This is a genomic window from Solibacillus cecembensis (genome assembly GCF_050272495.1).
In the GTDB taxonomy this organism is placed as follows: domain Bacteria; phylum Bacillota; class Bacilli; order Bacillales_A; family Planococcaceae; genus Solibacillus; species Solibacillus cecembensis.
The window spans coordinates 57,672-109,896 of sequence record NZ_JBNNMF010000016.1; the positions used below are offsets into that span (position 1 = coordinate 57,672).

Below are 52,225 nucleotides of genomic sequence, written 5' to 3' on the forward strand. Positions count from 1 at the left end.
AAAAAAGACATCCCTTTGCGCTAAACCGTGCAAGGAGATGTCTTTTTTAATTGAGGTCAATTCCCGATACGAAAATAAATTTCCCTAACTCCCTATTGCGATACAAATTTCCGGATGTTATAGTTATTATTAGTAGCAGGTACTAATGACAACTAATTATTTATAGGGGTGTTAAAATGGATTTATTACAATTACAAGGCAAAAATATCGTCGTAATGGGTGTTGCCAATGAGCGCAGTATTGCATGGGGAATTGCACAGCAGTTATTCGAAGTTGGGGCAAATGTCATTTTCACATATAGAAAAGAGCGTTCGAAAGGTAAAATCGAAAAAATGCTCGAAAAATTAGACCGACAAAATGTAGCCATCGTTGAATGTGATGTTAACAGTGATGAAAGTATCGCAACAGCATTCCAACAAATTGGTGAACAGTTCCAAGTTATTCATGGCATCGTGCACTCTGTCGCTTTCGCACATGCTGAAGATTTGAAAAATCGATTTGTAGAAACGACGCGTGATGGCTACGCTTTTGCACAAGATACGAGCGCATACTCTCTAATCGCTGTCAGTAAAGCTGCCAAGCCATTTATGACAGAAGGTGGCTCGATTGTCACAATGTCTTATTTAGGCGCAGAGCGAGTGCTTGATGGCTATAATGTGATGGGTGTGGCAAAAGCTGCATTAGAAGCATCGATGCGTTATTTAGCAGCTGATTTAGGTGCTGAAAATATCCGTGTCAACGCGATTTCAGCTGGAGCTATTCGTACATTAGCCGCAAAAGGTGTGCCAAGTTTCAATCAAATTTTGCACAAAATTGAAGAAACTGCACCATTAAAACGCAATACGAATCAAGCAGAAGTTGCAGATATGACAATGGTTATGCTAAGTCACCTTTCAAGAGGTGTGACAGGAGAAACGATTTATATCGATTGCGGCTACAATATTATGGGCTGATTTTTTTAGCAAGTCCTCGTTACAATAAAAATTCAAAAAAGAGCATTTTGATTATTAATCAAAATGCTCTTTTGCGTTAGGTAACGACCTTATTCTAATTTTTTGGGAATAGGCTCCCCCGCTTGAATTAATGACTTACTCCTATTAATAAGTAATGTCACAATCAACATGAGTATCCCAGTCCCAATTAATAATATTTCAACCGAAATAATATCTGCTAAAGGCCCGAATATCAACATTCCTAGTGGCATCATAGACGTAGAGATCATTCCAAACACCCCGAATATTCAACCTAAATAATCCGTATCTACTTTTTCTTGGATGATTGTCATCGTCGGTGTATTAAAAATCGGCATCGCTAGACCAAATAGTGCCATCACGAATAAATATAGTGAAAAAATTGGAAGGACACCTAACAAAATTGTACAAGTTGCCATGACAATACCTGCAAACATCATCGTATACACTCTATTTCGGAACCCACCCCATGTAGCAATGAGAATACCACCAATCATCATTCCAACTGAAAAGGTAATCTCAACCGCTGTAAGTCGCCAAATATCATCCCCAAAGCTTCTCGCTACTTGTAATGGAGTTAAAAATGCCACTGGAGCCATTAAAACAAAAAGCGCTGCAAAAAATACAAAAAAGCTTTTCAAAAAATCATGTTGTTTAATATATTGGATGCCTAATTTGAAATCACCTAAATAACTTACTTCTTGCTGTTGCGCTGCTTTTGCATGTAACGGTATTTTTAGTAATGTTATAAGTACCGTAATCGCGATTACAGCCGTAATAACATCAATAAAGAATATCGCTTTCATCGTAGTTAACGACAATAGTGCAGCACTGACCATTGGCGACACAAACATAATAACCGCTTGAATCGTACCGTTAATTCCATTCACACGCATCAAATGCTGTTCTGGTACAATTTGCGGCAATATCGCACCGACAGCAGGCGTTTGAATGCCCGCTCCAACTGCTCGAATCGCCGCCATGACGAATAATAGCCAAATGGAATCATAACCAAGCATAAAAACAATCGCTAAAATTAACGTAGCAAATGCAATCATACCATCTGCAATAATAATTAACTTTTTCCGATTAAAGCGATCCGCCCAAACCCCCGCTACTGGTGACAGTAAAAACGTCGGAATAAACCCACAAATAATATAAATCGTCATCATCATCCCAGATTGCGTAGACAATGTAATATACCACATCATCGCATACTGCACGAGCGACGAGCCAAATAAAGATATCGTTTGGCTACTCAAAAAAAGTGTAGTATCCCTCTTCCATTTTTCATTTTGTATCGTACCTTGGTCTACCATAAATCAACCACCTCCAAATTCCCTTAATTCCTTGTCAATCAATAACTTACATTATTTTAGCCGAAAAAAAATCACTTAACCAGTATGTTAAAGAACATATTGATTAAGTAATTTTTTTAGTGGATGTTGCGCTTTTTAAAGCTGCCGCCACGCACTTCTGCTACATCTGTAATCACAACAAAGGCATTTGGATCAACTTCTTTAATAATCGTAATAATTTTATTTTCTTCCATTCTTGTTATAACACACGTCACAATATCCATCACTTCATTTGAAAATCCACCACGCCCTTCAGAATACGTAACGCCGCGTCCTAAACGGTCTTGAATTGTCGAACCAATTTCTTCGGAATATTTGCTAACAACTTTAACAGATTTAGATTTTTCTAAACCATCTTGCACTACATCAATGACCACTTTTGCAATGTAGTAAGTCGTCGCTGAGTATAAAGCACCTTCCAGACCATAAATAAAGCCCGCTCCAGTGAAAATAAAGACATTAATAAATAATATGATATCTCCAACAGAAAATGGAACCTTGCGTGATATCAGTACGGCTAACACTTCCGAACCATCCAGTGCACCACCGTTACGCAGTACGATACCTATTCCGGCACCAAGCATGACACCACCTGATAACACGATTAACAGAGGATCATTAGAGCTTAAAATCGGGTCCATTTCATGAAGTAACGTCGTCGAAATGGAAAGCAATGCAATTCCTATCATACTCAATATAGCAAACGTTTTTCCGACTTGCTTGTAACCTAAATAAACAAATGGAATGTTTAATACGAATAATAGCACTCCTAGCGGAACCCCAAATAAATAATTCCCCATAATACTTACACCCGTAACACCACCATCAATTACTGCATTCGGTATTAATATTGCATCTAATGCATAGGCGGTCATAAATGCACCTATGGCTATCATGACAATACGGCGAGTAAGATTGAGCGCCCTACTCTTTTTACTAATGTGTTGCTTTGGCATTCAAACACCTCTCCTTTAACTTAAATAGCAAATACGTCTCACTGTATTTGATCCAATCTCTGTGTATACGAACATCCACAGTTTGAAAATCAATAATGATACATCTCTATCTACTATTATTCCTTATTTTTCATTCATTTGAAAACGATAAATGCTATTTTTTTTGAAAAAAGTAGTTTATTTTTAATTTTATTGCAGAAAACAGAAAAATGACATCACGAACGACTCGTAATGTCACTTTTTATTTATCTTATATTGACCAAGAATTACACTAAGCTTTCACTACTTTATTAGGAATGATTAATCCAATGACTACACCGATTAATGCAGGTACAATCCACCCAAGTCCAATTGAATAGAATGGCAACACTTCCGCATAAAAAGTAGATATTGCCGTTAAAAAGTTCACTTCAAATGAAGCTACATTTGCGACAAGTGCGTTATAGCCGTCAATAATACTAATAAAGAACGTCAATAAAATAGCTGCAGCATAGACCGTTTGTTTGTTTTTAAAGAGCGGTGAAGCTAACGCCAGTAAAATAAGAACAATCGCTAGTGGGTATAAGAACATAAGCACAGGTACTGCGAATGTAATAATGTTCGTTAAACCGAAGTTCGCGATTGTAAATGAAACTAAGCATAGCGCAACTACAAATGATTTATAGCTAATTTTCGGGAATACTTCATGGAAAAATTCACTACATGACGTGATCAACCCAATACTCGTTTTTAAACAAGCTAAAACGATAATAATGGCTAATAAAATGGCGCCATATGCTCCAAAGTAATGCTCCGCAACAGCCGCAAAAATTTGGCCGCCATTATCAAATTGGCCGATTGCTTCAATACTTGACGCACCCATAAACGTAATTAATCCGTAAATTAACATCATGAGCGCCATTGCAAAAATACCTGATTTCCAAGTTGCTTTTGCGATTTCCTTTTTATCGGTAATACCCGTACGCTTAATTGCATGAATAACGATAATCCCAAATGCTAATGAAGCAAGGGCATCCATCGTATTATAGCCCTCTTTGAAACCTGTCATAAACGCTTCATTGACATAGCTACTCGTTGGCGCATGGAAACTGCCCATCGGAGAGAAAATGCTAATAGCAATGAGTACAAATAAAAACACTAAAAATGCAGGTGTTAAATATTTTCCTATGTAATCCATTACTTTTGCTGGATTTAATGAAAAGTAAAATACGATAGCAAAAAAGACGAAGCTAAAGACTGCTAGCCATAGCTTAATTTGATCAGGTGCTATAAACGGCTCAAACCCAACTACAAACGGTACCGTTGCAGTACGAGGAATCGCAAAAAACGGACCAATTGTTAAATACAGTGCAAGTGCGAATAACACGCCAAAAACCGGATGCACGCGACTCGCTAAGTCCTTCAAACCGTTACTTCCCGAAAGTCCAATCGCCAAAATACCTAAGAATGGTAAACCGATCGCTGTTACTAAAAATCCAATAAGTGCTGGCCAAAAATTTGTGCCTGCAAGCTGTCCCATTTGAATAGGGAAAATTAAGTTACCTGCACCAAAAAACATGCCAAATAACATCGTTCCAATGACAGCGTATGTTGAAAAGGGTACTTTTTTATCCATTGATGTCTCTCCTATGATGTTCGATTGATAATTGCTATTCTCAAAATAAATTGATTTTTCGCAACAATGTACAATATGATACCAGTCTCATCGCTTGATTACAACACTCTATTTTTATTATATTTAAAAAGTAAAAGCCAGCACCCCTATTACTGGCATGCTGACTTATACAAAATTATGCTAAAAACTGTGCGCGCTGATTTTCGATCCACACACGCATCGTGCGATAGACCATCGTCGCAATAACTAATAGTATAATTCCTTTTACTATATTAAACGGTAAAATACCTAAAATAATCGTTTCGTACATATTAAATTCAGGCATTCCTAATAAATACGTATACATTGGTAAAAACGCAAAGTAATTTAAGACAGCCATACCTAATGACATAATGAATGTGCTTATTACTAATCCCCCAATAAGCCCTTTTACTGATGGGAACTTTTTATAAATGTAATAAGCTGGGATGACAAACGAAATACCTGTTACAAAGTTGGCGATATGTCCTACCGGAATACCTTCTGGTGCGCCAGTAAAAATCCAATCTAACACGTTCTTCATCAACTCTACTAAAATACCTGCTACTGGTCCCATTGTAATCGCTGCAATTAATGCAGGGATATCACTAAAGTCAATTTGTAAAAATACTGGGAACCATGGTAATGGGAAGTTAAGTAACATCAAAACAAACGAAATACTACTCAACATACCGATTGTTACGAATGAACGTAACTTTAAACTTTTCTTGCGCATAAAAAATCTCTCCTCATTGCTGATTCATTCTGCAAGAAGAAAGGACGAATCAAAATCATTCCATGAAAAAACCCTTATGCTAATAAAGAAGCATAAGGGAGAATAGGCACACTTAAATAAAGGTCTATTCCATGTTTTTTAAAACGTAACGTAACCTAATCCTATTTCTTTGTATAAGAAAGAGAGTCTTTCTAATTACTAGAAAAACAAAATTGTGGTTACTAAAAACACGGCATTTTCATGAAATGACGACCGTACCTCCATCTTCTCCCATCCAGACTATACTGTCGGCTTTGGAATCGCACCAAATCCTGCACACAAAAAACGTGGCTCGCGGGCTCGAAAAGTTTATGTAGCGTCCTCCAAGTAAATGGTCAAAGGCTACAACTTTATATTACCGCCGGTCGGGAATTACACCCTGCCCCGAAGATGAATCAATATTAAATTTTGTTACACCTTCATTATAAGATAAAAAAAAGAATTGTAAAGCCATCTGCTTACAATTCTTTTTTTCACATTATTCAATTGTACTAAAATCATAGACAATTAAATTTGGAGCAACTGGCTTAGGTAACGGTTTTGAAAAATGAAAGCCGCCCCAATCTTGTTGCTTGATTTGTTCAAATTTCACTTCTTTATTAAAGCTAGCTGCCGTTAAAAGAATCCCTTCAATCATACGCATCGCTTGAACCGAATCATATTTGTCTAAATCCAATAGCTCATCAAAAGTAACCGTTACCGTTTTTCTCTTTACTTTTACTTGAAAGGAAACATCCGGCAAAATAGCGGTGTGATAAATATCATTGGCTTCGGTCGTCATATTTAATAATGCATCCTTTACATCGCTAAAACTCATTCGGAAATTCGGACTTAAATAGGTTGAACCATCACGCATTTGATAACTAAAATAATTATAATTCGTCTTTTTTCCTGTTAATTCAATCGGTTCACTAACTTCCCCCATGTAACTGAGCGTTATTTGTGTCCCCTCTTCATTTGTCAGCAACACTTGATCATAACTCTCACCGAACGTATCAATTAATGCGCCTTTATAATTTGACAGCGCGGCTGAACCAGCATCATACATATGGTCCTCTGGCAGCTGATGCACTAAATTATCGCCTTTTTCTGTAAAGTTACCTTTAAAGGGATGATACTCTTTAAAGCCTAAAGACTGCTCCTCAATGAACGGTGCAAACTCCTGATACAGCTGTAATTTTGTCGGTGTTTTTGTACCTAATTGACGCTCCACAATTTCAGTGGGAATTAAAAAACTAACCGGTACGCTTTCTGCATCATCGCCTACTAATCCTATCGTAAATAATGTGAATCCTTCTAGTTGTTGCTCATTAACGACCGTATGATTCGGCATGGCCATCAATTTTGGTGATAGGTCATTATTTTCCATCTCCATTGAATGACTTTCCATCATTCTAGTTGTAGCTGGCTCATGTGATGACGTATCTTCCAATTGAGCATCCTCTGCATCTAATGGCAGAGCTATTTCAGGGGCATTCCCCATAAAAGTAGAAGCTATAAAAACAAGAACAAAAAGTGAGGCAATCGATGCAATTAAAGGCTTCCAGCTCATCTTTTTCTTAACAATCACAGGCTGTTGTTCCGTATGAGAATCAAAGACTATACTTTCTTTTAGCCGTTGTAATACTTCATCTTTTGATCGTTCATCTTTAATTTTTGGTGCCTTTTCTAATAACTGCTCGATTTGATCTTCATCCCAAAACGGTTTTTTCTTCATGCATTTGCCCCCTCTCCGTCTAATTTTTGTAAGATTTCTCGTAGTTTTTTTAATGCCCTATGCTGTGTCGTCTTTACTTTCCCCTCTGTCCAGCCTAATATTTCTGCCGTTTCTTGAATCGTTAATTCCTGCATATAGCGCATGATGATGACCATCTTTTGATCCCCTGTGCAAGCCTCTAACGCTTCCAGTAGTTGGCGCATTTGATCACTTAATTCTGTAAATTGCTCGGGTGTTGGCATGGGAGAAACAAGTTGCTCGGTTTCCCAATCAAAAGTTGTGAAAGAATGACGATCTCGAATTTGTTTTTTACGGAAATAATCAATTGCGACATTTTTCGCGATTGAAAATAGCCACGTCTTTTCACTACTTTTCCCTTCAAAACGTTCATACGATTTGAGGACCCGCACATATACTTCATGGGAAAGATCCTCCGCAATCGTACGGTTTTTAACTAAGTAGGTTAAAAAGTTAAAAACGTCTTGATGATAAGTATCGTATAATCGATGGAAAATGGACTCTTGCACCCATTCCACCTCCGTTCTATTAATTTGTCGTTTCTAAACGCAAAAAGTTGCATGGTACTTTTATCCATAGTCAAAAAGGTGTGCTATAAAAAATAATAGTCACACCCTTCGTAGTTAATTATTTATCGGTATTGCTTTATTCAGGTAGTGGTAAATAGAATGTAAATGTCGTGCCTTGCTGTTCGCCGCCACTGTCGACTGTAATATTTCCTTTATGTGCCTCGATAATATTGCGTGTGATAGCTAACCCTAAACCTGTTCCCCCTTTTGAACGTGTTCTCGCTTTATCTGCTTTGTAGAAACGTTCAAATACATAAGGTAGATCTTCTTGAGGTATACCTTGCCCTGTATCACTCACTTGAATTTTCGCAAAAGTATTCTCCCTTAAAATTGAAACGGTAACAGAACCATTTGCCGGAGTATGTCGAATCGCATTATCAATTAAATTCGTTAATACTTGTTCAATACGATCTTCATCAATACGAATTGTCATTTCTGGCGTAAATTCTGATTCAAACTGTAAACGAATTTGATGTTCTTTTGCAACTTGTCCAAATTTATGCGTCATCCGTTCAATAACAGACACTAATGGCACCGTTTCTTTGTATAAAGTCATATGCCCCGATTCCATGCGTGCTAAATCGAGTAAATCCGTTACGAGACGGCCCATTCTTTGTGATTCATCGTAAATGACACGAATCATCTCTTGTTGCTCTTCCTCTGATGTCACAACCCCATCGATAATCGCTTCTGAATAGCCTTGTAGCATCGCAATTGGCGTGCGTAATTCATGTGATACATTGGCAATGAAATCTGATTTTAATTTCTCTAATTTCGTTTCCTCGGTTTTATCACGAATAACCGCAACTGCACCGCGAACGGCATTTCCACTATATAACGGGCTAAAAGTAATGCTGTAATAGGATTTTCCAAGCTCTAATTCTTCATCCAATTCATCCTCGAAGTTTAACACATGATCTAACATATGATACAGTTCCTCAGGGATTGGTCGAGCACTTTCAAGCCCTTTCGTCACAAACCATTTTTGTAATAACCGTTCCGCTGGTGGGTTGCTCACTAAGATAGTTTGATCCCGATTAAATGTAATCACCGCATCTGTCATCGAAGTTAATATGCTCGACAATTGTTCTTTTTCTTGGTTGATTACTTCTAAATGGTGCTTTAATTGTCGTCCCATTTGATTAAAGGCAACAGCAAGCTGCCCGATTTCATCATTTTGTTTCGTATCAAGTTTCGAGTCAAAGCGTCCTTTAGAAAGTTCAAATGCATGTTCACGCATTTTTCTTAATGGGTACGTAATTCGAGATGATAGGAAAAAGGCAAAAATTGTCGTTAATATAAAGGCAATCGCTGCTGCTAAAAATATAATGGTTGTCGTATCTTCACTCGTTTGATCTACTGCATCTGGATTTTTATAAATGAAAATCGCCCCGTGAAGCTCACCATTCCCTTTTAACGGGAATCCAAGGACCATATAGGAGCGTTTTTTACCTTCTTCTGTATTAGAAGGGAGGAGCAATTCCTTTACAATCGGCTCCGTCATTTTATAAACTTCCTTAAATGCTTTACTGGAGATGATCTCTTGTTGGATTTGCTGTTGATTGACGCCTTCTTGCTTGGCATAGACAACTTCATTTGGATTTTGGGCAACTAACACACTTGTCGTATTCGTCGTAAGCTCCGAAATAACTGATAGCTTTCTTCCATCTAAATCTTCATCGTCTACAATACTGGCAATTGCCGCTGCAGTTTGACGTAAAGATTGCTCTGACTGCTCTTTATGATAATTTTTTAGAAACTCCAGCATAAAAATCGTGAATATAAAAAGGACAAATGAAACGAGAAGCAAAATGGTTACCCATAGCTTCCCGACAATACTATTCCATATTCTATTCATTAACTATCTCAAATTTATAACCGACGCCCCAAACTGTTACAATCATTTTTGCAGCACTTTCAGAAACTCGGTTTAATTTTTCACGTAAGCGCTTAACATGCGTATCAACTGTACGTAAGTCACCAAAGAAATCATAATGCCATACTTCTTTTAATAATTGCTCACGGTCAAACACTTTATCCGGTGATTTTGCTAAGAAATATAATAATTCATATTCTTTTGGTGTTAAATTCACTTCTGTTCCATCTGCCGTTACGCGGTGTGCATCATGATCGATTGTTAAGTGTGGGAACACAACTAAATCCTTTGAGGTAGTGGTATTCGTTACTGGTGAAAAGACTACTGAGCGACGTAAAATCGCTTTCACACGTAATACAACCTCACGCGGGCTAAATGGCTTCACGATGTAATCATCCGCGCCTAATTCAAAACCTTGTACACGGTTCGCTTCCTCACCTTTTGCTGTTAATAAAATAATTGGTGTTGTTTTCTTTTCACGTATTTCTGCACAAACTTCTAAACCATCTTTTTCAGGCATCATAATATCTAATAAAATACAGTGATAGTCTTTTTCAAATGCCATTTCAATCGCTTGTTCACCATTTTCAGCTTCATCTACAAAGTAGCCTTCACGCTCTAGATACATTTTTAATAAGCGACGAATGCGGTCCTCGTCATCTACAATTAATACAGAAATATTTTCAGACACTGGTGTTACCCCTTTCAAAACTCTATTTCTCTTCTCTATTGTACCTTTTAGAACTACAATTGAAAAGAGAAGTTCTACCAGTAAGGAAGAACTTCTCTTTTATTATGCAATTTCCCTATGATTATGCATAAGAGTGTAAACCAGCGATTACTAGATTCACGACTACTAAGTTAAAGAGAATGATTAAGAGACCAACTAGTGTTAACCAAGCACTCTTTTTACCTTCCCAACCTTTTGATAGGCGTAAATGTAAAAATGCCGCATAGTATAAAAATGTAATTAATGCCCATACCTCTTTTGGATCCCAGCCCCAGAAGCGACTCCACGCGACTTGTGCCCAAATCATCGCGAAAATTAATGCGCCTAACGTAAAGACAGGGAAGCCGATTAATACAGAGCGATACGCGATTTCATCCATTAATTGCGAATTGACGCGCTTTACTAATGGTTGTAGCATCGACGAAACAGAGCGTCGTAAAACGAGACGGATTAATAAATAAAGCACTGAACCAAAAAGAATAGACCAAACTACCGTCGTTAATTTACGCGCATCGATTAATGCAGGCATTTCCATGACTGGTGTCATTTTGTCTTCTGACAGTTCTGTATATTCATTCATCCCAAAAATAGCAGGCATCATATATGTCGTTTGTTTTACGTTATCTAATGTATCAACATATTCAAATTTCGATTCATAATTCATGATGCTAAATGTTGATGTTGCAACAACGAAACCAAGGACAAGAACACCACAGTACATAACCATTTCAAACATGATACTTTCAAATGATCGTACTTTTGTATTCACATTTTTTAATAAGTATACTAAACCAGCCACAGAGCTTATTGCTAAAATTGATTGACCCAGTGCAGCTGTAATAACGTGTATTGTTAACCAATGGCTTTGTAATGATGGTACAAGTGGGCTAACTTCCGTTGGGAACATCGCAGCATAGGCAATAATAAGTAAGGCAATTGGTAATGCCACTACCCCTAATGCAGCCACTTTGTACATGTAATAAAGTACAATAAACGATAACACAATGAACATACCAAACGCTGTCGTAAACTCAAACATATTACTTACAGGTGCATGTCCTGTGTAAATCCAGCGTGTAATAAAGTAAGCTAAATGTGCAATAAAGCCGATAATTGTAACGATAATAGCAACTTTACCGAACTTATCTGCACGACTAGCAGCAGTATCATTTTTCTCTTTAATAGCACCACCAAAAAGAAATGTTCCGATTAAATAACAGAAGAATGCAATGTATAGTAAGTTACCACTAATATCGATTAAACTCATAAAGGTTTACCTTCCTTCTCCGTTTCTTCCTTGCCTTCTAGTTCTTGTTGCTCGTTCGTCGCCGGCTCTTGCTGATCCACGTATTGTGGTAAATGGGCCGCATCCGTTAGTTTGTCTAAATCTTTCTTCATGCTAAACCAGTTTTTATTCGTATGTGCTGCTAAGTGGACTGTACCATCTGCCGACTGTTCAATCCATATACGGCGATGATTCCAATATGAGCCCATGACAACACCAATCATAAAGATAATGCCCCCAATGAATAACACTGGCAATGTACGGTCATAACGAATTGTTAAACCAGTCATATTTCGCGTTTCTACATTGGCAAATTTCATTTTATAAATATTTTCTCCATTCGGTTCTAACGTTTGTTGAATGGCAACAAAACTCGTTTCCCCTTCTGGCTTTTCAGCTGTAAACATTTTGAAAATGAAAGCTGGATTATTTGGCGATGCTGTCGCAGTTTGCGGTACACCATCTTTAAATCCTGCAAAATCAGGATAGTAAGCGAGTAATTTCACTTTTGCCCCGTCATTCAACTCATATTCATCTTCTGGATTCGTTAAATCAATCGTCAATTGCCCAAGTGATTCTTCTGTTTCTTTATGCGTTAGATCAAATATCATACTTTTTAATTCATTTAATCGATAATCCATTTGATAAAATGCATAACCTTCATGCTTTAAAGGGTGATTTACTCGAATCTCGTATTCTTTAACTTCTTCCAAATCATCTGCTTGTCCAGCAACAGCATCTGCCTTTTGCTTATACAGCGTTGCATTTGTTTGGAAGTTTTTCGCAACAACATTGACACCTTGTTTCAACTGTTCGCCTTGTGGAGCATTGTCATGTGTTTCTAATATAAATTTATCGTTCTTTAAGAAATAACCTTCCATTCCTGGAATTGCGCGTGTTTCACCTTCACGTAACCACATTGAATCATCTACATAAAAGCCAGGTATTAGGTGGAGCATAACGCCCAAAATAAACACAATTAAGCCGACATGATTCACATATGGACCATAGCGAGAAAAACGACCACGTTCCGCTAAAATGGATTGATCTTCACGACGTACCTTGTAGTTGAGCTCTTTTAATTTCTGCTCTACTAATTCAAGTGTGTCATCCGCATTTTTAATAGGTTGCCCTTCTGCAATGACACGTTGGCGCTTCATAAAGCTTGCATGGCGCTTTACACGTTGATTCTTTAACGACTTATGTAATGGAATACCACGGTCAATACTCGCAATAATAATTGACACACCGAGCATTAATACAAGTATTTGGAACCAAATGGACGAATACACATCCGATAATCCGAGTGAATAATAAATTTCGCCAAACCAACCGTATACATCTGAGTAATACTTTTCTTTTTCTGCATCAGTTGCAACGCTTACATAAAACTCCTGCGGTAAAATAGTACCGATAGAGGCTACTACTAAATTAATAATAATAAGTGCAATCCCGACTTTTACACTCGAGAAAAAGTTCCAAACTTTATCAATAATTGATTTATTATGCGTTTTTGAACGAATGGCTGTTCCTTCATAGCGCATATCTGCTATTTTCTTGTCTTTTTCCTCGGCAGATAAAGGGCGTCCACATTTTTGGCAGAGCTTTGTGCCTTCTGGATTTTCATGGCCGCATTCACATAGTAATTTATTCATCACGTAAAAACTCCTATTCCGGCTTTATCGATTCTAAATATGATGCGATTTGAGCTTCACTCATTTCGCCCGTGATAATGCGATCCACTGTTCCGTCTGGCTTAATAAAAATAGAGGTTGGTAGCGGATCAATATTATAGGCTGTAAAAACACTTTTCGTTTTATCAATAGCCACTGGGAAATTCATCCCCATATTATCAACATATTTTTGTACTTCAAAATCTGATTGTGCAAAGTTTACTGCAATAATTTGTACACCTAAATCTTTGTACGTTTCATATTGCCTTGTCATAGCAGGGAATTCACGTTCACACGGTGCACACCATGTACCCCAGAAATTTAATAGTACGCCTTTTCCATCGTAATCTGCTAATCGATGTTTTTCACCGTTTAAATCGACGACCTCAAAATCAGGCGCTTTTGAACCTACATTTACTATTTCAATTTTGTCTTTCGTCCATGCTGCGTATACGGTATAACCAATCGCTACTGCAAGTACAGCTAAAATAATTCCTCGGGTGATAGAACGTCTTTTTTTCTTATCCAACAAAAAAACCTCCTTCTAGAAGCACTTCTACTTGTTGCCTATTATAGCAAACAAATAGAAGCAACTAGATTGATTAATATGAATGATTTATGAACGTTTCCACTATTTTCTTGTTGTTAATCAAGCTTACCCGTTTCTGCAAGCACGCGTAATTGTTTTACTTCATGCTTCGATAATTCTCGGTATTCCCCAGCAACTAAGCCCGTTAAGTCTAAAAAGGCAAAGCGTTCACGTTTCAGCTTCACAACTGGTGTACCAATTGCTTCAAACATGCGGCGCACTTGACGATTGCGTCCTTCATGAATGGTAATTTCACAAATTGCCTTTCCGGCCGATTCATCATAGCTTGTCATGCTTACTTTAGCAGGAGCCGTTTTACCGTCCTCTAATTTAATCCCGCTTTGTAGCTTCATTAAACCTTGCTTCGTTGGAATACCTTTAACTCGCGCTATATACGTTTTATCTATTTTAAACTTCGGGTGTGTCATTAAGTTTGAAAATTCACCATCATTCGTTAATAAAAGCAGCCCTGTTGTATCATAATCTAATCGTCCAACTGGGAAAATTCGTTGGTGGACACGCTTTTTGAAAATATCCGTTACCGTATTACGACCTTTATCGTCTGTTACAGCAGAAATATAGGCACGTGGTTTATAAAGTAAGAAATACACTTTATCTTCTTTTTCAAGTTTTACGCCTTCCACTTCTATTGTGTCAGAACTTGCCACTTTTGTTCCTAATTCACGAATGACTTTTCCGTTTACTTTTACTTTTCCTTCGACAATTAATTGCTCTGCTTTTCGTCTTGACGCGACGCCTGCATAGGCAATCACTTTCTGTAATCTTTCCATAAGTTCACCTCATTGATTGATCAGTTGCTTTGACCGCATACATTCACTGCATTCGATAAAGCATAACTGTGTTAACTATATTAACTGTTGAAAATTATGTCACATTTTGCGGTAATAGAAAAGGGAAATTACTTTTCATTACCTATATATATTAAATACTGAAGCTGAATCGCCTATTTCTTTCGTTGCTTTTTTGCGAAAATGATAAGTTACGATAATATAAATTCTTTCCATCAAACAAAAAAAGAGCTCCTCACAACATTAAATGCAATGAAGAACTCTGTATCAATTTTTAATTATTGACGCGTCCGATACAACATACCGCTTCTCATTTCCATTTAGCAAGCTTTGCGAAAACCATTTCATCGTTTAAGAAAACATGCCATACTGCTCGTTTGGATTCACTATGCCGCGAAAGATAGACAACATGCCGAATTTGCTTCTGTTCACCTTTTTTTAGGAGCATCTCCATCGGTTCATCTAAGGTAATGGTCACGCCATTTTTCTTGTACTTCCCATCATCTGCAACCGTTTCTAATTCATATGTCCGATCGATTTCATCCGCTAACCCTTGATGAACATTCCAGTCATTTGCACCGTTCAATGTCACGACAACGAACTTTTTGTCATCTCGCTCATAGTACGTGGCAAGCGTACGCCCTGCGACTTTTGTATAACCCGTCTTTCCTGCTACAGCGCCATCTTTCAAATGTAACAGGCGATGTTTATTTCTCCAACGTGTGCCTTCATTGTATTGTGTTGTGGAGGCAATTTTTTCAAAGGTTTCATTTTTCATCGCAATTTGCAACATTTTTGCCGTATCCAATGCAGAAGATAAATGATCTGGATGATGTAAACCCGTTGGATTCGTAAAATTGGTTTGTGTAAGGCCATAATAGTTTGCTTTTTCGTTCATTAATTTGGCGAATCCTTCTACTGAACCGCCTACATGTTCCGCTAATGCCGTTGCTGCATCATTTCCCGATTGCATCATCAAGCCGTACAATAAATATTCCACTGAATAGCTGTTCCCCTCTTCCAAATAAATCGAGGAACCTTCTACTGATGCCGCCTCTTTTGAAACTATGACCTGTTCACTCAAATCACTATTTTCAATGACGACAATGGCAGTCCACATTTTTGTCAAACTGGCAATCGGTAGCCTTGCATCTACATTTGAACCGAGCAACACACGACCATTTTGCGCATCAATGACGGCATAGCTACTTCCTTGCGCACTTGCGGTCACATGATTTAACAGTAAAAAGCTTGCTAAAATTATTACCACAAACCATTTTTTCAACGAGCCACTCCTTTATTTTTGGGTAAATGTTTCTTGGAATTTCGTTAAGAATAAATCAGTTGGCTGCTCATCATCTTGCTCAATTTGCTCCGGTAAAGGTGGCAGCTCATTAATATTTTTCAAGCCAAAGTAATTTAAAAACTCCTTCGTTGTACCGTATAAAATGGCACGACCTGTTCCTTCCGCTCTTCCCACTTCTTGAACGAGCGCACGTGCTGCCAATGTGGCGATTGGTCGCTCACTCTTTACACCTCGTAAATCTTCCACTTCCGCGCGCGTCATCGGTTGTTTGTAGGCAATGATTGCTAGTACCTCTAAAGAAGCGCTTGTCAACACTTGGTTGGTCGGATTTTCAATCAATTTTTTCAATGTATCTGCAACATCTGGTTTCGTCGTAATTTGATACGTACCTGCAAGTTGTTTCAACGTAATTCCGCGTGCCTCTTCTTCATTATATTGCGTAAGAAGCTCACTAAGACCCGCTTCTATATCCATTTGTTCTACTTCTATATATTGGGCCAGCTGTTTAACCGTCATTCCTTCATCACCGGCTACGAATAATAATGCCTCAATTCGGCTCAGTAATTTGTTCGAGTTCATCGCCAATATCCTCCTTTTGTAACAAAACCGATAAATCATCGAAGTTTTTTTGTTGTTCAACAAAAATGATTTGGCGTTTCATTAATTCAAGTAACGTTAAAAATGTTAACACAAGCATTGATTTATCTTCATAAGTGAAAAGGTCCGAAAACATCATTTTTCCCCCATTATTTTTTAGCACATTTATGACCGCACGCATTTGTTCTTTAACCGAAATTTCTTGTCTTGCTATACGCGTGGCTAACGGTTTTTTTAATTGTTTACGACGCATTAATTTTTGAAAAGCACTCAACATATCAAAGACGTTGACATTTTTATCAAATAACGCGAGCTGCTCATCTGGCATATACTCAGAAAGATCGGCTGGCGCTTTTGTAAACACTTGGCCTCTCTCACTTTCTAATTCTTGCAATTGAATCGCGGCTTCTTTATATTTTTTATATTCAATTAAGCGCATCACTAACTCGTCACGAGGGTCTGGATCATCTAAATCAATTTCCGTATCATCGATTTCCCCTTCATGAATTGGAATTAACATCCTGCTTTTAATCGCAAGAAGTGTTGCTGCCATTACTAAATATTCACTTGCTTCATTCAGTTCTAATGTTTGCATCGCATGGATATGATCAATATATTGTTCCGTCAGCTCGGCCATCGGAATATCATAAATATCAATTTCCAAACGATGAATTAAATGCAATAATAAATCTAGTGGCCCTGAAAAGGCATCTAGCTTTACTTCGTAGGACATATTACGAAACCACCTGTCATTTCTAGTCGAAATTTATCATAACACAATTATATAATATATTTTAATAGTATAGAGGAAAGGTGAGAACAATGCATCCTTTGTTTCATCCGTTATTTGTCGATTATTGCAGCTATTTTAATGGCAATGAAGACTATTTTGAATGCCATGAAGTGTTAGAGGAATATTGGAAAGAAATTGCCCCTGGCGAAAAGCAGCACCCTCTCGTTGGCTATGTACAACTTGCAACGGGCTTGTATCATTGGCGACGAGGAAATTTCGTAGGCGCTGAAAGAATTTTACAAAAGGCAATGGCTATTTTTGAAAAAAGCGATCCCCAGCCATTTTATGAATATATTAACAAGGAATATTTACTAGAACATATGCACATTAGTTTACAGCGTATTCACGGCGCACAGCATTTCTTGGCGTTTAAACTTCCCATTACAGATGTCCCACTACAGCATCTCGTGTCACAAAAAATCACTTCGTTGCCTTCACTATCAACACAGTTTATTATGAATAAGCATATGCTTCGGGACCGTTCAGATATTCTCGCTGCACGTGATTCAAAAAAAAGAAACCGACATTAGTCGGCTTCTTTTAATATAGGTATGCATTTTTGTATAAATGACTCTGTTTCTTCATTTGCTTGAATGGTTTCATATCCAAGTTCTCTTAGCTCCTGTAACATTTCCATCGCTACACCTTCCCCACGATAGGAAGGTATGACAGTAATATGTTGAATTGTGGCAACCGCATCTTGCTCAACTAGCCCCACTGCCCCTACATATTCGTCATCCTTTTTCCATAAATACAAAACCCATTTTTCATCTTGTTCGTAATGTTGAATGGTTTCCATTAAGCGCTTAATTTCTTTTTCTTGCGGCATTAATGAAATTAAGCCCATTGCAATTTTTTCAAGTGCTTTTTTATATCGTACTAACATTTCACATTCCCTCAATTCTACCATTGCAAATCCTATCAAAAGATAAATGGAATTGCAATAACACAATTTTCCAATGTTATAATCCTCGGCGGTTGTCGGTACTTTACTTTGTTGAATACATATAAAATAACGGACTAATTACGTAAATGAACAGCAATGACCAAGTAATAATACCCATTAGTAAACCAAGGCCCCATTTTGCCTGTCTTGAAAGTTTCATAGATTACTCTCCCTTTTGCAATGTTAGTGGGAGATCATTTATAACAATATCCTCATAGCGTTCTCTTTTAATTGCCAATTGATGTTCACCATTTTCAACGAAGACAACAGCTGGTCTTGGAATACGATTATAGTTAGATGCCATTGAATACCCGTATGCACCTGTACAGAACATAGCTAAAATATCCCCAGCTTGTGCCTGTTGTAATGAAGCGTCAATGATTAGTTTATCACCAGATTCACATAGTTTCCCTGCGACCGTGTATGTACAAGTTTTTGCTTCTTGCGCTTTATTGGCAATGATTGCTTCATATTTTGCATCATATAGAGCAGGACGGATATTATCGCTCATCCCTCCATCAACAGCAATATATTCACGTACACCAGGTACTGTTTTTTGTGAGCCGATTGAATAAAGTGACGTTCCTGCATCTCCTACTAAAGAGCGACCAGGTTCAATCCAAATTTCCGGCATTGCTAATTTTAGCTTACTGCTTTCGGCTTGCACAGTTTTGATCATTTCTTCCACATATTCATGTGGTTCAAGTGGTGTATCTTCAGCTGTATAGCGAATGCCAAATCCACCGCCCAAATTTAAAACGGTTGCATCAAAGTTATGAGACACTTTCCACGAACCCATTTTTTGCATCACTTTTCCTGCGGCAAGGCTAAAACCATCCGTTTCGAAAATTTGTGAGCCAATATGACAGTGTAAGCCGAGTAATTGGATATATTCATCTTGTACTACTTGTTCAAACGCTGCATCCGCTTGGCCATTATTTAAATCAAAACCAAATTTTGAATCCGCTTGACCCGTTGTAATAAAATCATGTGTATGCGCTTCAACACCCGGTGTTACACGCAGTAAAACATTCATTTTTTGTTGTCGTGCATGAGCAAGTTCTTTCACTAAAGTAATCTCATAAAAATTATCAATTACGATACAGCCAACACCTGTTTCAAATGCCAGCTCTAATTCTGCAAACGACTTATTATTTCCATGAAAATGAATGCGCTCTGCTGGAAAATCTGCTTGAATGGCTGTATAAAGCTCGCCCCCTGATACAACGTCGAGCGATAAATTTTCTTGTGCCGCTAATTGGTATGCTGCGATACAAGAAAAAGCTTTCGATGCATACGCAACTTGGGCCGTCACACCTAATTTATCAAATGTTTGCATAAAACCACGTGCTCGTTTACGAATTAAAGCGACGTCATATACGAATAATGGCGTTCCATATTGTTTCGCCAACTCAGTCGTATCGACACCACCAATTGTTAAATGTCCTTGTTCATTGATGCTTTGTGTTCCATAAAAATGCATAGCTTTCTCCCCTAACTTTAGCACAGGTGTACTAATTTTCTTAAAAGTCACAAAATACCATATGAGAACTTTAACATAGGAGAGAAAGTCATGCAATGTAGATTCATGAACGTTTTCGCTGTTTTGCACCGACTATATACGGTCGAGGTGCGTCTTGTGACACTGGGAATCGAATGACGACACGCATAAAGGCTTTTGGGAAAAATGGAATGAGCGGCCATAAATACGGCACATTCATCGGTTTTAATGAACATAAATAGCTGAAGATAATGAAACCACCGATAAAGAAACCATTCAAACCAAACAAAGCCGTACTCGTTAATAATAATAATCGGAAAATTTTCACCGAAATACTGAGCTCGTAACTGGGTAGTGCAAATGTGAAAATGGCGGTAATTGCTATATATAACACGACTTCACTTGAAAATAAGCCAACATCAATTGCAATTTGTCCAATAGTAATACCCGCTAGTAAACCCATCGCCGTCGATAACGGGGTCGGTGTATGAATAGCTGCTAATCGTAAATATTCAAGCCCGATATCCGCAACGATCATTTGTAAAAACAAAGGAATTTCACTCGGTTCCTTTGACCCTAAAAAAGCTAATTTTTCTGGCAGTAAATTATCATTTGTTACCAATAAATACCACAACGGCAGTAATGTTAGACTGAAAATTACTGCTATATACCTTAAAATACGCATCATCGTTCCTACGATCGGAGCTTGACGATACTCTTCTGCATGTTGCAATAAGTGAAACATTGTCACTGGCATGAGCATGACAGAAGGTGACGTATCCACAATAATCGCAATATGGCCTTCTAATAAATGCGCTGCGACAATATCTGGTCTTTCTGAATAACGAACGAAAGGCACTGGATGGAATTTTTGTTTAAACAACCATTCCTCAAGTGACTTATCACCCATTGTTAAGCCATCATGATTAATTTGATGTAAGCGTTCAATAAGCCAATGTAAATGTTTTTCATTTACTAAGTTTTCCATATAGGAAACAGCTACATCTGTTTGCCCAAGGGTTGTGAGGTGGTGCATTTGAAACCTTAATTTCTCACTTCGTATCCGCCTACGAATAAGTCCTGCGTTTTGAATAATGTTTTCTGCAAAACCATCACGTGACCCTCGAATAACTTTTTCATTATCAGGCTCTTCAGGATTACGACCAGGATATTGCCGGAATTCTGACAAAAAGCAAAAGCCATTTTGTGTAATGAATCCCACTCTCCCACTAAGGACTCCTAGTAGAAAATCATCGATAGAAGTTGATTCTTCATTGCCGTGATAGTTGAAGTGCGCATGAAAATACGCAACCTCATCAGTAATGTCTTCCTCTTCCTGCCACTGCAAACTGGCTAAAAGCTCCGTCAAAGTATCGCTATTGATTAATCCACTTACATAAACGGTAAGTGTCGGTAAATTTCTTATCGTAATTACTTTTATACAAACATCAAAAGTATTTTCTGAATCAAATGTTTTTTCAAAGTAATCTTTTGCGAGTTCTAAAGTTGCAAACAATTGATTGCTGTTCGTCATTTATTTATTCACCGTCTTTGAAGTCGTTGTTAAATCCATCCAGGTTTTTAGCTGTGCGAGTATTTTCTTTTCAAGACGCGATACTTGTACTTGGGAAATTCCGAGTCGATCCGCAATTTCCGTTTGGGTTAAATCCAAATAATAACGGAAATAAATAATTGATTGTTCTCGTTTCCCTAGCTTTTTGAGTAACTCTTTTAATGGGATATAGTCAAACGGTAGCTCTGATTTATCGTCTCTCATTTGATCCATTAATGTAATGGAATCCCCATCATTTTCAAATAATTGTTCATGAAGGCTGGCTGGATCACGCATTGCATCCGCTGCCATTAAAATTTCATCATGTGTCACATTCAAAATTTGCGCAAGCTCCCCAATCGAAGGCGGTTTTTCATTCGTTTTTAAATATTCGTCCGTCGCATGGCGAATTTTAAAGTTGAGCTCTCGAATCGAGCGGCTCACTTTCACCATGCCATCGTCCCTTAAAAATCGTTGAATCTCACCTATAATCATCGGAACGGCATACGTTGAAAATTTCACTTCATAGGATAAATCAAATTTATCAACCGATTTCATTAAGCCAATGCAACCGATTTGAAACAAGTCATCTAATTCAACACCCCTTGATGAAAATCGTTGGACAATGGACCAAACGAGTCGAGTATTACCTTCAATCATAGTTTTTCGTGCATCTTTATCACCGGCTTGAGAACTAGCAATGAGTTTTCTCATTTGTTCTTGCGTTAATAACGTTTCAGATGACTGTTCGATCTTACTCATCCCCCTATTTCGTTACGTAACAAGTGTGCGTGCTGAAGATATTTGTTTCGTAAACGTAATGACGGTTCCAATTCCGACATTCGACTCCACTTGCAAAAAATCTGAAAAGCTTTCCATAATCGTAAAGCCCATTCCTGAGCGTTCAATTTCTGGCTTTGTCGTGTAAAGTGGTTCCCGCGCTTGTTCAATGTCCTCAATACCACATCCTTCATCTTTAATCGCAACACTAATTGCTGCCCCGTCGCGAATAGCATGGATCGTTATGATGCCATTGGGATTATTCGCATAGCCATGAATAATGGCATTTGAAACAGCTTCTGAGACAATTGTTTTGCATTCGGATAATTCTTCGATTGTTGGATCTAATTGCGCAATAAAACTTGTCACGGCAACTCGTGCAAGCCCTTCATTTTCGCTGCGTGCTATAAATGTTAGTGTCATTTGGTTATCCATTGACAATCCCCCTTGCCTGTAAAATTACATTTTGCTCTGAGCCCTCCATAATTAAGCCACCTAACCCTGAAAATTTAAATATTTTTTGCATCGTTTCAGATGGATTTAAAATGACCGTTTGCCCATCTACCGCTCGTAGCTCACGTATCCTCCCCAAAATGAGTCCAATACCTGAACTATCCATAAAGTGCAGTTGCTCTAAATTCCAAATAAGTAACTTCACATTCCCTTGTAAAATCGCCTTGGAAATTTGTGCGCGCACCTTCTCTGTTTGATGATGATCTAGCTCTCCATACAGCTTAATAACGAGAACTTGATTTGGATGAAGTGTCATATTAAATTTCACAGTATCGCCCTCCTTCTTGTTCGCAAATTCTCTATTTCTTTCTAGTTTCCTTTACGACTGACAAAACTAGAATAAATTCGCTAAAAGTAGTGCCCGTGCGACAACTGCTAGTAGTATAGGGATATTCCAGTCATTTTAAACATTTTTACGCATACAAAAAGCCCCGAAACTTTTGTTCGAGGCTTCAAGTAGTTTATCCAATTATTTCAACAACTTCTTTAATTTTTGTTATGGGCTCTTTTGATAGCTTTTGGCACTCTCTAAATGCGCAATGCTTACAACCTATACACTGTTTTTGCTCAATACATTGGAGCGCTGCAGAAATCGCATCACCTGTTTGTTGATAAAAATATTGCTCCCCGATTTTATGAAGTAATCCATTTCGTTCTAGCATCGCTTTTAAGCTTGGCTGAACCTCACAAATAAACACTTCCCCCCCGTGCGCCTTAAAATGCCGAACAATATTTCGGAAATACTCCTCGCCTGTTGAGTCAATAAACGGAACTTTCTCCATCCTTAAAATTAATATGCTCGGCTTATAATGAACGGTCTTCATAATCGCTTGCTCAAATGTTTGGGCAGCACCAAAAAATAAAGGTCCTTCAATTGTATACACACTAATTTGCGGGCAATCATTTGTATTTGAAACAATATCGGCTTGTAGCTTCCCTTCATTTGTATTTAAATCGGGTAAAACTTTCGTCACAATGAGCATTTCACTCATACGCTTGGCAAAAAGAACGACCGCGAGTATTAAACCTACTTGTACAGCAAATGTTAAGCTCGTAAAAACCGTTAATAAAAACGTAATAAGTAAGACAAGCGAATCACCGGATTTCAGCCTTAAAATATGTAAAAAATGGTGACGTTCACTCATATTCCATGCAACAATCATCAGTACAGGCGCCAAACTTGCAAGCGGGATATGCACAGCTAATGGCGCTAATACAAGTAAAGTTAATAAGACAAAAACGCCATGAATAATACCAGACATCGGGGAAACAGCACCTGTTTTAATATTGGTCGCCGTTCGTGCAATGGCACCCGTAGCGGGAATACCACCAAAAAATGGCGTCACAATATTCGCAACCCCCTGCCCAATTAACTCTCGATTACTATGATGTTTACTTCCTGTCATCCCATCTGCAACAACTGCAGACAATAACGATTCAATCCCTCCTAGCATCGCAATGACAAATGCTGGACCGAGAAGTAAATAAATACGTTCCCATGTGATTTCTGGAATTTGAAAATGTGGTAATGTATTTGGAATCGCGCCATATGTCGAACCAATCGTTGCCACATGGTCTTGTAAAAACAACATTGCAATTACGGATGAAAGAACAATTCCTACTAACGCCCCCGGAACTTTTGGTAATAGGCGTGGCGTCATTAAAATAAGTACTAAACTAATGATTGCAACGAGCACGCTATAAATATTAATCGTTGTAAGATGGTTTGAAATTTCTAAAATATTTAAATGGAACTTTTCATGTTGTTGCATATTGGAAAGTCCTAAAAAATTCGCGACTTGCCCTGTAAAAATAATGACCGCTATTCCAGATGTAAATCCTACCGTTACCGGGCGAGGTATAAATTTGATAAGTGTACCTAACTTAAAAATCCCCATCAAAACGAGCATGATTCCCGCCATTAAGCCGGCAATTAACAGATTTTCATAACTGTAAACGAGCACAATTCCAAGCAATACAGGCACAAACGCACCTGTTGGCCCTCCAATTTGATATTTAGAGCCCCCTAATAATGAAATGAGTATACCTGCAATAATCGCTGTATAAATTCCGTATTCTGGCTTCACACCCGAAGCAATCGCAAAAGACATAGCTAATGGAACGGCAATAATTCCAACAATAATACCCGATAGCAAATCCTTCTTCAAATGCCCCATTGAATAGCCTTCATACCTACCCGACCACTTAATCCCCATACCGATACAAGCCCCCTTAAAAGAATGCTTAAAGTAGAAAATAGTTGTATTTTTTAACAATATACGAACAATACTACCATATTCATAGAAATGCATAAATGAGATTCAAAAAATAATTCCATTTCCCCCAACAAAAAAGCTATTAATCATTCCAATACTTCGAATGACTAATAGCTTGATTAATTATTATAATTTAATCACAAATGCTTGTTCAGCTTTTTTAATGATGTCTTCAGTAATTTCTTTGTTTGAGTATAATTTAGCAATTACATCACCTTGTTTAACCTGCATGCCATTTTTCCCAACTAAAGCTACACCTGCATCATAGTCAAGAGTAGATTCTTTTGTTAGACGCCCAGCACCTAAAGCTACAGAAACTTCGCCAATTAATAAAGCATTTACTCTTTCTATAGTACCGCTATTAACTGCTTTAATCTCTTCACTATATTTTGTCTCTTTTAGATGAATATCTGAAACATCTCCGCCTTGTATCGTAATTAACTCTTTAAATTTCTCAAGTGCTTTACCGTTTTCAATGACTTCTTTAACAGTAGATAATGATTCTTCTTTAGATTTCCCTGTCGCAATCTCATACATTAAAGAAGAAATGATTACACATTCTTCGTAAAGGTCTTCATGAGTATTATTCATATTCCCTGAAAGCAACTCCATCGCCTCTACAACCTCCATTTTATTACCAACCATTAAACCTAGAGGATTATCCATATCAGAAATATGAGCTACAACTTTTCTTCCTAACTTTTCACCGATTGAAGACATTGTATCAGCCAATAATTTTGCTTCTTCAAATGTTTTCATGAATGCACCCGATCCACATTTAACATCTAATACAATACCATCCGCACCGCTAGCAATTTTCTTACTCATAATAGAAGCTGCAATTAAAGGAATGGAATCAACCGTTCCAGTTACATCACGTAATGCATATAACTTTTTATCTGCTGGAACAAGATTAGCTGTTTGGCCAGCAACAGCAATTTTATACTGATTCACATTATTAATAAATTCTTCAGAAGTTAATTCAGTTCTGAAACCATTAATCGATTCTAATTTATCAATTGTTCCCCCTGTAATACCCAAACCTTTACCACTAAATTTAGCTACAGGTATGCCTAGAGCAGCAATAATCGGCGTTACGACAAGCGTAACTTTATCTCCCACACCACCTGTTGAATGTTTATCCACTTTAAACCCATCTATAGATGACAAATCAATCACATCACCTGATTCAATCATAGACTTTGTTAAATAAAATGTTTCATTATCTGTCATACCATTTATGCGGATCGCCATTAACAATGCTGAAATTTGATAGTCAGCAATTTCGTTGTCGGTGTATTTTTTTATAAAATATTCAATTTCTTTCGCAGATAGTTCTTGCAAATTTTTCTTCTTTTCAATAATCTCAATGATATTCAAATCAATTCCTCCTTATTTCAGCTCATTTAAAAAGCTTTTTCCAAACTTAGGTGCTGCTATATTAAAGTTTTCTGCAATTGTTGCCGCAACATCCGCAAACGTTTCGCGCAACGGTAATTGTGATCCCTTTTCAAAACGTGGTGAATACACAAGTAGTGGTACGAATTCTCTTGTATGATCAGTTCCTTCAAATGTTGGGTCATTCCCATGATCTGCTGTAATGATTAATAAATCTTCTTCTGAAAGCTCTGCTAAAACTTCCGGTAAACGGCGGTCAAATTCTTCAAGCGCCTCCCCGTACCCTAGTGGATCACGACGATGCCCAAAATTAGCATCAAAATCGACTAAATTTAAAAAGCTTAAACCGTGGAAATCACGTTTTACGACATCGACCATCTTATCCATGCCATCCGTATTGTTTTTTGTGCGAATCGATTCTGTCACACCATCTCCATTAAAGATGTCCGCAATTTTGCCAATAGCGATTACATCCAAACTTGCATCCTTCATTTCTGCCATTGTTGTGCGGCCAAATGGTGTTAATGCATAGTCATGACGGTTTGACGTACGTGTATAGTTGCCTGTTGCCCCTACGAATGGACGCGCAATAATGCGACCAACTAAATATTCAGGATCAAGCGTTAACTCACGTACGATTTCACAAATTTTATACAATTCTTCAAGTGGAATCACTTCTTCATGTGCAGCAATTTGTAACACCGGATCTGCCGATGTATAAACAATAAGTGCACCTGTTTCTAAATGCTCTTGCGCGTAATCGTCAATTACTTGTGTACCACTGTAAGGTAAGTTACAAATCACTTTGCGACCCGTTGCTTCTTCTATTTTTGCAACTAATGCTGGGGGGAAGCCTTCCGGATACACTTTAAACGGTTTATCAATGTGCAAACCCATCATTTCCCAGTGCCCTGTCATTGTATCTTTCCCAACGGACGTTTCTTGCATCATGCCATAAAATGCACGCGGATTTTCTGCTTTTTCAATCCCTTTTAGTTCATGAATATTCGATAATCCTAATTCAGCCATCGTCGGCATCGTTAAGCCATCCATTTTTTCAGCGATATGACCTAATGTATGCGAACCTACATCTCCAAACATATGCGCATCTGGTGCTTCTCCAATACCTACAGAATCCATAACAATCACGTGAATTTTTTTAAAAAGTTTCATTATAACTTCCACTCCTCTTTTATCTCTTTCATTTTACAAAATTTTTCACAACAAATAAAGGTCAGACTTCCGATGACGATTAATTTTTATGTTCGTTCACCATATTTGCTCTGTTTCACTTGTTTCAGCAGATATCCCCAACTTCTATAAGAGGGGATGAATAGCCAAATATGCAATTCTATTCAATGATGATTCAAACCCCAGCTGAATCGTGGAGCAAAGGCTAAAAGATTTAAGGAACTCAGGCTAAAACCATCACGTCCTGTGACAACGCCTGAGTAATCAACATCGTGTTGACCTCTATGCTCGTGGATGGAATTGCTTATATACTTCCGATAATCTCGTTTTACTTACATGTGTATAAATTTGCGTTGTTGAAATGTCTGCATGTCCTAAAAGCTCCTGAACTGCTCGCAAGTCCGCTCCATTTTCAATCAAATGTGTCGCAAATGAATGCCTTAATACATGCGGTGTAATCTCTTTTTGAATGCCTGCTGTTAAAGCGTGACCTTTAATTATTTTCCAACAGCCTTGTCTTGTAAAACGTTTCCCTCGCTGTGTAATTAAAAACGCGTCATTTTTTGGTGCATTGCCTAATAATTCAGGTCTTGCTTCTTCTAAATAATTTGTACATGCGTGAATGGCCCCTCTTCCTAAAGGGATAATTCGCTCTTTACCGCCCTTACCAAAGACGCGAACAAAGCCCATCGTAATATGTACATCTTCTAAATTTAACTCGATTAATTCACTAATACGCATACCCGAGCCATATAATAATTCTAATAGCGCAATATCACGAACGCCCTGTGGTTTTTCAATTGTAGGTGCAGCTATTAATGCATCGATTTCTTCTATTGATAATACTTTAGGCAAAGTTTGCTCTTTTTTAGGCATTTCTAAATGCACAGTTGGATCTTGTTCGGCTACTTTTTCACGCAATAAAAATTGATGAAACGATCGAATCGACGAAATTTGTCTTGAAATCGTTTTAGACGATTTTCCAACGGCCCGTAAACTATCTAAAAAATTTAGAATATGATGACGAGTGACAACGTTAAAGGATTGAATATTTTGTTCAACATGTAGATGACGCGCATAAGCGATTAAATCCCTTTTATAAGATTGCAGTGTATTATCTGCAAGCTGACGTTCAACTTTAATAAAGTGAAGATAATCTTCAATTGGATCTTGTAATGATTGCATATGATTCGCCCCCATAAATACTTCTATCTCTATATAGTATCATTTTCTATTCGTATGTCGGTACTATTCTCATTAGCACTTTTGTATAGAATAAGAGCATTTATTTTACATTTCATTTTTCATACGTTATTCTTAAAACCATAACGTGACAGTCTGAGGTGATAATTTTGGGATCGAGAAACTAAAAATTGGTGAGCTTGCCACTGCATCTGGCGTGACAAAGCGTACAATAGACTACTATACAAATATAGGACTTCTTTCAGTAGAGCGTTCCGTGACGAATTATCGCTATTATGATCAGGCGATGATTGAGCGCATTCATTGGATTGAAGCTCAAAAAAGACACGGAAAATGCCTAGAAGAAATTCATAAGCTATTGTCTCCATCGGCTAGCGTCCATGAAGAAATAGACGTACAAGAAATTCGACTGCAAATGCGCAAGCTTGAAAAAGATGTCGCTATGCTTATGGAACAATTAGATGACAATGAAAAACAGAAATTAAAGAAAAAAGTGTCCCTCGAAAGCGCGGCACTGATGCAGTCCCTTATATTAATCTTAAATAACTAGGAGGTGAACGTTCTACTTCGTGAGTAGAACGTCTGATTGACCACAATAATAAATTTAACGATTTTCGCGGTGTTAATCGCTTTAACCGCATTTTTTGTAGCGACCGAGTTCGCTATTGTAAAGGTTCGACAATCTCGTATTGATCAACTTGTTGCTGAAGGTAAGTCTGGATCTTTATCTGCTAAAAATGTAACAACCCATTTAGATGAATATTTATCAGCCTGTCAGTTAGGTATTACGGTAACTGCACTTGGTATCGGTATGGTTGGAGAATCGACTTTCGAATTCATCCTGAACCCGTTATTCAACACAATTGGTATTCCAACTGACTATATTCATTGGTTCACAATTGGTGGTGCTTTCTTCTTAGCTACATTTTTCCACGTAGTTGTTGGAGAATTAGCGCCAAAAACAATTGCGATTCAAAAAGCAGAGGCCGTAACATTAGCGTTCGCAAAACCTATACAAATATTCTATAAAATTATGTTCCCTTTAATTTGGTTATTAAATGGTTCTTCTCGTTTATTATTAAGAGCTTTTGGTATGCAGCCTGCAAGTGAACATGAAATTTCTCATACAGAAGAGGAATTAAGATTACTACTTTCAGAGAGCTACAAATCAGGCGAAATTAATATGAATGAATTAAAATATGTAAATAATGTATTTGAATTCGATGATAAAATTGCGCGTGAAATTATGGTCCCCCGTACAGATATCGTAGGCTTTGATGTTCATGCGACGTTTGAGGAAGTATTAACACAAGTTTCAGAAGAACGCTATACACGTTATCCTGTTTACGATGGCGACCGCGATACGATTTTAGGTTTCTTAAATATTAAAGATTTTTTAACGTTAGGTATGAACAATCGCATTCAACCTGCTTCCTTTAAGTTAGAAGATTTCATCAATCCAGTAATTCGTACAATTGAAACAACACCGATTCAAAATTTACTACAAATTATGCAAAAGAAACGCATTCACATTGCGATTTTATTAGATGAATATGGTGGTACGAGTGGTATGGTAACAGTTGAAGATATTTTAGAGGAACTTGTTGGTGAAATTCGTGATGAATTTGACGATGATGAAATTCCTGAAATTCGAAAAGTTGGAGACAATCATTACCTCGTTAATTCAAAAGCTCTAATAGATGATATTGCAAAATTATTACATCTTGAATTAGAAGACCCTAATGTTGATACAATTGGTGGCTGGTATTATTCAAATATGCCCGATTTAAATATTGAAGATTCTTTCTTTTATGAAGGCTATGAATTTAAAATCCGCGAAATTGACGGACATCAAATTCAGTATTTAGAAATTAAAAAAGCAGCCCCAGTGGAAGTTACAGAGAGCGCTTAAACCCAATCAACTCAAAAAAATGTCATCTTACCAGAATTGGTAGGATGACATTTTTATTTCATATTAGAGGATTGAAAAAAATGTATATTGATCTTTCCCTTTGTTTTTCGATTGGTAAAGTGCCTGATCACTGCGCATGAAAATACTAGCTTCCGTTTCCTGGGGCGTTTCTTGAATCGTCCCACCAATACTTACAGATAATAATTCCCATGTGGCATAATCTTGTTGTTTCTTTCGGACTCGCGTGATGACTTCATTCGCTAATTTATGTAGCTCCTGTTCATTTGCATTCTTTACAACAATCGCAAATTCATCTCCACCAAACCGTGCAACAGAGCTCTTTTTATCCACAACTTCTTTCAAAATTCCTGCTAATTGTTTGAGCACTTCATCACCTTCCAAATGCCCGTATTGATCATTTACTTGTTTAAAGTTGTCTAAATCAATTAATAATAAACCGATGTGTGCCTTATTTTTCTCCAAAATCAATTGTTCCATATACTGGATATACGATGAGCGGTTATAAACCCCAGTCAATGGATCGTATGTAGCAGAAATAATTGTACCCTTCAAAATTTTCGAAATAATCAACAGTAAAATCCCCGCTATCCCCATTGCAAAAACTAAAATAATCCAGAAATTCTGTGTGTTTTTTCTTAAAAGTTGTAATTCTGTATGATTATTATACTCTATGTAAATGATTCTCTTCGTAGAATTGCCAAGTTGGTCTTCAGCAAAGTATGGTATAAATTGATGCGTTTCAACAACTCCATCATTTGATTCTATTAAAACTTCAACTTTTCCGCTGTTTTCATAAGATTTGTTATACGCCATTTGTAAATCTTGGTCTAATTGATGAATCGTCTTGATGTCATCTTTTGATCCTAAGAAAAAACCTTCATCGCCTATAATTCTCACATTATTTAAATCATCATATTTCATCACTAAGTTTTCTGCGGTTTGCAAAAAGTTGAACGATTCGAAAATAGGGGAACTCTTTAACTCCCTACCCATTTCAAATAAATACTTTCCATCTTTCGTTGCTAAATAACTATATTTCCACAATTCATTTGTAATTGCAGAAATATCTATTCCATCCGAGTAATACTCACCACTATTTCTTCTGTCATCTAATAATGCAGCAAAGTTTACACAGCATTCAGAGAATTCTAGGTCCAAGCTCGGCTCATATGTTGTTAAAATAACTGTATTGTGTTCATCGATAATGAAAAAATCCATGCCTGTTCGATTTTTAATTTCGTTTAGATTCCACGAATAAATATCCGGATTGGATTCGTAATACTTTATTAAAGCACGCAACTCGACTTCCATACTTTCTGCATATGCATTATCCAAATACAGATAGGCTTTATCTACTGCTTGCATATCTGATAGTATATGATTTTCGATAAGCGTGCGGCTTTCATATTGCTGTTGCTTTATATCTTGAACTAATAATTGTCGATTCACTAGTGTGATAACGCTTACGATAATGACTGTAAATAATAATAAACTAACAAGTAATTTTGCCCATAAATTTTTCATATAAAACACCACACTTTATCATTTTCATTCATCTTTTTTTCAAGTAGGAGGATATTTTTCTGACTAATTAGGAGAAATGAATGAATATTGGTCTTTTCCCTTATTTTTTGATTGGTACAGTGCCTGATCACTACGCATGAAAATACTTCCTTCAGTTTCTTGCGGTGTCCCTTGAATTGTTCCACCAACACTGATCGATAAGTGCTCCCATATGGCATCTTGTTGTTTTTGTCGAACACTTGTCAATATATCATTTGCTAATTTGTGTAACTGCTGTTCAGATGCGTCCTCTATAACAATGGCAAACTCATCCCCACCAAACCGTACAATAGCCCCCTTTTTCCCGATAACTTGCTGCAAAATAGCAGCTATTTTTTTGAGCACTTCATCGCCTTCTAAATGTCCAAATTGATCATTTACGAGTTTGAAGTTATCCAAATCAATTAATAATAAACCGATGTGCGCCTTATTTTTCTGCTGTATTAATCGGTCCATATATTCAACATAAGAAGAGCGATTATAAACCCCTGTCAATGCATCAAACGTTGCTAAACGAAGCGTTTCTTTTAAAATTCTCATAATAATAACGAATAGTATGCCTGTTGTAACAATACCTACTGCTAGTAAAAACCAAAATTGCTGCATTTTTTTATTAATCAGCTGCATTTCGGTGCTATTGCTATAATGTACATAAACAATCCGTTTTTTTGAATCCCCCTGCTCATTTACCGAATGATATGGAATAAATCGGTGCGTATCCTTTATTCCACCGTTAGAACGTATCATTACTTCTGCTGGTTGTTCGGTTGCTGTTGCATTTTGATACACTTCTTTTAATGTAGGACTTAGCTCATCAATCGTTTTAATATCATCTTTCGTTTGTAGGAAAAAGCCTTCCCTACTAATCATTTCAATATTTTTCAAGTCTTCATATTTTCCAATTAAACTTTCTGCTGTATCAAAAAAATTAAAGGTTTCAAAAATAGGGGAATCCCTCAATTCACCCCCAACTTCTAATATGTATCGACCATCTTTTGTCGGCATAAAACTATATTTCCATAAATCCTTCGTCACTTCTGCATTTTCTATACCGTTTGAAAAAAATTCATCGCTCTTTCTTCTTTCATCTAAAAACGCTGCAAATCTTTTACAGCAATCCGCCAAATTCAGTCCAACGCTCGGCTTATCCGTTGAAGCGACAATTCTATTTTGTGCATCGATTATGTTAAGATCCATCCCTGTACGGCCGTATATTGCTTGCATATCCCACGAATAGACATCCGGATTGGCTTCATAATAGTTTTGTAAATAAAGTAACTCGGTTTTCATTTGTTCAAAATACGTATGGTTATTATAACTATGTGCTTCATCAACCATTTGCATATCCGATAAAATATGATTTTCGATTAGCTCTCGACTTTCATGCTGTTGCTTCTTTATGTCTTGTACTAATAGATGCCTATTTGCGAATGCAATCACGCTGACGATAATAATCGTAAATAGTAATAAACTAAGAAGTAATTTTGCTAACAAATTTTTCATACAAATGCACCATACCTTATAAACATCTATTACATTTCAATATTGAATAAAATGAATTATGTATAATCTTCCCGTTGCAATACTTTTAAACCACCTTAAATGCATTACTATTATACTACTTACAGAATCATAATACCAATCAATCATTATTTTCGTATGATACTCATCTAAAATTAACGCAAAAAAAAATTGAACAGCCCCTCAGCTGCCCAATTTTTCATACATTATTCAAATCTTACTAAGCATTGCTGTCTCCAACATTGTCTTCTTGATCATGACAACGCCAGCAAATGCCATGGAATGTTAGGCGATGGTCTTTAATAATAAAATTCCAACGCTTCTCCACAATGACTTCTACATCGTCTAATAAATCTTCTTGAATTTCGTCTACCGCGCCACATTCGATACAAACTAAATGATGATGAAAATGTTTTGCACCTTCTTGACGCAAATCATAGCGAGATACGCCATCACCAAAATTAATTTTGTCAACGACCTTCAATTCTGTTAAAAGCTCCAGTGTGCGATACACTGTCGCTAAACCAATTTCAGGTGCTTTTTCTTTTACTAATAAGTAAACATCTTCAGCACTTAAATGGTCTTCTTCATGCTCTAATAAAACTGCTACGGTTGCTTCTCGCTGTGGCGTCAGCTTATAGCTCGCACTATGCAGTTGTTTTTTAATTCGATCAATACGGCTCTCCATGCGACGCCCTCCTAAACTCACTTCATTATACCAAAGGAGTAAATCTGATTACAAGATAATGATTTTATTTAAATACATAGGATATCACAAAATTCTCTAGGGTAAATACAATAATCATTAAAACGAGCACCGCCACAACCTTTTTCCATGGAACAGCCCCTCTTATCGTTCGTCCAAAACTAATTTTATGTCCACTTTTATATAACATAATCAATAATAGACAATATAAAAATTGGAAAGGAAACCACCAAAGTGCATATAGTTTAATAGAATGGTGTTGAACAAGTAAAAAGACCGAGCTAAATCCTAAAAAAGTTACCTTAATCGCGATAAATATTGGGGCAATCATCGTTAAATATTTATGTGTGGAAAATAATAATACCGTCAGAATTGCTGCAAGAAATGGGACAGTACTCCAAATTAACGTCGGCTTGTCCACCGACAGTAAACGGCGGTCTCCCAATTCAATAATTTGTGTTATTTGCTGTATGTCAAACAGTTGATAGCAAGCTACCCCGCTAATAAAGCTTAAGACAATCATTGTTGCGTACTGAACGTAAATCATTTTGCGCATGTTGGACTCCCCCTTGTCCATACAATCTATGCTCGTCTACTGTTCATATGCCAATAATTTTCAACTTCCATAATTACGGTTTGTAGTTTATCAACTCATAAAAAACAGGGGAATTATTGATTTACAGTCTCAGAAATAGCATACTATCTATACAAAATCGGCTAAGTACGCAATTACTCTAAGACACAATTGATTTTCATCCACAACACCGCAAAAACAGTCTTTGCATCAAAAATTTGCTGATCGTTCACCATTTGTTCAGCCTCTTCCAACGAAACTTCCATTAACTCTACAAATTCATCCTCATCTAATTGCGCAGGCGTTTGCATTTTTGTTAAATTTCGCGCAACATACACATGAATAATCTCATCGGCAAACCCAGGGGATGTTGCAAAGGATTGTAAATAGTGTAGTGAATCCGTTGTATAGCCCGTTTCCTCCTCTAATTCACGACGTGCAGTAACAATCGGTTCTTCCTCTTTTTCAATTTTTCCAGCAGGAATTTCAATAATCGAACGTTCCAGCGCTTTACGAAACTGTTCGACAAGTAGAATTTTGTGGTTCTCTGTAATCGCTATGATGGCAACTGCACCGGGATGATTAATTATTTCACGCTTACCCGTTGCACCATTCGGCAATAACACATCATCAACTTTTAACGAAATGACTTTTCCATCGAAAATTTTTTCTGATTGTATCGTTTTCTCTTCGAATTTTTTCATTACTAGGCCCCTCACTTGTTTTACATGTTCTATCCATTGTACCATTAGTCTATACTTTTCTATCATACTGAAGTTTGGGGGAATTTAAACGTGAAAAAAAGAATTTTAGGCACGAGTCAAATTGAGATTTCTGAAATAAGCTTAGGTTGTATGTCCTTGCCTCCAAATAAAGGAGAAGCCGAACTGGTCGTTGCTGCCGCTCTGGATTATGGTATAGATTATTTTGATACAGCTGATTTATATGATAAAGGGGTAAACGAGGAAATTGTCGGCGAACTCGTAAAGAAAAATCGACACGACATACTTTTAGCAACGAAAGCCGGAAATCGCTGGGAAGAGGGCAAAGAGGGTTGGCACTGGGATGCTTCACCTGCCCATTTGAAACAAGCGGTAAAAGATAGCCTTCGACGACTGCAAACAGATTATATCGATGTATATCAGTTACATGGTGGAACAACAGCTGACAATTGGGAAGAAATTATCGACACTTTTGATCAACTAAAAAAAGAAGGGCTTATTCGTGAATACGGAATTTCATCCATCCGTCCAAATGTTTTTACTCCCTTTTTAAAAGATAGTGGCGCTATTAGTAATATGATGCAATTTAATATTTTGGATCAGCGAGCGAGCGAATATTTTACGACGATTCAACAGTCCGGTGCTTCTGTTGTAACGCGAGGTTCGATTGCAAAAGGCTTACTGACAAATGATTGGCGTAATCGTCTGCAATCTTATATGGGGTATGAAAAGGAACAAGTTCAAGAAATCATTGCAAAAATTGAGCACAACTACGGCGATGTTCATGCAGCAGCTCTTGCTTTTAACTTACATTATGAAACAATTGCTTCTACTGTCATTGGAGCACGAACGATAGAACAGCTTCAGCAAAATATGACAGCGTATGAGAAAGCACAACAGCTCGGTTCAATTTCTACTTTACTTGAATGGATAGAGCCGGAACGTTATACAGAACATAGATGAAAAAAGCGATTATTCTCACAGTTGTTGCACTTATTATCGTCATATACGCATCCACTATGACCTATGAGCAGCAAACGGTTATACCAGAACTCCGCGTACTGTTAAAAGATAAGCCATTGGAAGGCGCTTTAAGTACTCTAGAAATCCCTTATTGGGGAACGATTATTTCAATAGAATCCAGAGGCTACTTTTATTTCATTGAATTTTTAATTCGCAAGGCGACGCATTTTATCGGGTATGGCATACTTGCGGTCATTTTTTACTTTTTATACTTAAAGCTTAAATGGCGTTTCCCTAGTATAGTGGCATTTGTCACGATTTTTATTATTGCTTGTTTGGATGAATATCGTCAAAGCCGTATCCCAGGACGAACCGGGATTTTCGATGATGTGCTCATTGATGCTGCGGGTGCGATTTTCTTTTTACTATTAGTCAAAATCATTGTTTCCTTAAAACGATTTATCACCAAAAAAGCTGAGCACAGTTGATAAAATGCTCAGCTTCTTTATTTTCTTATTAAATAAAATTAAAATTTTGAACCTTTATTGCCGTATTGATCTAGCAGCTCTTCAAAGCTCATATTTTTCTCGCGTTGCTTACGATCAAATGCCGCTTTTGCAATACGCTCCTCTTCTTGCACTTTCTCTTGTGCAAGCATATCTTTTTTGGCTGCCTTTAATTTCGCCAGCACATCGCCACCTAATTGATCCGCTAATGTTGCCGCCTTGTCTTTCGGTAGTTCAAATTCATTGTTCGTTCTTTGTTGTTGTTGTTTTTTTCTTGCCATCTGTTATTCACCTACAATTTTTTTTAGCGTTGGACGATTGTTGCGACACCTTGCCCGCCTCCGATGCATAAAGTAGCAAGACCTAGCTTTGCATCTTGCTTTTGCATCTCATGTAAAAGCGTGACTAAAATACGTGCGCCACTCGCTCCAATTGGATGTCCGAGTGCAATCGCGCCACCGTTTACATTTAGTTTATCATGATTGAAGGCAAGTTCGCGATCAACTGCTATCGCTTGTGCAGCAAACGCTTCATTCGCTTCAATTAAATCCATCTGTTCTAAAGTTAAGTTCGATTTTGACAATGCCTTTTTCACAGCTTGAACCGGCCCTATCCCCATAATAGACGGATCGACACCTGCGCTCGCATTCGCTAAAATTGTAGCCATTGGTGTCAAACCAAGTTCAAGTGCACGTTGTTTCGACATCACAATGACAGCAGCCGCGCCATCATTAATTCCCGAAGCATTGCCGGCTGTAACCGAACCTTCTTTTTTAAATGCTGGTCGTAACGCACTTAGTTTTTCCGCTGTCGAATTTGACTTCACATATTCATCTTGTGCAAATACAATTGGCTCCCCTTTACGTTGCAGAATTTCAACGGGCACAATTTCATCGGTAAACTTGCCTGCTGCAATAGCGGCTGTAGCACGTGATTGTGAACGAGCAGAAAAAGCATCTTGCTCTTCTCTCGTAATTTGATGTAAATCACATAAATTTTCAGCCGTAACACCCATATGATAATCATTAAATGCACACCATAACCCATCTTTAATCATTGTATCCACTACTTTTTGGTCACCCATTCGGAAACCTTCACGTGCATTTTGTAATACATATGGAGCCTGACTCATATTTTCAAAGCCACCCGCAATAATAATGTCAGCATCCCCTACTGCGATTGCTTGAGCCGCTAAATGCACCGCCTTTAAACCTGAACCACAAACTTTATTAATCGTCATTGCTGATACTTCATTCGGTAAGCCTGCATGAACGCTCGCTTGACGCGCTGGATTTTGTCCTAAACCTGCCGCCAAAACATTCCCCATAATGACTTCATCGACCAAAGTAGGATCCAAATTAATGCGTTGGTACGCCTCTTTCATCACTATACCACCTAAAACCGGCGCTGCAATATCTTTTAACGTCCCTTGAAATGCGCCAATTGCTGTACGTACTGCACTGACAATTACAACTTCTTGTGTCATAAAAATTCCCCCTTAGCTTAGCAGTTCCCTTTGTGAAGCGAATGTTTCAATTTCATTCGTCCGCCTAATTTTACCAAACATTCTGAAGTTTTTCGAGATAGGATTTTTGTTTCATTTTGAATAATATATAGTGTCTACTGTATTAGAGCGTTTCAAATAGGCAACAACTAAAACAAGTGAGGTGCGAATGATGAAAAAGAAATTAATGTTAGCTTCTAGTATCGCGACAACTTTTTTAGCTACCGCAACGGCTGTTTCAGGAATTATGCTCACAAATCGATTAATGTATATTAAACCTAAAGAGGCATCCTTTATCTATGACCGTGAAGTGAAAGCAAAAAGATTTGACGAGGCGTGGTATAACGGTTGTTTAAAAGATGAACTAACAGTCCAATCCCCGAACGATTACACAATAAAAGGGATTTTTCTAAAGCCTCTGTCGACAAAAAATACGGTGATTATTTGTCATGGGGTGACCGAAAGTAAAATGAACTCAATTAAATACGCTCGCATGTATGAAAGACTCGGCTTTAACACTGTTGTGTATGATCACCGCCGCCATGGAGATTCTGGAGGGAAAACGACGAGTTATGGCCATTATGAAAAATATGATTTACAAGCGCTTGTGCAAGCGGTAAAGGCAATCATCGGGGAAGATGCATTGTTAGGCATTCATGGAGAATCTATGGGCGCTGCGACGACTTTACTTTATGCAGGTACGGTCGAGGATCATGCGTCATTTTATATTTCGGATTGTGCATTTTCAGATTTCCGTGAGTTGCTTGCGCTAATTATTAAAAATTCCATTTCCATCGATTTTAAGTTTGCTGTCCATTTTACTAATATTTTTATTCGGCTGCGTGAAGGCTATTCGTTTGATCATGTGAATCCTAAATTGGCTGTAAAAAATATAATGAAACCCACATTATTTATTCATAGCGAACCCGATGATTTTATCCCATCTACTATGACTGAACAGCTTTTTGAAGCAAAACCGGATGCAAAAATGTTAAAAATTTTTAAAGAAGGCGCTCACGCACAATCGTTCAATGTGTCGCCATTTGAATACGAGCAAGTAATTACGAAATTTTTACAGGATTTTATCGGTGACTACCGGAATAATCTAGAGATAGATCCGTTTGTATAAAAATAAAAGGCATGGATTTTCACTGTTCGTGATTTTCCATGCCTTTAAATTTATTCACTTATTCTCCTTGAAATACAATATGCCATTCATCGCGTTGTTCTAAAAATTCCTTTGCTAATGCTTGTGCACCTTCTAAACTATGACTCGCAGCCCAACCGCATTGCACTTCATTACATGCCGGTACAGAAGTTGCAGCGAGTACATCTTGTGCAGTCTTTTCTAAAATTATTAAAATGCCTTCATAATCATCATAGTTTAAAAATGAAACATAAAAACCCGTTTGGCAGCCCATTGGTGAAAGGTCTACAACAGCGTCCGAATGATTGCGAATGCGGTCTGCCATTAAATGCTCCAGCGAATGAAGTGCTGGCATTTCCATATGCGCCTTATTCGGTTGCTTAAAGCGAATATCATACTTCGTTACAACATCCCCGTGGTGCCCTTGTTTCGTACCTGCCAGGCGTACATATGGTGCTACCACTTTCGTATGGTCTAAATCAAAACTTTCAACATTTGTTTGTTCTATTGTCATTGTTTGTTCCTCCTAATTAATGATGCCTCAAGCTAATTTCTTGTAACGGATGTTTGGACACCCGCTGCAAGAAATTAGATGAATTGCATTGATTGAATAAAAGATTGGATACGTGCATTGTCATTTTGCTCAAAAAAGTGGAAAGTTGCGCCATCAAATACGATTTCGCCATGCTCTAAAAAAAGAATACGGTCTGCTACTTCGCGGGCAAAATTTAAATTATGCGTCACGATAATCATGGACTTTTCTTCTTCCGAAAGATCCTTTAGCACTTTCAACACTTCCCCTTCAAGCTCTGGATCCAGCGCACTTGTCGGTTCATCAAAAAGTAAAAACTGTGGCTCCATCGCCAAAGCCCGCGCAATCGCCACCCGTTGCTGTTGCCCACCTGACAATTGTGCAGGATAGCTGTCTATTTTTTGGCTAAGCCCTACTTTTTCTAGCAATAATTTACCTTTTTCAACAGCGTCAATCCGCGTTTCTTTCAGCACAGTTAACCGACCTTCGATGACATTTTCTAACACTTTCATATGTGGAAATAAATTAAAACTTTGAAATACCATCGCAGTGCGTTGGCGAATTGCTAATGTATCTTTTTTCGATACAGGCTTCGATAAATCAATCTTAATGTCACCCACAGAAATTGTACCTTTTTCTGGTTTTTCTAACAAGTTAATACATCTTAGGAGTGTGGACTTTCCAGAGCCAGATGGACCTAAAATAACAGTGGTTTCACCTTTATGAAAGGTTAAATTAATATTTTTTAGCGCCTCTTGCTGCCCGAAATATTTCGTTACTTGTTGAAACTTTACGATATGAAGCAACTCCTCTCATCAATTACACCTCGGTGTAATTGCGTCCAGATTTTTTTCGAGCTTGCTCGAAAAACTCCCCTTAAAATCTGTGACATCCGCCGGTGCAGTAAATTGATTCAGCTGGGATTTGAAGCCCACTAAATAAAATTGCATATTTACCATCCATCCCCACTTATAAAAGTAAAGGACTTCAGCTGAAGCAAGTTACACATATTTAGACGCATATTTTTCAAGCCTACCTTGTAAATACATCAGCACACTTATAAAAATTAAATAAATAACTGCACACAATGAATAAATAAGCAAAGGCTCATATGTACGGGCTGTAATTTGTTGTCCAACCATAAACATATCCGCTAACGTAATGCTGGCTACCAGTGACGTCCCTTTTACTAAATCAATAAAGTCATTCGTAACAGATGGCAATGAAATACGAATGGTTTGCGGTGCAATGACACGACGCAACACTTGCCAATACGTCATCCCTAAAGATTCGGCTGCTTCCCATTGCCCCTTTGGAATTGCTAAAATTGAAGCGCGAATAGATTCCGAGGCATATGCACCGGTATTCAAAGAAAATGTAATAATCGCAGCCGTCCATGCATCCAACGTTATACCTGCTTTCGGGAACCCAAAGAATACGATGAATAATTGCACAAGTACTGGCGTGCCACGGAAAATCCACACATAGATGCCAAAAATGGCACGTAATATTTTATAATTGGAAATTCGTGCGAGTGCAGTTATAACCGCTACTACTAAGGCAATTGCAAATGCAATAAGCGAAAGCGGGATCGTCACAATAAGTCCCGCTTTCAAAATCGGCCATATAGAATCAAGTGCTATTTGCATTTCCCTACTCATCCATTAGCACTTCCTTTCTATTAAATCTCCTTCTATTGAATGAAGATAAAATGGAGCCGCCACGACAGCCCCATCGTTTTTAGTTATTTGAAATAATATTTTCACCAAAGTACTTTTCGGAAATCGCCGTAAAAGTACCATCCTCCGTGCGTGTTTGAATGATTTCATCTAACTTTTTACGGAATTCCTCATTGCCCTTATTTAAAATTAACGCAATGTCAGATGAACTTGTTGAACCGTCTACAATTTTCAACTTCGCATTAGGCTGTTCTTTTAAATAGGTTAAAAACGTTACGCGGTCATGAATCGTCCCATCTGCACGTCCTTGTGTAACTAATTCAATCGAGCTTGTTAAATCTGTTACCGGTACGATCTCTGCCCCCAAGCCTTCCGCATCTTTCGCAAAATTACTCGTAATCGTTTGCGCCGCTTTTTTACCATCTAAATCTTCAATTTTAGTAATGTCCGTATTATCTTTATTTACAGCGAGCACGGCTACTGACTCCATGTAAGGAATCGAGAAATCATATTTTTCTTTCCGTTCATCTGTAATCGAAACGTTATTAATGACAAAATCATATTTATCCGTATCTAAACCGGCAATGAGTGAATCCCACTTTGTTTCCACGAATTCCGCCTTCACACCTAAATCTTCAGCAATTTGGGCTGCAATTTCATATTCGAAACCTGTTAAATCACCCGCTTCATTATGGTAGCTAAAAGGTGGAAACGTACCTTCTAACCCGATTTGAATGACACCTTCCTCTTCAATATCCTGCAATTTATTTGTGTTCTTTGCCTCGTCTTTCCCTCCGCATGCCGCAAGTACTAACGACAATAACGCTAAAGATGCTAATAATTTTCTCATTGTTTTCCCCCAATATTAATACCTAGTTATTTGATAAGGTTTATACTATTACAAAAAAAGTTAAAAATCAATACTATTTTCGTAAATTTTTATAAATTCAGAATATTTAAAAGCCAATAAAAAAACTACCCTTGTAAATTTCTACAAAGATAGTTTCAACTTTATTATTTATCTTGGAACTTGTTCATTTGTGACATCATTTGACGTACTTGCTTTTCAGAAGGTTTACGTCCCATTTGTGCCATCATCATACGAATCATTTGTTCATTAATTGGTGGATTATCTTTTAAATACTTCATCATATATTGACGAGCAGCGTAGAAACCAATTGCTACACCTGCGATTAATGCAATAATAATACCTAAAATCCATGCCCATGTCATAACTTCCAACCTCCTCTACTACCAATATACCGAGAAAAACTCTCCAAGAAGGATTATACACTAAAAAGGTAGGCGTTTCTATATATTAATTTTGGACAAATCAGACTTAGTTCCCCTCAGCCTCTAGACCTAGTTGAAAATACAGTTACAGGTCATTACCCGAAAATCATGCACACGGTAAGATAGAAATATCTTAAACAAGGAGGAACAAATTATGAAAAAGTTATTTCTATACACAGCAGGTTTCATAGCCGCTCTTTTCGCACTTGTGTTACTTGCACCCGTTGCAGGTCTGTTAGTTTCCGGCCTACTATTAGCAGCAGGTTTACATTATTACACAGAAAGTAAATCTACTTTCGGGAAAGTAATGAGCTTAGTTTTAGCACTTGCTGGTTTAATTAGCGCATTATCGAACATTCCAGGATTTATCGGATTAGTCGCTATCGGTATTCTTTATTACATTTACAAATCACGTAAAAATGAAAAAGTAGAAATTTTTGCAACAACTGAAAAAGAAGAAGATCCTTTCACTAACTTTGAGCGTGAGTGGGCAAAACTAAATAACTAAGGAGCGGATGAAAATGAAAAACTTATTAGCGAAATTTAAATATTCAATCCAAGCAGATTTACATGATTTATTTGATAAAAAGGTTGAAAAAAATCCTCTTTCCATGTTAAATCAGTATATCCGAGAAGCTGAAAAACAAACCGAGCAAACGGGCAAACTTTTAACGCGTCAAGCACAACTGAAAAAAGAGTTAGAAGCTCAGCTTATTCAAACAGGTGAGATGCTTGAAAAACGCGAAAATCAATTAGCACTAGCTACAACTACGGAAGAAGCAGAATTAATTACCTTTGCAAATGATGAGGTACTCGCTTATGGGACACGTAAACAAGCTTTACTTACAAGCATGGATGCAGCAAATGAAGAATATTTTGCACTTGAACGCAAGTTTGAAACAATGAAGCATAAAATTAAAGATATGAAAGTTCGCCAACTCCAATTAATGGGGAAAGAAAATGTTGTACGTGCCCATCATCAAATGGACAAAGTATTAACAGCAAACAAAACAGAAAACTTTGATGAATTGTCTACTTATATTGATGATTTAGCACAAAATATCGACCGTAAATATGAAGTGACAACGTTTGAAGCACGTTTAGCACAATTGGAAAAAGAGAAAAAAGTAATCGAGCTTTCTTAATCCAGTTCAGCCAGATTTTATACAAAAATAAATGTTATACTGCAATAAGGAGAAAGTCCTCGTACTTTCTCCATTTTGCACGTTAAAAGGAGGTTTGCCCATGTCGAAAATTTCATCTGATCAGCTTGCGGTTATTGCCATTAGTTTTGCTTTAGTTATTTTAGTTGAATTGACGCTATTTAATAATGGCAGCGTCTTTTTGTTCATTGCAGGTTTGGCACTCATTGTTTATAGCTTCCAAAAGAAAAAGAAAAAACAAGTTTCTCTTTGGTCTGGTATTATTTTGTTATTCTTTGCCATCATCACTTTATGGACACTTCGACTTCTCATAATCGGTGTACTCGTTTTTGTCCTCTATAAATATTTAACGAAAAAAGAGGAGCAAATCGAAATTTTTAAACATCCGCTAAATAAGCAGCTTCAGCCAAATACATTAATTGGCACGACTCCTGCTGAAATGGAAGCATATCAATGGCGAGACATTCAAATTCAACGCTTTATCGGTGATATTACTTTAGATGTGACGCAAACCATTTTACCCCATGGGAAATCTATTATTTCGATTCAACAATCTTTAGGTAAAGTTCGTGTCATTGTCCCTTATGAGGTGACCGTTAAACTCCATTACTCCACAATTTACGGAGAAGCGACTTGTTTTGACTATCACCCAAAACGCCTGATTAATGAGCAATTTTCTTTTGATAACGGCGATTCAGATGCCAAACGGATACTTGTCATTTATGTTACTTCTTGGATTGGTGATGTGGAGGTGCAACGGGGATGATTGCATTTATTAGTCGACTGTTCACCTTATTCATCACCTTTTCTATCACACTATTTATACTATTGTTATTGATTTTAGGAGAACCGATTGAAGAAAACTGGCGATTTTTATGGGAAGATCTTGTATCTCCCAATCAAGTACCGATCATTGTCATTATGCTCGCTATTTTTTTAGCACTGAGCTTTATTATTGCGAGTTGGATGGGGATTTCTTTAAAATTAAAAGAAAGCATAACTACGCGCTACGTAAGAAAAATTGCGGAGCCGAATTTTTCTCAAACGATTGGAAAATCAAACAGTTCACTAAATAAAGCAATGCGTGTTGCCAATGAATTAATCGAAACACAGCGTGCCTCATTACAACGTTTAGCAACGGAAAAAGTGCAAACGAATGATGCCATCGTTCAAGAACGCCTACTTGCCGAACGTCAACGGCTGGCGCGTGAGCTTCATGATTCGGTTTCACAGCAACTATTTGCAGCCTCGATGCTACTTTCCGCATTAACCGAACAAGAGCAAGATGAAAAATCACAAAAGCAGCTTGGTCAAGTAGAGAAAGTTGTCCAACAGGCTCAGCTTGAAATGCGTGCCCTTCTTTTACACTTGCGCCCTGTCGCATTGCATAATAAAACGTTAGCAGAAGGCCTTGAAGATTTAATTTTAGAATTGCAGGAAAAAGTGTATTTCAATATTGACTACCAAATTGAAGAAATTTCCTTATCTAAAACAGAGGAAGACCATCTTTTTCGCATCGCACAGGAAGCTTTATCGAACACGCTTCGCCATGCTAAAGCAAATGAGGTCGAGCTATTATTTATTGCCCGCGATCAATTAGCCATTTTGCGAATTCAGGATAATGGCTTAGGTTTTGATATAGATGGAGATGGGGACAAAACTTCTTCATACGGCTTACGTAATATCGCGGAACGAGCTGTTGAAATCGGCTGCACATATAAAATTGTTTCCGTCCCAAATGAAGGAACGATTGTCGAAGTAAAAGTCCCTTTGAAAATGGAAGTGAGTTTACAAAAGGAGGAGCAAGAAAATGATTAAAGTCGTTATTGCGGATGATCATGAAATGGTGCGAATTGGTGTTTCTTCTTATTTATCTGCACAGCCTGATATTGAAGTAATAGGAGAAGCAGTCAATGGTCAAGAAGCAGTTGAAAAAGTGCTTGAGTTGCGTCCAGATTTAGTGCTGATGGACAATGTAATGCCCATCAAAAACGGTGCACAAGCGACAGTCGAAATTTTACAACAGTGGCCGCAAGCAAAAGTAATGATGGTCACAAGTTTTATCGATGATGATAAGCTGTATCCCGCGCTAGAAGCAGGCGCTGTAAGCTATATTCTAAAAACATCCAATGCTCGTCAAATTGCGGATGCTATTCGCAAAACGATGACCGGTGAAACCGTATTAGAGCCAGAAGCAACGACAAAAGTAATGGCTCGAATGCGTGGTACGACAGCCGCCCTCCATGACCATCTAACTGAACGCGAAATGGAAGTCCTATTATGTATGGCATCCGGCAAAGCCAATCAAGAAATTGCCGAACAATTATTTATCGCCTTAAAAACAGTGAAAACCCATGTTAGTAATATTTTAAGTAAATTAGAAGTACAAGATCGCACACAAGCTGTTGTTTATGCGTTTCAGAATGGCCTTGTGAAATAAAATGGGCACCAACTCACGCATATTATTGTGCGAGTTGGTGCCTCTTTTGTAGGAGTTTTTCATATACTACTTTAAAATTGTTTACACATGCACGACTTTATTTGCTTTGATTTTTACTAATCTTATTAAATAAACAATGAAAACAACGCTAACTACACCTGCACCTGTTAAATAAACAGCAAAATAGCCGGCTTTTACCGCCACTATTCCTAATATGTAGGAACCTAATGCAAGCCCAAGATCGAACATCGTATAGTACGTCGCTGTTGCATAGCCACTTCGGTTATGAACAGTCGATTGCATCGCAAGTGTTAGTAGGCTCGTTGTCAATCCCCCGTAACCGAAACCAATAAAGATTGCAGCCACTAAAAACAAAACTGGTCCTGATACATAGGCAAGCATCACTAAACCTATAGCAAATGTAATTATCCCTGGAATAATCACATATTGTGCCCCCTTTGTATCATACAACTTACCTGTAAATGGACGTGTGATTAGCATCGATGCCGCAAATACTACATAAAAAAAGCTCGCCACCTCAATTAAATCCTTTTGCTGTGCATACACCGATAAAAACGATAAAACACTTGCATATGCGAACGCTACTAAACTAGCAATCGCAGCAACTGGTAACGCTTGACGCTCCAGTAAGTCACTAAATGTAAATGTTAACTTCGCTTTGTATGCAGGCTTTGGTAAATCATCCGTATGTATGGAAGTCGCTAAAAGTCCCCCAACTAGCACACAAATACTCATCACAATAAATAACATATCAAAACTACTATATTGGATTAATAGTAACCCAAGGAATGGACCAATAACAACGGCTAAATTTGTAGACATCGCAAAATACCCAAGCCCTGCCCCTTTTCGGTTTTTCGGTACGATATCCGCCGCTAATGAACTAACAGCCGTTGTAATAATACTAAAGAAAATCCCTTGAATAAAACGTAAACCTAATAACAGTCCAAATGGATCAATAAATAAATACAAAACCGTACAAACAAAATATCCAATTAAAGAAAGGACTAAAAGTTTTTTCTTGCCAAAAACATCAAGTAATTTCCCTGAAAACGGACGTACAATAATTGCAGATAATAAGAAACAAGAAATAAGTAAACCCGCTTCTTTATCTGTTTGATGAAGTACGCCTATTGCATAAAGCGGTAATGTTGTTACTAAACCATAAAAAACAAAAAACACTGTAATGTTGACTAAAAATAAACTAATGAACCTTGTTGTCCAAATTTGAGTACTTTCTTCTTGCTGCAAATCGATCAACCTTTCATTTTTTGCAACAGATTCATAAATTGCTGTTGCTCTTCAATCGTCATGACACCAATCATTTCATCCTCGAAATCTAAAATTGTTTTTTGGATGATTGGTAAGTTTTCTTCTGCCATTTTTGTTAGAGTTACAATCTTCTCGCGTTTATCTGCCCCATCAACTCTTTGCAACCACCCTAACGTTTCAAGTCTCTTGACGGCTCTTGTGATACTTGGTGCTTCAACATTTAAATAAGTCCAAATTTGCGTTAACGTCATTGGCCCATGTACATGCAGGCAATATAAAATCGACCATTGCGAGCTATACAAATTATGTTGTTTCAATGTTTCATTCAAACAATTCGTTAAGTACCTACTTTTTTGGAATAACGCATGGAAAACTGGGTTCATGTTTACACCCCTTAATTTATTTAACTAGTTAAGTAAATACTATACACTTCTATTTTAATGAAGTAAAGTTTGGATTTCCTACTTACGAATATGAAGAAAGCATACGGTTACACTCAAAAAAGAGGAGGCTTGAAGTATTTTTCAAGCTTCCTCTTCATTATTTTTGTCATGCTACAAATTATTCTCGAGTGAAAATTGCATACTTAGCCTTAACAATAGCCGTTATCTAACTGTTTCTTGAAATTCAATTGTCACTATTTTTTCCGTTGCAGCGACAAACGTAATGCTAACATATTTCGTTTCGAACCAATTTTATTTACCGCTTCGGTTGTTGTACGTTATTATGAATCACTGCATTAAACTCTGCTGAATATTCTTCACGATTGTTGTTATTCTTAGGTTTATCGTCTTGCTTTTTCTTTTTGAAGCTTGTTTTACTTTTCTTCGCCACGATTCTTTTCGCCTCCAATTTATATACGATGTTGTTTATTTCTTTTTATTGGATTGCTGATCTTTATCATGATTCGTTTTATTATTTTTGTTTTTTGCTTTCGCATCAAACTCTGCAGAAAACTCTTCGTTTAAGTTGTCATTCGGGTTATTGTTATTGCTATTACTGACGTCCAGACTTTTGCTTTTGTACGTATCAAAAGGATTATGCGTTCTTGTGTTCATTGTTTTGTTGCTGTTTTTATTATTTCCCATGAATGTTCACCTCCTACAATGTAATGTGCGCAAGATAGGAAGAATTATTCTTTCGGAATTAGTGAGAATAAGTCATGATAAAAAATTAATTATTTATATAATTCATTACTTCTTCTATATAACTTTCCAATGATTGACCTGTATTCACAATGATATGGTTAGTATTGGCGGGCTTTTTGCTACTTTGAAGAGTAGCGTGAAAAGTAGCGGCTGATTTTACTTCAGCTATTTGACTAATCATTCTTTCCCGAATTTTTAATCTATTATTTATCTCGGTAAAATCATCAAGATAACACTCAATATACTTATACTTCACATTATATTTTGCCGCTAGATTTGTTCCTCTATTCACCATATTTTCATATAAACATGGACTATCAAGTATTACACTTTGTCTTTGCGATAAATGAAAATCAACTAAAGAAAAATCAATATTATAAGCTATTTTTCCAGCAAGCTTCCCATCAATAGACCCGTCGTCAATAGAATTTAATAATGCTGACTTAACAATATCGTGGTCAATAATAATACATCCGGTTCTTTTTGCAATTTCATGTGCAAGAGTAGACTTACCAGAGCCAGGAAAGCCAGACATTTGAATGAAAAACATGTTATACCCCCATCCACTTAATTTATACATTTACAATTAAAAACAGAAAATTTAAATAATTATTATCTACTATACTTCATTACAAGCATTCTTTCATAAAAAAATCAAACACCCACTCGCATAAATTTCTGTGCTTTAACACCCAAACTGTTCAAAAATACTAAATACACTTCACCCAACAATGCCGTATTCCCCTTATTTCTAAATAAAAGCGAACTATCTTTTTAGAAAATAGTCAGTATAACTATGGTAAAATACAAATATTGAAATGGAGGTATCTATGAAGAAACCAATTTATACGATCCTCATCATTACTTTCACAAGTTTATTAGGTCTATACATTTGGGAGAAAGAAACCGAAGATCCGATTACAAGTGGTGAAATTCATGCCCTTATACAACAAGGCGAAACCCAAATTGACTTAACAAAACTAACTGATTTAGAATGGACTGAGATCGGAGCATTTGGACCGTATACAACGGATGAAATGATTGAAGATTCAATGGGTGTCAAATTTTTATTTGGCGGAATTGACGTCATGGAAACGAAATTCTTATTAGTATTTGCGAAGGATAAAAAAGTGGTGAAAACCGTTTCTATTTCTAGAGAATACGGGGACTATTCGATAAAAGATAATCAATTTTTGATTGTGAATAAAGTTAATAATTAATCAGTTGAAATTTTAAAAACAAGGAGCGTCTTATGGAAACGACTTTTACGTACGAAAAATTTGCGGTCGATGGTATTTTAACATTACTCGATCCACTTTATATACTTGCTTTATTATTCTCGGCTCTGCTACTCATTGCCGTTTTACGCTTTGCTGTTAATCCAAAAATAATGCTTTTTGTCAGTGCATTTACCATTTTACTTATGGGACAAATTCATATTATCGGAGGAATTTTAGCAGATGAGCTTAACTTAGGTAGCTCTAGCAAGAATTTTTACTTTTTAATCGCGATTGTTATCGTGCAGCTGGGCGTAGTCATTATTTCGTTTAAGAAAAGTAAGAAGAACTAATTAAATGGGTGTACAACTTATACTTCTCATATCTTCCATGTACCCCGGCTGCCGTTGAAGACTGCACTACTCGCTTGATTCCTGCTTGAAATTCTACTTTTTCTTTTCAGTAGGCGCAGTAAATAATTATCTACAAGCTAAAAGTTAGAGGGCTGTGAAATAATACACCCTCTAACGCTTTAAATAATGCTTATTTAGCTGAGTTAATTTCATAATTCTCATCCCTTCGGTATCAAGGGTTTCAAACAAATAAAAATGAGGCACCTCCCCAAGTTCGGTATAATGGTAGCGACTAAACAACCTTATACGAACGGAGCGAATGCCTCATGACTATTGTAAAACAAATTAGCCTTTTTGGCATCCAAGAATTATACGAAATGGAAAGTTCGCACCGATTTGATGCGATTTTCGCCACTTTCGACGTACAACCAATCTTTCAACTCTTTTCGAAAAAGTCGTTGCGTGGGGCTCCACGTGAATGTAACTACGGTGCCATTTGGTAGAAGGTATACTGCATTTGACGCTTACCACTATTTGATTACTAACTTAAATTAAATACCGGTCTTGAATTGTAGGTAATTGTTTTTGCACCCGGTGCAGTTCATCAAGTGCCCACTTTCCTATCTTCAATCACGTATCCATTGAAATATAATCCCATTCTTCATCCCGATGTCCTAACATCCAGAACAATCCCCTGCGTCTTTCCGTGACAATTCTTTCATCTATATTTGCTGGAGCTTCTTGTCCTTGTATTCGACTATTTACACAAGCCCAGTGCAATCTATAGATTTTGTCCGCTTCATCCACAATCTCTTCCTTGTTCCGCATTGCCGTTGTACCATAAAATTGCTCGAATGACTCACAGCTTGAAACAACTTGAATTGCATATTGGCAATTGCAAATATCTTCAGGAAAATCGAGTGTATCAACAATCCCCAACGCCCAAATAAGTA

57 protein-coding genes, 1 pseudogene and 1 riboswitch are annotated in these 52,225 nt (G+C 37.3%); of the genes and pseudogenes, 15 read left to right on the forward strand and 43 right to left on the reverse strand.

Going from position 1 to position 52,225, the window contains the following annotated elements:
• Positions 1-176: 176 nt before the first annotated feature.
• Entirely contained in the window at positions 177-953 is a 777-nt protein-coding gene (gene fabI, locus ACQKIH_RS14690; protein ID WP_057982182.1) for an enoyl-ACP reductase FabI, read from the forward strand.
• Between the two features lie 89 nt (positions 954-1,042).
• On the opposite strand, the pseudogene ACQKIH_RS14695 reads toward fabI, so the two are convergent.
• The 15 genes and pseudogenes from ACQKIH_RS14695 to ACQKIH_RS14765 form a co-directional block, all read right to left on the reverse strand.
• A pseudogene (locus ACQKIH_RS14695) lies at positions 1,043-2,290 on the reverse strand (MFS transporter).
• Positions 2,291-2,406: 116 nt separating this feature from the next.
• Complete coding sequence (locus ACQKIH_RS14700) at positions 2,407-3,285, reverse strand: YitT family protein (RefSeq protein ID WP_427767303.1); 879 nt, start codon at positions 3,283-3,285, stop codon at positions 2,407-2,409.
• A gap of 271 nt (positions 3,286-3,556) precedes the next feature.
• Entirely contained in the window at positions 3,557-4,900 is a 1,344-nt protein-coding gene (gene brnQ / locus ACQKIH_RS14705; RefSeq protein ID WP_427767305.1) for a branched-chain amino acid transport system II carrier protein, read from the reverse strand.
• A gap of 175 nt (positions 4,901-5,075) precedes the next feature.
• Positions 5,076-5,654: an ECF transporter S component gene (locus tag ACQKIH_RS14710; protein ID WP_427767308.1), complete on the reverse strand. Its 579-nt coding sequence runs from the start codon at positions 5,652-5,654 to the stop codon at positions 5,076-5,078.
• Positions 5,655-5,912: 258 nt separating this feature from the next.
• A riboswitch (FMN riboswitch) is annotated at positions 5,913-6,089 on the reverse strand.
• A gap of 82 nt (positions 6,090-6,171) precedes the next feature.
• The gene (locus ACQKIH_RS14715; RefSeq protein WP_427767310.1) at positions 6,172-7,410 is read right to left on the reverse strand and encodes a hypothetical protein; all 1,239 of its coding nucleotides are present in this window, start codon (positions 7,408-7,410) and stop codon (positions 6,172-6,174) included.
• Complete coding sequence (locus ACQKIH_RS14720) at positions 7,407-7,937, reverse strand: RNA polymerase sigma factor SigX (protein ID WP_057982170.1); 531 nt, start codon at positions 7,935-7,937, stop codon at positions 7,407-7,409. Before ACQKIH_RS14720 ends, ACQKIH_RS14715 begins: the two co-directional genes overlap by 4 nt.
• Before the next feature lie 136 nt (positions 7,938-8,073).
• Positions 8,074-9,855: an ATP-binding protein gene (locus ACQKIH_RS14725; RefSeq protein WP_057982168.1), complete on the reverse strand. Its 1,782-nt coding sequence runs from the start codon at positions 9,853-9,855 to the stop codon at positions 8,074-8,076.
• Positions 9,848-10,564: a response regulator transcription factor gene (locus ACQKIH_RS14730; RefSeq protein WP_057982166.1), complete on the reverse strand. Its 717-nt coding sequence runs from the start codon at positions 10,562-10,564 to the stop codon at positions 9,848-9,850. The genes ACQKIH_RS14725 and ACQKIH_RS14730 overlap by 8 nt, the downstream gene beginning before the upstream one ends.
• A 121-nt stretch (positions 10,565-10,685) precedes the next feature.
• Positions 10,686-11,870, reverse strand: coding sequence for a c-type cytochrome biogenesis protein CcsB (gene ccsB / locus ACQKIH_RS14735; RefSeq protein ID WP_057982164.1), 1,185 nt, complete (start codon positions 11,868-11,870; stop codon positions 10,686-10,688).
• Positions 11,867-13,543: a cytochrome c biogenesis ResB family protein gene (locus ACQKIH_RS14740; RefSeq protein WP_057982162.1), complete on the reverse strand. Its 1,677-nt coding sequence runs from the start codon at positions 13,541-13,543 to the stop codon at positions 11,867-11,869. The genes ccsB and ACQKIH_RS14740 overlap by 4 nt, the downstream gene beginning before the upstream one ends.
• A gap of 13 nt (positions 13,544-13,556) precedes the next feature.
• A complete protein-coding gene (gene resA, locus ACQKIH_RS14745; RefSeq protein WP_057982160.1) occupies positions 13,557-14,090 on the reverse strand; it encodes a thiol-disulfide oxidoreductase ResA in 534 nt (177 codons plus the stop codon).
• 116 nt (positions 14,091-14,206) lie between these two features.
• Positions 14,207-14,941, reverse strand: coding sequence for a pseudouridine synthase (locus ACQKIH_RS14750; protein ID WP_427767315.1), 735 nt, complete (start codon positions 14,939-14,941; stop codon positions 14,207-14,209).
• A gap of 328 nt (positions 14,942-15,269) precedes the next feature.
• The gene (locus tag ACQKIH_RS14755; RefSeq protein ID WP_427767318.1) at positions 15,270-16,244 is read right to left on the reverse strand and encodes a D-alanyl-D-alanine carboxypeptidase family protein; all 975 of its coding nucleotides are present in this window, start codon (positions 16,242-16,244) and stop codon (positions 15,270-15,272) included.
• A gap of 12 nt (positions 16,245-16,256) precedes the next feature.
• Positions 16,257-16,844, reverse strand: coding sequence for an SMC-Scp complex subunit ScpB (scpB, locus tag ACQKIH_RS14760; RefSeq protein WP_057982157.1), 588 nt, complete (start codon positions 16,842-16,844; stop codon positions 16,257-16,259).
• Positions 16,813-17,595 carry a segregation/condensation protein A gene (locus tag ACQKIH_RS14765; RefSeq protein ID WP_427767320.1) on the reverse strand — a complete coding sequence of 261 codons (783 nt, stop codon included), beginning with the start codon at positions 17,593-17,595 and terminating at the stop codon, positions 16,813-16,815. The genes scpB and ACQKIH_RS14765 overlap by 32 nt, the downstream gene beginning before the upstream one ends.
• 89 nt (positions 17,596-17,684) lie before the next feature.
• Here ACQKIH_RS14765 and ACQKIH_RS14770 point away from each other — a divergent pair, with 89 nt between their 5' ends.
• A complete protein-coding gene (locus ACQKIH_RS14770; RefSeq protein WP_427767323.1) occupies positions 17,685-18,185 on the forward strand; it encodes a DUF309 domain-containing protein in 501 nt (166 codons plus the stop codon).
• Here ACQKIH_RS14770 and ACQKIH_RS14775 read toward each other — a convergent pair.
• The 10 genes from ACQKIH_RS14775 to xerD all read right to left on the reverse strand — a co-directional run bounded on the left by ACQKIH_RS14775 (position 18,182) and on the right by xerD (position 28,997).
• Positions 18,182-18,541, reverse strand: a complete 360-nt coding sequence (locus ACQKIH_RS14775) for a GNAT family N-acetyltransferase (protein ID WP_427767326.1) — start codon at positions 18,539-18,541, stop codon at positions 18,182-18,184. The two genes, ACQKIH_RS14770 and ACQKIH_RS14775, sit on opposite strands and share 4 nt — an antisense overlap.
• A gap of 223 nt (positions 18,542-18,764) precedes the next feature.
• Positions 18,765-20,084 (reverse strand): diaminopimelate decarboxylase, encoded by a 1,320-nt coding sequence (lysA, locus tag ACQKIH_RS14780; RefSeq protein ID WP_427767328.1) that lies wholly within the window; start codon positions 20,082-20,084, stop codon positions 18,765-18,767.
• A 103-nt stretch (positions 20,085-20,187) separates the two neighbouring features.
• A complete protein-coding gene (locus tag ACQKIH_RS14785) occupies positions 20,188-21,636 on the reverse strand; it encodes a spore germination protein (protein WP_427767330.1) in 1,449 nt (482 codons plus the stop codon).
• Positions 21,637-22,416: a SigF/SigG family RNA polymerase sporulation sigma factor gene (locus ACQKIH_RS14790; RefSeq protein WP_427767333.1), complete on the reverse strand. Its 780-nt coding sequence runs from the start codon at positions 22,414-22,416 to the stop codon at positions 21,637-21,639.
• Between the two features lie 12 nt (positions 22,417-22,428).
• Positions 22,429-22,869 carry an anti-sigma F factor gene (gene spoIIAB / locus ACQKIH_RS14795; protein ID WP_057982146.1) on the reverse strand — a complete coding sequence of 147 codons (441 nt, stop codon included), beginning with the start codon at positions 22,867-22,869 and terminating at the stop codon, positions 22,429-22,431.
• Positions 22,862-23,215 carry an STAS domain-containing protein gene (locus tag ACQKIH_RS14800; RefSeq protein ID WP_236706674.1) on the reverse strand — a complete coding sequence of 118 codons (354 nt, stop codon included), beginning with the start codon at positions 23,213-23,215 and terminating at the stop codon, positions 22,862-22,864. The genes spoIIAB and ACQKIH_RS14800 overlap by 8 nt, the downstream gene beginning before the upstream one ends.
• 193 nt (positions 23,216-23,408) lie before the next feature.
• Positions 23,409-25,163: a SulP family inorganic anion transporter gene (locus ACQKIH_RS14805; RefSeq protein WP_427767337.1), complete on the reverse strand. Its 1,755-nt coding sequence runs from the start codon at positions 25,161-25,163 to the stop codon at positions 23,409-23,411.
• Positions 25,164-25,349: 186 nt separating this feature from the next.
• Positions 25,350-26,603, reverse strand: a complete 1,254-nt coding sequence (locus tag ACQKIH_RS14810) for a thymidine phosphorylase (RefSeq protein ID WP_427767339.1) — start codon at positions 26,601-26,603, stop codon at positions 25,350-25,352.
• A 12-nt stretch (positions 26,604-26,615) separates the two neighbouring features.
• Positions 26,616-27,794, reverse strand: coding sequence for a phosphopentomutase (gene deoB / locus ACQKIH_RS14815; protein WP_427767342.1), 1,179 nt, complete (start codon positions 27,792-27,794; stop codon positions 26,616-26,618).
• A 300-nt stretch (positions 27,795-28,094) separates the two neighbouring features.
• Positions 28,095-28,997, reverse strand: coding sequence for a site-specific tyrosine recombinase XerD (gene xerD, locus ACQKIH_RS14820; protein ID WP_427767344.1), 903 nt, complete (start codon positions 28,995-28,997; stop codon positions 28,095-28,097).
• Positions 28,998-29,211: 214 nt separating this feature from the next.
• Here xerD and ACQKIH_RS14825 point away from each other — a divergent pair, with 214 nt between their 5' ends.
• Both ACQKIH_RS14825 and ACQKIH_RS14830 read left to right on the forward strand, forming a co-directional pair.
• Positions 29,212-29,565 (forward strand): MerR family transcriptional regulator, encoded by a 354-nt coding sequence (locus ACQKIH_RS14825; protein WP_427767347.1) that lies wholly within the window; start codon positions 29,212-29,214, stop codon positions 29,563-29,565.
• 36 nt (positions 29,566-29,601) lie between these two features.
• Positions 29,602-30,927, forward strand: coding sequence for a hemolysin family protein (locus tag ACQKIH_RS14830; RefSeq protein ID WP_427767349.1), 1,326 nt, complete (start codon positions 29,602-29,604; stop codon positions 30,925-30,927).
• 63 nt (positions 30,928-30,990) lie between these two features.
• Here the strand turns inward: ACQKIH_RS14830 and ACQKIH_RS14835 are convergent, their stop codons facing one another.
• The 5 genes from ACQKIH_RS14835 to ACQKIH_RS14855 all read right to left on the reverse strand — a co-directional run bounded on the left by ACQKIH_RS14835 (position 30,991) and on the right by ACQKIH_RS14855 (position 36,016).
• A complete protein-coding gene (locus ACQKIH_RS14835; RefSeq protein ID WP_427767352.1) occupies positions 30,991-32,472 on the reverse strand; it encodes a GGDEF domain-containing protein in 1,482 nt (493 codons plus the stop codon).
• A gap of 63 nt (positions 32,473-32,535) precedes the next feature.
• A complete protein-coding gene (locus ACQKIH_RS14840; protein ID WP_427767354.1) occupies positions 32,536-34,014 on the reverse strand; it encodes a GGDEF domain-containing protein in 1,479 nt (492 codons plus the stop codon).
• 238 nt (positions 34,015-34,252) lie between these two features.
• Entirely contained in the window at positions 34,253-34,720 is a 468-nt protein-coding gene (fur, locus tag ACQKIH_RS14845; protein WP_057982131.1) for a ferric iron uptake transcriptional regulator, read from the reverse strand.
• Between the two features lie 64 nt (positions 34,721-34,784).
• On the reverse strand, positions 34,785-35,294 hold the full coding sequence (locus ACQKIH_RS14850; RefSeq protein ID WP_427767357.1) for a hypothetical protein: 510 nt from the start codon (positions 35,292-35,294) through the stop codon (positions 34,785-34,787).
• 173 nt (positions 35,295-35,467) lie between these two features.
• Positions 35,468-36,016 carry an NUDIX domain-containing protein gene (locus tag ACQKIH_RS14855; RefSeq protein WP_427767359.1) on the reverse strand — a complete coding sequence of 183 codons (549 nt, stop codon included), beginning with the start codon at positions 36,014-36,016 and terminating at the stop codon, positions 35,468-35,470.
• A 90-nt stretch (positions 36,017-36,106) separates the two neighbouring features.
• Here ACQKIH_RS14855 and ACQKIH_RS14860 point away from each other — a divergent pair, with 90 nt between their 5' ends.
• Complete coding sequence (locus tag ACQKIH_RS14860; RefSeq protein WP_427767362.1) at positions 36,107-36,997, forward strand: aldo/keto reductase; 891 nt, start codon at positions 36,107-36,109, stop codon at positions 36,995-36,997.
• The gene (locus tag ACQKIH_RS14865) at positions 36,994-37,485 is read left to right on the forward strand and encodes a VanZ family protein (protein ID WP_427767364.1); all 492 of its coding nucleotides are present in this window, start codon (positions 36,994-36,996) and stop codon (positions 37,483-37,485) included. The genes ACQKIH_RS14860 and ACQKIH_RS14865 overlap by 4 nt, the downstream gene beginning before the upstream one ends.
• Before the next feature lie 38 nt (positions 37,486-37,523).
• Here the strand turns inward: ACQKIH_RS14865 and ACQKIH_RS14870 are convergent, their stop codons facing one another.
• Together ACQKIH_RS14870 and ACQKIH_RS14875 are read right to left on the reverse strand one after the other, a co-directional pair.
• Entirely contained in the window at positions 37,524-37,784 is a 261-nt protein-coding gene (locus tag ACQKIH_RS14870) for a YqkE family protein (protein WP_427767366.1), read from the reverse strand.
• 23 nt (positions 37,785-37,807) lie between these two features.
• Positions 37,808-38,989 (reverse strand): acetyl-CoA C-acetyltransferase, encoded by a 1,182-nt coding sequence (locus tag ACQKIH_RS14875; protein WP_427767369.1) that lies wholly within the window; start codon positions 38,987-38,989, stop codon positions 37,808-37,810.
• Between the two features lie 187 nt (positions 38,990-39,176).
• On the opposite strand from ACQKIH_RS14875, the gene ACQKIH_RS14880 reads away from it, so the two are divergent.
• A complete protein-coding gene (locus ACQKIH_RS14880; protein WP_427767371.1) occupies positions 39,177-40,136 on the forward strand; it encodes an alpha/beta hydrolase in 960 nt (319 codons plus the stop codon).
• Between the two features lie 58 nt (positions 40,137-40,194).
• Here ACQKIH_RS14880 and ACQKIH_RS14885 read toward each other — a convergent pair whose 3' ends face one another.
• The 5 genes from ACQKIH_RS14885 to ACQKIH_RS14905 all read right to left on the reverse strand — a co-directional run bounded on the left by ACQKIH_RS14885 (position 40,195) and on the right by ACQKIH_RS14905 (position 43,598).
• A complete protein-coding gene (locus tag ACQKIH_RS14885) occupies positions 40,195-40,668 on the reverse strand; it encodes an S-ribosylhomocysteine lyase (RefSeq protein WP_427767374.1) in 474 nt (157 codons plus the stop codon).
• Positions 40,669-40,742: 74 nt separating this feature from the next.
• Positions 40,743-41,483: an amino acid ABC transporter ATP-binding protein gene (locus ACQKIH_RS14890; RefSeq protein WP_427767408.1), complete on the reverse strand. Its 741-nt coding sequence runs from the start codon at positions 41,481-41,483 to the stop codon at positions 40,743-40,745.
• A gap of 204 nt (positions 41,484-41,687) precedes the next feature.
• Complete coding sequence (locus ACQKIH_RS14895) at positions 41,688-42,347, reverse strand: amino acid ABC transporter permease (RefSeq protein WP_057982112.1); 660 nt, start codon at positions 42,345-42,347, stop codon at positions 41,688-41,690.
• 79 nt (positions 42,348-42,426) lie between these two features.
• On the reverse strand, positions 42,427-43,215 hold the full coding sequence (locus ACQKIH_RS14900) for a transporter substrate-binding domain-containing protein (protein WP_427767377.1): 789 nt from the start codon (positions 43,213-43,215) through the stop codon (positions 42,427-42,429).
• 164 nt (positions 43,216-43,379) lie between these two features.
• The gene (locus tag ACQKIH_RS14905; protein WP_057982108.1) at positions 43,380-43,598 is read right to left on the reverse strand and encodes a YneF family protein; all 219 of its coding nucleotides are present in this window, start codon (positions 43,596-43,598) and stop codon (positions 43,380-43,382) included.
• Between the two features lie 214 nt (positions 43,599-43,812).
• Here ACQKIH_RS14905 and ACQKIH_RS14910 point away from each other — a divergent pair, with 214 nt between their 5' ends.
• From ACQKIH_RS14910 to ACQKIH_RS14930, 5 genes are all read left to right on the forward strand, one after another.
• Positions 43,813-44,166 (forward strand): lmo0954 family membrane protein, encoded by a 354-nt coding sequence (locus tag ACQKIH_RS14910; protein WP_057982106.1) that lies wholly within the window; start codon positions 43,813-43,815, stop codon positions 44,164-44,166.
• Between the two features lie 13 nt (positions 44,167-44,179).
• Positions 44,180-44,803, forward strand: a complete 624-nt coding sequence (locus tag ACQKIH_RS14915) for a PspA/IM30 family protein (RefSeq protein ID WP_057982104.1) — start codon at positions 44,180-44,182, stop codon at positions 44,801-44,803.
• A 100-nt stretch (positions 44,804-44,903) separates the two neighbouring features.
• Complete coding sequence (liaF, locus tag ACQKIH_RS14920; protein ID WP_427767381.1) at positions 44,904-45,587, forward strand: cell wall-active antibiotics response protein LiaF; 684 nt, start codon at positions 44,904-44,906, stop codon at positions 45,585-45,587.
• A complete protein-coding gene (locus ACQKIH_RS14925; RefSeq protein ID WP_427767384.1) occupies positions 45,584-46,639 on the forward strand; it encodes a sensor histidine kinase in 1,056 nt (351 codons plus the stop codon). The genes liaF and ACQKIH_RS14925 overlap by 4 nt, the downstream gene beginning before the upstream one ends.
• Entirely contained in the window at positions 46,632-47,261 is a 630-nt protein-coding gene (locus ACQKIH_RS14930; RefSeq protein ID WP_057982099.1) for a LuxR C-terminal-related transcriptional regulator, read from the forward strand. The genes ACQKIH_RS14925 and ACQKIH_RS14930 overlap by 8 nt, the downstream gene beginning before the upstream one ends.
• Before the next feature lie 81 nt (positions 47,262-47,342).
• Here ACQKIH_RS14930 and ACQKIH_RS14935 read toward each other — a convergent pair whose 3' ends face one another.
• The 5 genes from ACQKIH_RS14935 to ACQKIH_RS14955 form a co-directional block, all read right to left on the reverse strand.
• A complete protein-coding gene (locus ACQKIH_RS14935; protein WP_427767387.1) occupies positions 47,343-48,533 on the reverse strand; it encodes an MFS transporter in 1,191 nt (396 codons plus the stop codon).
• A 5-nt stretch (positions 48,534-48,538) separates the two neighbouring features.
• The gene (locus tag ACQKIH_RS14940) at positions 48,539-48,937 is read right to left on the reverse strand and encodes a MarR family winged helix-turn-helix transcriptional regulator (protein ID WP_427767389.1); all 399 of its coding nucleotides are present in this window, start codon (positions 48,935-48,937) and stop codon (positions 48,539-48,541) included.
• Between the two features lie 316 nt (positions 48,938-49,253).
• Entirely contained in the window at positions 49,254-49,388 is a 135-nt protein-coding gene (locus ACQKIH_RS14945) for a hypothetical protein (RefSeq protein ID WP_427767392.1), read from the reverse strand.
• A 35-nt stretch (positions 49,389-49,423) separates the two neighbouring features.
• Complete coding sequence (locus ACQKIH_RS14950) at positions 49,424-49,642, reverse strand: hypothetical protein (protein ID WP_427767394.1); 219 nt, start codon at positions 49,640-49,642, stop codon at positions 49,424-49,426.
• Positions 49,643-49,727: 85 nt separating this feature from the next.
• On the reverse strand, positions 49,728-50,252 hold the full coding sequence (locus tag ACQKIH_RS14955; RefSeq protein ID WP_427767395.1) for a P-loop nucleotide/nucleoside kinase family protein: 525 nt from the start codon (positions 50,250-50,252) through the stop codon (positions 49,728-49,730).
• 280 nt (positions 50,253-50,532) lie between these two features.
• On the opposite strand from ACQKIH_RS14955, the gene ACQKIH_RS14960 reads away from it, so the two are divergent.
• The 3 genes from ACQKIH_RS14960 (at position 50,533) to ACQKIH_RS14970 (ending at position 51,775) form a co-directional block, all read left to right on the forward strand.
• A complete protein-coding gene (locus tag ACQKIH_RS14960) occupies positions 50,533-50,922 on the forward strand; it encodes a hypothetical protein (RefSeq protein ID WP_427767398.1) in 390 nt (129 codons plus the stop codon).
• A 32-nt stretch (positions 50,923-50,954) separates the two neighbouring features.
• Complete coding sequence (locus ACQKIH_RS14965) at positions 50,955-51,272, forward strand: acyl-CoA dehydrogenase (protein WP_427767400.1); 318 nt, start codon at positions 50,955-50,957, stop codon at positions 51,270-51,272.
• A gap of 326 nt (positions 51,273-51,598) precedes the next feature.
• A complete protein-coding gene (locus ACQKIH_RS14970) occupies positions 51,599-51,775 on the forward strand; it encodes a hypothetical protein (RefSeq protein ID WP_157764828.1) in 177 nt (58 codons plus the stop codon).
• Between the two features lie 127 nt (positions 51,776-51,902).
• On the opposite strand, the gene ACQKIH_RS14975 is transcribed toward ACQKIH_RS14970, so the two are convergent.
• Positions 51,903-52,225: DUF4272 domain-containing protein (locus ACQKIH_RS14975; protein WP_427767402.1), on the reverse strand; the 323-nt coding region annotated here is incomplete at its 5' end.

Bases quoted from the DNA above. Each gene is read 5' to 3' on its own strand.
- ACQKIH_RS14785 (WP_427767330.1), bottom strand. From the start codon at position 21,636: ATGACGAACAGCAATCAATTGTTTGCAACTTTAGAACTCGCAAAAGAT.
- ccsB (WP_057982164.1), bottom strand. From the start codon at position 11,870: ATGAGTTTAATCGATATTAGTGGTAACTTACTATACATTGCATTCTTC.
- scpB (WP_057982157.1), bottom strand. From the start codon at position 16,844: ATGAACTCGAACAAATTACTGAGCCGAATTGAGGCATTATTATTCGTA.
- ACQKIH_RS14905 (WP_057982108.1), bottom strand. From the start codon at position 43,598: ATGACATGGGCATGGATTTTAGGTATTATTATTGCATTAATCGCAGGT.
- ACQKIH_RS14970 (WP_157764828.1), top strand. From the start codon at position 51,599: ATGACTATTGTAAAACAAATTAGCCTTTTTGGCATCCAAGAATTATAC.
- ACQKIH_RS14880 (WP_427767371.1), top strand. From the start codon at position 39,177: ATGATGAAAAAGAAATTAATGTTAGCTTCTAGTATCGCGACAACTTTT.
- xerD (WP_427767344.1), bottom strand. From the start codon at position 28,997: ATGCAATCATTACAAGATCCAATTGAAGATTATCTTCACTTTATTAAA.
- ACQKIH_RS14960 (WP_427767398.1), top strand. From the start codon at position 50,533: ATGAAGAAACCAATTTATACGATCCTCATCATTACTTTCACAAGTTTA.
- ACQKIH_RS14875 (WP_427767369.1), bottom strand. From the start codon at position 38,989: ATGACACAAGAAGTTGTAATTGTCAGTGCAGTACGTACAGCAATTGGC.
- ACQKIH_RS14895 (WP_057982112.1), bottom strand. From the start codon at position 42,347: ATGAGTAGGGAAATGCAAATAGCACTTGATTCTATATGGCCGATTTTG.
- deoB (WP_427767342.1), bottom strand. From the start codon at position 27,794: ATGAAACTTTTTAAAAAAATTCACGTGATTGTTATGGATTCTGTAGGT.
- ACQKIH_RS14915 (WP_057982104.1), top strand. From the start codon at position 44,180: ATGAAAAACTTATTAGCGAAATTTAAATATTCAATCCAAGCAGATTTA.
- ACQKIH_RS14865 (WP_427767364.1), top strand. From the start codon at position 36,994: ATGAAAAAAGCGATTATTCTCACAGTTGTTGCACTTATTATCGTCATA.
- fur (WP_057982131.1), bottom strand. From the start codon at position 34,720: ATGGAGAGCCGTATTGATCGAATTAAAAAACAACTGCATAGTGCGAGC.
- ACQKIH_RS14910 (WP_057982106.1), top strand. From the start codon at position 43,813: ATGAAAAAGTTATTTCTATACACAGCAGGTTTCATAGCCGCTCTTTTC.
- ACQKIH_RS14805 (WP_427767337.1), bottom strand. From the start codon at position 25,163: ATGGGGATTAAGTGGTCGGGTAGGTATGAAGGCTATTCAATGGGGCAT.
- ACQKIH_RS14710 (WP_427767308.1), bottom strand. From the start codon at position 5,654: ATGCGCAAGAAAAGTTTAAAGTTACGTTCATTCGTAACAATCGGTATG.
- ACQKIH_RS14950 (WP_427767394.1), bottom strand. From the start codon at position 49,642: ATGGGAAATAATAAAAACAGCAACAAAACAATGAACACAAGAACGCAT.
- ACQKIH_RS14700 (WP_427767303.1), bottom strand. From the start codon at position 3,285: ATGCCAAAGCAACACATTAGTAAAAAGAGTAGGGCGCTCAATCTTACT.
- ACQKIH_RS14965 (WP_427767400.1), top strand. From the start codon at position 50,955: ATGGAAACGACTTTTACGTACGAAAAATTTGCGGTCGATGGTATTTTA.
- ACQKIH_RS14775 (WP_427767326.1), bottom strand. From the start codon at position 18,541: ATGTTAGTACGATATAAAAAAGCACTTGAAAAAATTGCAATGGGCTTA.
- ACQKIH_RS14840 (WP_427767354.1), bottom strand. From the start codon at position 34,014: ATGAAAAATTTGTTAGCAAAATTACTTCTTAGTTTATTACTATTTACG.
- ACQKIH_RS14750 (WP_427767315.1), bottom strand. From the start codon at position 14,941: ATGGAAAGATTACAGAAAGTGATTGCCTATGCAGGCGTCGCGTCAAGA.
- liaF (WP_427767381.1), top strand. From the start codon at position 44,904: ATGTCGAAAATTTCATCTGATCAGCTTGCGGTTATTGCCATTAGTTTT.
- ACQKIH_RS14925 (WP_427767384.1), top strand. From the start codon at position 45,584: ATGATTGCATTTATTAGTCGACTGTTCACCTTATTCATCACCTTTTCT.
- ACQKIH_RS14940 (WP_427767389.1), bottom strand. From the start codon at position 48,937: ATGAACCCAGTTTTCCATGCGTTATTCCAAAAAAGTAGGTACTTAACG.
- ACQKIH_RS14850 (WP_427767357.1), bottom strand. From the start codon at position 35,294: ATGCGCAAAATGATTTACGTTCAGTACGCAACAATGATTGTCTTAAGC.
- ACQKIH_RS14765 (WP_427767320.1), bottom strand. From the start codon at position 17,595: ATGTCCTACGAAGTAAAGCTAGATGCCTTTTCAGGGCCACTAGATTTA.
- ACQKIH_RS14870 (WP_427767366.1), bottom strand. From the start codon at position 37,784: ATGGCAAGAAAAAAACAACAACAACAAAGAACGAACAATGAATTTGAA.
- spoIIAB (WP_057982146.1), bottom strand. From the start codon at position 22,869: ATGGATAACCAAATGACACTAACATTTATAGCACGCAGCGAAAATGAA.
- ACQKIH_RS14715 (WP_427767310.1), bottom strand. From the start codon at position 7,410: ATGAAGAAAAAACCGTTTTGGGATGAAGATCAAATCGAGCAGTTATTA.
- ACQKIH_RS14930 (WP_057982099.1), top strand. From the start codon at position 46,632: ATGATTAAAGTCGTTATTGCGGATGATCATGAAATGGTGCGAATTGGT.
- brnQ (WP_427767305.1), bottom strand. From the start codon at position 4,900: ATGGATAAAAAAGTACCCTTTTCAACATACGCTGTCATTGGAACGATG.
- ACQKIH_RS14955 (WP_427767395.1), bottom strand. From the start codon at position 50,252: ATGTTTTTCATTCAAATGTCTGGCTTTCCTGGCTCTGGTAAGTCTACT.
- fabI (WP_057982182.1), top strand. From the start codon at position 177: ATGGATTTATTACAATTACAAGGCAAAAATATCGTCGTAATGGGTGTT.
- ACQKIH_RS14790 (WP_427767333.1), bottom strand. From the start codon at position 22,416: ATGAGTAAGATCGAACAGTCATCTGAAACGTTATTAACGCAAGAACAA.
- ACQKIH_RS14770 (WP_427767323.1), top strand. From the start codon at position 17,685: ATGCATCCTTTGTTTCATCCGTTATTTGTCGATTATTGCAGCTATTTT.
- lysA (WP_427767328.1), bottom strand. From the start codon at position 20,084: ATGCATTTTTATGGAACACAAAGCATCAATGAACAAGGACATTTAACA.
- ACQKIH_RS14725 (WP_057982168.1), bottom strand. From the start codon at position 9,855: ATGAATAGAATATGGAATAGTATTGTCGGGAAGCTATGGGTAACCATT.
- ACQKIH_RS14855 (WP_427767359.1), bottom strand. From the start codon at position 36,016: ATGAAAAAATTCGAAGAGAAAACGATACAATCAGAAAAAATTTTCGAT.
- ACQKIH_RS14885 (WP_427767374.1), bottom strand. From the start codon at position 40,668: ATGACAATAGAACAAACAAATGTTGAAAGTTTTGATTTAGACCATACG.
- ACQKIH_RS14740 (WP_057982162.1), bottom strand. From the start codon at position 13,543: ATGAATAAATTACTATGTGAATGCGGCCATGAAAATCCAGAAGGCACA.
- ACQKIH_RS14835 (WP_427767352.1), bottom strand. From the start codon at position 32,472: ATGAAAAATTTATGGGCAAAATTACTTGTTAGTTTATTATTATTTACA.
- ACQKIH_RS14900 (WP_427767377.1), bottom strand. From the start codon at position 43,215: ATGAGAAAATTATTAGCATCTTTAGCGTTATTGTCGTTAGTACTTGCG.